This is a genomic window from Sphingomonas sp. (assembly GCF_048595155.1).
Lineage (GTDB): Bacteria > Pseudomonadota > Alphaproteobacteria > Sphingomonadales > Sphingomonadaceae > Sphingomonas_I.
In genome coordinates, this window is the sequence record NZ_JBMDXN010000106.1 from 1 (window position 1) to 57671 (window position 57671).

At 63.1% G+C, this 57671-nt stretch carries 49 protein-coding genes and 4 pseudogenes (1 of these 53 running past the window's edge); 28 read left to right on the forward strand and 25 right to left on the reverse strand.

The features are described 5' to 3' along the window. The 3 genes and pseudogenes from ACOJSI_RS16870 to ACOJSI_RS16880 all read left to right on the forward strand — a co-directional run. Positions 1-217 (forward strand): annotated as a pseudogene (locus ACOJSI_RS16870) (hypothetical protein); the annotation flags it as partial. Between the two features lie 515 nt (positions 218-732). Beyond that, the gene (locus ACOJSI_RS16875) at positions 733-2076 is read left to right on the forward strand and encodes a serine hydrolase domain-containing protein (protein WP_420139474.1); all 1344 of its coding nucleotides are present in this window, start codon (positions 733-735) and stop codon (positions 2074-2076) included. Between the two features lie 181 nt (positions 2077-2257). Then, positions 2258-3130, forward strand: a complete 873-nt coding sequence (locus ACOJSI_RS16880; RefSeq protein ID WP_420139475.1) for a cobaltochelatase CobT-related protein — start codon at positions 2258-2260, stop codon at positions 3128-3130. A gap of 161 nt (positions 3131-3291) precedes the next feature. Here the strand turns inward: ACOJSI_RS16880 and ACOJSI_RS16885 are convergent, their stop codons facing one another. From ACOJSI_RS16885 to ACOJSI_RS16900, 4 genes are all read right to left on the reverse strand, one after another. Next, positions 3292-3654, reverse strand: a complete 363-nt coding sequence (locus tag ACOJSI_RS16885; protein ID WP_420139476.1) for a DUF1428 domain-containing protein — start codon at positions 3652-3654, stop codon at positions 3292-3294. 15 nt (positions 3655-3669) lie between these two features. After that, the gene (locus ACOJSI_RS16890; RefSeq protein ID WP_420139477.1) at positions 3670-4065 is read right to left on the reverse strand and encodes a DUF1801 domain-containing protein; all 396 of its coding nucleotides are present in this window, start codon (positions 4063-4065) and stop codon (positions 3670-3672) included. Between the two features lie 70 nt (positions 4066-4135). Beyond that, positions 4136-4894 carry a ferredoxin reductase gene (locus ACOJSI_RS16895; RefSeq protein WP_420139478.1) on the reverse strand — a complete coding sequence of 253 codons (759 nt, stop codon included), beginning with the start codon at positions 4892-4894 and terminating at the stop codon, positions 4136-4138. Next, complete coding sequence (locus ACOJSI_RS16900; protein ID WP_420139479.1) at positions 4891-5508, reverse strand: sulfite oxidase-like oxidoreductase; 618 nt, start codon at positions 5506-5508, stop codon at positions 4891-4893. The genes ACOJSI_RS16895 and ACOJSI_RS16900 overlap by 4 nt, the downstream gene beginning before the upstream one ends. Positions 5509-6229: 721 nt before the next feature. On the opposite strand from ACOJSI_RS16900, the gene ACOJSI_RS16905 reads away from it, so the two are divergent. The 3 genes from ACOJSI_RS16905 (at position 6230) to ACOJSI_RS16915 (ending at position 7995) form a co-directional block, all read left to right on the forward strand. Next, positions 6230-6796: an acyltransferase family protein gene (locus ACOJSI_RS16905; protein ID WP_420139480.1), complete on the forward strand. Its 567-nt coding sequence runs from the start codon at positions 6230-6232 to the stop codon at positions 6794-6796. Between the two features lie 66 nt (positions 6797-6862). Further along, positions 6863-7786: an SGNH hydrolase domain-containing protein gene (locus ACOJSI_RS16910; protein WP_420139525.1), complete on the forward strand. Its 924-nt coding sequence runs from the start codon at positions 6863-6865 to the stop codon at positions 7784-7786. Continuing rightward, entirely contained in the window at positions 7696-7995 is a 300-nt protein-coding gene (locus ACOJSI_RS16915; RefSeq protein WP_420139481.1) for an SGNH hydrolase domain-containing protein, read from the forward strand. Before ACOJSI_RS16910 ends, ACOJSI_RS16915 begins: the two co-directional genes overlap by 91 nt. Before the next feature lie 2134 nt (positions 7996-10129). Here the strand turns inward: ACOJSI_RS16915 and ACOJSI_RS16920 are convergent. Beyond that, positions 10130-11065, reverse strand: coding sequence for an alpha/beta hydrolase (locus ACOJSI_RS16920; protein ID WP_420139482.1), 936 nt, complete (start codon positions 11063-11065; stop codon positions 10130-10132). Positions 11066-11160: 95 nt separating this feature from the next. Between ACOJSI_RS16920 and ACOJSI_RS16925 the strand changes: the two genes are divergently transcribed. Both ACOJSI_RS16925 and ACOJSI_RS16930 read left to right on the forward strand, forming a co-directional pair. Further along, positions 11161-11802: a TetR/AcrR family transcriptional regulator gene (locus ACOJSI_RS16925; RefSeq protein WP_420139483.1), complete on the forward strand. Its 642-nt coding sequence runs from the start codon at positions 11161-11163 to the stop codon at positions 11800-11802. A 362-nt stretch (positions 11803-12164) separates the two neighbouring features. Continuing rightward, positions 12165-13304, forward strand: coding sequence for an epoxide hydrolase family protein (locus tag ACOJSI_RS16930; RefSeq protein ID WP_420139484.1), 1140 nt, complete (start codon positions 12165-12167; stop codon positions 13302-13304). Between the two features lie 456 nt (positions 13305-13760). Here ACOJSI_RS16930 and ACOJSI_RS16935 read toward each other — a convergent pair whose 3' ends face one another. Then, complete coding sequence (locus ACOJSI_RS16935; RefSeq protein ID WP_420139485.1) at positions 13761-14543, reverse strand: NAD(P)H-dependent oxidoreductase; 783 nt, start codon at positions 14541-14543, stop codon at positions 13761-13763. A gap of 136 nt (positions 14544-14679) precedes the next feature. Here ACOJSI_RS16935 and ACOJSI_RS16940 point away from each other — a divergent pair, with 136 nt between their 5' ends. Together ACOJSI_RS16940 and ACOJSI_RS16945 are read left to right on the forward strand one after the other, a co-directional pair. Next, the gene (locus ACOJSI_RS16940) at positions 14680-15573 is read left to right on the forward strand and encodes a LysR family transcriptional regulator (protein WP_420139486.1); all 894 of its coding nucleotides are present in this window, start codon (positions 14680-14682) and stop codon (positions 15571-15573) included. A gap of 378 nt (positions 15574-15951) precedes the next feature. Next, the gene (locus ACOJSI_RS16945) at positions 15952-16533 is read left to right on the forward strand and encodes a hypothetical protein (RefSeq protein WP_420139487.1); all 582 of its coding nucleotides are present in this window, start codon (positions 15952-15954) and stop codon (positions 16531-16533) included. A 218-nt stretch (positions 16534-16751) separates the two neighbouring features. On the opposite strand, the gene ACOJSI_RS16950 is transcribed toward ACOJSI_RS16945, so the two are convergent. Further along, positions 16752-17633 carry a LysR family transcriptional regulator gene (locus tag ACOJSI_RS16950; protein WP_420139488.1) on the reverse strand — a complete coding sequence of 294 codons (882 nt, stop codon included), beginning with the start codon at positions 17631-17633 and terminating at the stop codon, positions 16752-16754. A gap of 216 nt (positions 17634-17849) precedes the next feature. Between ACOJSI_RS16950 and ACOJSI_RS16955 the strand changes: the two genes are divergently transcribed. From ACOJSI_RS16955 to ACOJSI_RS16965, 3 genes are all read left to right on the forward strand, one after another. After that, positions 17850-18599, forward strand: coding sequence for a glucose 1-dehydrogenase (locus ACOJSI_RS16955; protein ID WP_420139526.1), 750 nt, complete (start codon positions 17850-17852; stop codon positions 18597-18599). Between the two features lie 29 nt (positions 18600-18628). Continuing rightward, entirely contained in the window at positions 18629-19078 is a 450-nt protein-coding gene (locus ACOJSI_RS16960; RefSeq protein ID WP_420139489.1) for a nuclear transport factor 2 family protein, read from the forward strand. An 87-nt stretch (positions 19079-19165) separates the two neighbouring features. After that, positions 19166-19798, forward strand: coding sequence for a methyltransferase (locus tag ACOJSI_RS16965; RefSeq protein ID WP_420139490.1), 633 nt, complete (start codon positions 19166-19168; stop codon positions 19796-19798). A 376-nt stretch (positions 19799-20174) separates the two neighbouring features. Here the strand turns inward: ACOJSI_RS16965 and rsmA are convergent, their stop codons facing one another. From rsmA to ACOJSI_RS16985, 4 genes are all read right to left on the reverse strand, one after another. Next, positions 20175-20996, reverse strand: a complete 822-nt coding sequence (gene rsmA, locus ACOJSI_RS16970) for a 16S rRNA (adenine(1518)-N(6)/adenine(1519)-N(6))-dimethyltransferase RsmA (RefSeq protein WP_420139491.1) — start codon at positions 20994-20996, stop codon at positions 20175-20177. A gap of 13 nt (positions 20997-21009) precedes the next feature. Further along, entirely contained in the window at positions 21010-22026 is a 1017-nt protein-coding gene (gene pdxA, locus ACOJSI_RS16975) for a 4-hydroxythreonine-4-phosphate dehydrogenase PdxA (RefSeq protein WP_420139492.1), read from the reverse strand. Continuing rightward, entirely contained in the window at positions 22004-23338 is a 1335-nt protein-coding gene (locus ACOJSI_RS16980) for a peptidylprolyl isomerase (RefSeq protein ID WP_420139493.1), read from the reverse strand. Before ACOJSI_RS16980 ends, pdxA begins: the two co-directional genes overlap by 23 nt. Positions 23339-23414: 76 nt before the next feature. Continuing rightward, on the reverse strand, positions 23415-25685 hold the full coding sequence (locus ACOJSI_RS16985) for an LPS-assembly protein LptD (protein ID WP_420139494.1): 2271 nt from the start codon (positions 25683-25685) through the stop codon (positions 23415-23417). A gap of 119 nt (positions 25686-25804) precedes the next feature. Between ACOJSI_RS16985 and ACOJSI_RS16990 the strand changes: the two genes are divergently transcribed. After that, entirely contained in the window at positions 25805-27268 is a 1464-nt protein-coding gene (locus ACOJSI_RS16990) for a leucyl aminopeptidase (protein WP_420139495.1), read from the forward strand. Positions 27269-27320: 52 nt separating this feature from the next. Here ACOJSI_RS16990 and ACOJSI_RS16995 read toward each other — a convergent pair whose 3' ends face one another. The 5 genes from ACOJSI_RS16995 to ACOJSI_RS17015 form a co-directional block, all read right to left on the reverse strand. Next, positions 27321-27776, reverse strand: coding sequence for a hypothetical protein (locus tag ACOJSI_RS16995; RefSeq protein ID WP_420139496.1), 456 nt, complete (start codon positions 27774-27776; stop codon positions 27321-27323). Continuing rightward, the gene (locus ACOJSI_RS17000; protein WP_420139497.1) at positions 27767-28159 is read right to left on the reverse strand and encodes a hypothetical protein; all 393 of its coding nucleotides are present in this window, start codon (positions 28157-28159) and stop codon (positions 27767-27769) included. The genes ACOJSI_RS16995 and ACOJSI_RS17000 overlap by 10 nt, the downstream gene beginning before the upstream one ends. A 202-nt stretch (positions 28160-28361) precedes the next feature. After that, positions 28362-29234 (reverse strand): DMT family transporter, encoded by an 873-nt coding sequence (locus ACOJSI_RS17005; protein ID WP_420139498.1) that lies wholly within the window; start codon positions 29232-29234, stop codon positions 28362-28364. Between the two features lie 40 nt (positions 29235-29274). After that, positions 29275-30705 carry a hypothetical protein gene (locus tag ACOJSI_RS17010; protein ID WP_420139499.1) on the reverse strand — a complete coding sequence of 477 codons (1431 nt, stop codon included), beginning with the start codon at positions 30703-30705 and terminating at the stop codon, positions 29275-29277. Next, on the reverse strand, positions 30674-31054 hold the full coding sequence (locus ACOJSI_RS17015; protein WP_420139500.1) for a hypothetical protein: 381 nt from the start codon (positions 31052-31054) through the stop codon (positions 30674-30676). Before ACOJSI_RS17015 ends, ACOJSI_RS17010 begins: the two co-directional genes overlap by 32 nt. Between ACOJSI_RS17015 and ndk the strand changes: the two genes are divergently transcribed. After that, positions 31026-31448 carry a nucleoside-diphosphate kinase gene (gene ndk / locus ACOJSI_RS17020; RefSeq protein WP_420139501.1) on the forward strand — a complete coding sequence of 141 codons (423 nt, stop codon included), beginning with the start codon at positions 31026-31028 and terminating at the stop codon, positions 31446-31448. The genes ACOJSI_RS17015 and ndk overlap by 29 nt on opposite strands. A gap of 178 nt (positions 31449-31626) precedes the next feature. Then, on the forward strand, positions 31627-32040 hold the full coding sequence (locus tag ACOJSI_RS17025) for a DUF983 domain-containing protein (protein ID WP_420139502.1): 414 nt from the start codon (positions 31627-31629) through the stop codon (positions 32038-32040). 13 nt (positions 32041-32053) lie between these two features. Here ACOJSI_RS17025 and ACOJSI_RS17030 read toward each other — a convergent pair. The 4 genes and pseudogenes from ACOJSI_RS17030 to purM form a co-directional block, all read right to left on the reverse strand. Then, positions 32054-32374, reverse strand: a pseudogene (locus tag ACOJSI_RS17030) (DUF6265 family protein); the annotation flags it as partial. Between the two features lie 296 nt (positions 32375-32670). Continuing rightward, positions 32671-33303, reverse strand: coding sequence for a hypothetical protein (locus ACOJSI_RS17035; RefSeq protein WP_420139503.1), 633 nt, complete (start codon positions 33301-33303; stop codon positions 32671-32673). Next, positions 33300-34248: pseudogene (gene purN, locus ACOJSI_RS17040) on the reverse strand (phosphoribosylglycinamide formyltransferase). Before purN ends, ACOJSI_RS17035 begins: the two are co-directional and overlap by 4 nt. Next, positions 34241-35332, reverse strand: a complete 1092-nt coding sequence (gene purM / locus ACOJSI_RS17045; RefSeq protein WP_420139504.1) for a phosphoribosylformylglycinamidine cyclo-ligase — start codon at positions 35330-35332, stop codon at positions 34241-34243. The pseudogene purN and the gene purM overlap by 8 nt, the downstream one beginning before the upstream one ends. Positions 35333-35393: 61 nt before the next feature. On the opposite strand from purM, the gene ACOJSI_RS17050 reads away from it, so the two are divergent. The 6 genes from ACOJSI_RS17050 (at position 35394) to ACOJSI_RS17075 (ending at position 44221) form a co-directional block, all read left to right on the forward strand. Then, the gene (locus tag ACOJSI_RS17050; RefSeq protein ID WP_420139505.1) at positions 35394-36596 is read left to right on the forward strand and encodes a heavy-metal-associated domain-containing protein; all 1203 of its coding nucleotides are present in this window, start codon (positions 35394-35396) and stop codon (positions 36594-36596) included. Next, on the forward strand, positions 36593-37192 hold the full coding sequence (locus ACOJSI_RS17055; protein ID WP_420139506.1) for an HdaA/DnaA family protein: 600 nt from the start codon (positions 36593-36595) through the stop codon (positions 37190-37192). Before ACOJSI_RS17050 ends, ACOJSI_RS17055 begins: the two co-directional genes overlap by 4 nt. Before the next feature lie 189 nt (positions 37193-37381). Then, positions 37382-38206 (forward strand): hypothetical protein, encoded by an 825-nt coding sequence (locus tag ACOJSI_RS17060; protein WP_420139507.1) that lies wholly within the window; start codon positions 37382-37384, stop codon positions 38204-38206. Positions 38207-38333: 127 nt separating this feature from the next. Beyond that, positions 38334-40505: an RNA degradosome polyphosphate kinase gene (locus tag ACOJSI_RS17065; RefSeq protein WP_420139508.1), complete on the forward strand. Its 2172-nt coding sequence runs from the start codon at positions 38334-38336 to the stop codon at positions 40503-40505. Positions 40506-40796: 291 nt separating this feature from the next. Further along, positions 40797-42530, forward strand: coding sequence for a DEAD/DEAH box helicase (locus tag ACOJSI_RS17070; RefSeq protein ID WP_420139509.1), 1734 nt, complete (start codon positions 40797-40799; stop codon positions 42528-42530). Positions 42531-42733: 203 nt separating this feature from the next. Next, complete coding sequence (locus tag ACOJSI_RS17075; RefSeq protein WP_420139510.1) at positions 42734-44221, forward strand: Ppx/GppA family phosphatase; 1488 nt, start codon at positions 42734-42736, stop codon at positions 44219-44221. A 60-nt stretch (positions 44222-44281) separates the two neighbouring features. Here the strand turns inward: ACOJSI_RS17075 and rnd are convergent, their stop codons facing one another. Next, entirely contained in the window at positions 44282-45448 is a 1167-nt protein-coding gene (gene rnd, locus ACOJSI_RS17080; protein WP_420139511.1) for a ribonuclease D, read from the reverse strand. A gap of 171 nt (positions 45449-45619) precedes the next feature. Here rnd and aspS point away from each other — a divergent pair. After that, positions 45620-47443 (forward strand): annotated as a pseudogene (gene aspS, locus ACOJSI_RS17085) (aspartate--tRNA ligase). A gap of 18 nt (positions 47444-47461) precedes the next feature. Here aspS and ACOJSI_RS17090 read toward each other — a convergent pair. The 3 genes from ACOJSI_RS17090 to ACOJSI_RS17100 form a co-directional block, all read right to left on the reverse strand. Further along, complete coding sequence (locus ACOJSI_RS17090) at positions 47462-50326, reverse strand: M16 family metallopeptidase (RefSeq protein ID WP_420139512.1); 2865 nt, start codon at positions 50324-50326, stop codon at positions 47462-47464. 63 nt (positions 50327-50389) lie between these two features. Continuing rightward, positions 50390-50866, reverse strand: a complete 477-nt coding sequence (locus ACOJSI_RS17095) for a GreA/GreB family elongation factor (RefSeq protein WP_420139513.1) — start codon at positions 50864-50866, stop codon at positions 50390-50392. A gap of 78 nt (positions 50867-50944) precedes the next feature. Continuing rightward, on the reverse strand, positions 50945-52924 hold the full coding sequence (locus ACOJSI_RS17100) for a lytic transglycosylase domain-containing protein (protein ID WP_420139514.1): 1980 nt from the start codon (positions 52922-52924) through the stop codon (positions 50945-50947). Between the two features lie 136 nt (positions 52925-53060). On the opposite strand from ACOJSI_RS17100, the gene dapA reads away from it, so the two are divergent. Continuing rightward, on the forward strand, positions 53061-53933 hold the full coding sequence (gene dapA, locus ACOJSI_RS17105) for a 4-hydroxy-tetrahydrodipicolinate synthase (protein ID WP_420139515.1): 873 nt from the start codon (positions 53061-53063) through the stop codon (positions 53931-53933). A gap of 108 nt (positions 53934-54041) precedes the next feature. On the opposite strand, the gene ACOJSI_RS17110 is transcribed toward dapA, so the two are convergent. After that, a complete protein-coding gene (locus tag ACOJSI_RS17110; RefSeq protein WP_420139516.1) occupies positions 54042-54989 on the reverse strand; it encodes an alpha/beta hydrolase in 948 nt (315 codons plus the stop codon). Positions 54990-55147: 158 nt separating this feature from the next. Between ACOJSI_RS17110 and ACOJSI_RS17115 the strand changes: the two genes are divergently transcribed. From ACOJSI_RS17115 to ACOJSI_RS17130, 4 genes are all read left to right on the forward strand, one after another. Beyond that, positions 55148-55606, forward strand: coding sequence for a hypothetical protein (locus ACOJSI_RS17115; protein ID WP_420139517.1), 459 nt, complete (start codon positions 55148-55150; stop codon positions 55604-55606). A 41-nt stretch (positions 55607-55647) separates the two neighbouring features. Next, entirely contained in the window at positions 55648-56145 is a 498-nt protein-coding gene (locus ACOJSI_RS17120) for a YcxB family protein (RefSeq protein WP_420139518.1), read from the forward strand. Between the two features lie 89 nt (positions 56146-56234). Then, positions 56235-56717: an SsrA-binding protein SmpB gene (gene smpB, locus ACOJSI_RS17125; RefSeq protein ID WP_420139519.1), complete on the forward strand. Its 483-nt coding sequence runs from the start codon at positions 56235-56237 to the stop codon at positions 56715-56717. Between the two features lie 69 nt (positions 56718-56786). Further along, positions 56787-57671, forward strand: partial view of a M13 family metallopeptidase gene (locus ACOJSI_RS17130; protein ID WP_420139520.1) — the beginning only. The gene runs 1158 nt beyond the window's last position; only the first 885 of its 2043 coding nucleotides appear in the window; its start codon is at positions 56787-56789; its stop codon lies beyond the right edge, outside the window.

Sequence of the window (57671 nt, forward strand, 5' to 3'; positions counted from 1 at the left end):
GGCCGGGCAGGGCGAAGCGATGGTACAGACAGGGGCGCGGGAACGCGCGCGCGCCAACCTGGCCCGCATCAACCAACTCTGCAAAGGCGCGTGCCCCCCGGCGGCACAGTTGAGCGCCGCCATCGCCAAGGGGCCTCCACCCACGATCGTTACCGCGCAAGCCACCACCAAGGTCCCGCCGAAGGGGGCCGAAGAGCAGACGCCACAGCAGCAATAGCTGGCGCGCGAGCGCCCGCGCGGGTAGGTAGGCGGACGTCCTGCAGCCCCAGCAGCTTCGAGATCGCCCGAGAAGAGCGGCTCAGATCGTTTGCGAACCAGGTTTGCTGCGGCGGATACGGGCTGATGCTGTACGGCCTATGGTTCGACATGCGGGCGTCTAGGCGATTTGACGGCAGAGGGCATTCATGGGCACGCGCGGCCTCCATCGCCCTCCCCACAGGCGGGCATTGGTTAACCATTGACCCGTCGGTTCGGCGGGGTAGGATCGCTGCGCCGGAATGGCCGGGATTGGTTAGGGCACCGGACCAATCCGCGAGAAAAGATCGGCGGGCGCTGCCAACATTGTAGCGAGCGCCCATGGTCGATATCGATAGACGAAGCCTTCTGGCTGGCGGAGCGGCTATGCCGCTGATCGCCACTCCGGCCCTCTCCGCAAGATCCGGTTCGGTCTCTGACCTTCGCCTGCGTCCGACGGTGCATACCGGAGCGGAACACTGGTCCTTAGGCGATCGCATGGCCTCTTACCGTGTTCCGGGCACCGCGATCGCCGTGATGCGCGCGGGCCGGCTCAGTGCGGTGCAGGGGTTCGGCACACGCGTCGCCGGGAGGGACGCAGCGATCGATGCCGATACTTTGTTCTCGGTGGGATCGGTCAGCAAGCTCGCGAGCGCGACGCTTTGCCTCCGTCTGGTGGCGAGCGGTACCCTCGATCTCGATCGGGACGTGAACGACTACCTGCGGCGGTGGCGCGTACCCGCCGGATCGCACGGCGACGATCGCGCCGTCACGCTGCGGATGTTGCTGTCGCATACGAGCGGATTCAACGTCCACGGGTTCGCGGATTATACCCCCGGCGCTCCTCTTCCGACGCTCGTCCAAACCCTGAACGGCGAACCTCCGGCGATGAACAGAGCGTTGGCGCGGATCGATCCTGCGGGCACCCGGTCGCGTTACTCCGGCGGCGGCTACATGATCGTTCAGGCGGTGATCGAGGATGCGACCGGCGAGAGGTTCGATGCGGTCGCCAAGCGGCTCTTGTTCGATCCGCTCGAGATGCGGCGCAGCCGGTTCGAGCCCGCCCCGGGCCCCGCCATCGGCAATATCGCGCATGCACATGGCCCGGACGGAAAGCCCGTGGCCCTCCCGCGCGGTTGGCAGAGCTTTCCCGAACTGGCCGCGTCCGGCTTATGGACCACCGCCGGTGATCTCGCGCACATGATCGTGGCGTTGGGGACCAGCTATCGCGGACGCTCCGGCTATATGCCGCAGGAACTTGCGGTCGATATGATGACCGCCGTGACACCCGGCTTCACCGGCTTAGGTCCCCGACTTGCCGGCGAGGGAATGGCGCGCATCTTCCATCATGCGGGCGCAAACGACAGCTACAAGGCCTATGTCGAAGGCAATCTGGCATCCGGCGACGGCCTGGTTGTGCTCACCAACGGCGCGCGGGGGGACGTGCTGGGCGACGAAATCCGCAACGCGGTGTCGGATGCCTGTACGTGGCCGGGAGACTGGTCCGTCGCTCTTCCCGCCGTTCCTGTTGCCTCCCTTCTCGATGATTATGTCGGCAGCTATCGTCGTCGTGCGGATCAAGATCCGCTGCTCACCGGCTTCCTCGACACCGGCTTCAGCGCAGACACGATCGAGGTCGTGCGCGCGAACGATGGCCTGTCCCTGAGATCCAAAGGTCGGGATCGGAAGCTTGTCCCGATCGACAGCTCGGATTTCGTGATGCCGGACGGCTATGTGCCTGCCGCCACATTGATATTCCGGTTTGCCCGCGGCGCCGACCGAAAGGTCATGCATCTGCGCGCGATCGCGGGTTCCGACGTGCTGGTCTTCGACAGGGTCTAGCCTCGGGTGCGAGAGGCCGTTCCTTTCCCAATCCGGCGGTTCGTTCATCCAGTTGAAAGCATGGCAGCATGTGAGACTGCTCGAAGGGGTGTTCGTCGCGGCAACGATGGATAGACGATGTTGGCTTCTTGCCCCGGATAACGCCGTTGACCGGTCCCGAGCACCGCAGCATTGTCTGTGTATGGCTTCTTCCTCGGAACACCGAACAGGCTATCGAGCCTATACAACGAAGTTCGACCGGGAAGTTCGTGCGAGTGAATTAAACGCGGTCCTCGGCTCGTTGCGGCATGATCAGCTGGTCGCTCTTAACACAGCATGGGAAGAATTACAGACTGAGCTGTTGCCGTCGAAAACACGTCTCCACTTGATAGCAGCAGATGCGTCGTCACGTATAATGGCGGCGCTAACCGAAGCCGATAGGCGAGATACTGCGATCTCGCTGTTGTTCGATCAGTCCGGATCGATGCGGGGGCAGAAAATGCTTTTCTCTGCAGCGACAGCGGATGCCACCCAAGAATTTCTGATCACGCTGGGAATAACCTGCGAAGTGCTGGGCTTCACCACCGCGAGATGGCGCGGTGGCCGTTCGAGAAGCAGGTGGAACTGGAGGTTCCGCCCACACAATCCCGGGCGCCTAAACGATCTCCTGCACATCATTTATCAGGACGCCGCCGATCGCCGTGCGAGCAGCGGCAGTTGGGACTACCGTCAGATGCTACGGCCAGACTTGCCGAAGGAGAATGTTGACGGCGAGGCGATCCAATGGGCGGCTCGTCGCCTTTCACAGTTACCAAACAAGCGTAAGATCCTGATCGTCTTGTCGGACGGAGCTCCCGTCGATTACGCGACCTTAACTGCAAATCCGCCAGATTATCTCGGCAACCATCTGCGAGAAGTTGTGGAAAATATCGAGGCGGCTGGGGACATCCGAATTGCAGCGATGGGCATCGGGTATCGGATGCATTTGTTCTACCCGACATCCAGCTACGTTGAGGCTCCCAGCGAACTTGGTGTGGCATTGATTAATTTGATCGAACAACTGCTGACGGCCTAACGGTCGGTGCCAAAGCTTGTTCGCGTCTCGATGACGAGGGCGAGCGTCTGCTGTACGTGCGGAACAACCCGTCATTCGGGACTCTCTCGTCTGACGGATTTGATCCCTTCAACGCCGATACTGAGGCCGGCCTAACATGCCGGGATCGGCGCCCACCCGCGTTAGCATGGGGTGCGCCCCATCTGCGCAATTGGTTCAAAGCATCCCAGGATGAGGCGTTTTGCGTCGAACGGCGGCTCGCCTGCGGAGTCCATGCGCGGGTCATGGTGCATCCTCTCCTCGGCTGCCTGGAAGGACGCCTTGTCGGGCCAGACTTGCCAGGTGAAGACGATCTTCTCGCCTTCCTGGGCCGCGACGGCCTTGCGGAAGTCGGTTTGCTGGCCCTCCGGTATGAAGTCCTCGCAGCATTCCACAATTTCCAGACACCCATATTCCCTGAAGAATTGCGCGCCATTCTCCGCCCACTGGCGATAGGCATCCATTCTGCCTTCAGGAACCGGGATCACGAGACCGCATACATACATGGGTGCTCCCTCCGATCAGCTAGGACCGAGATGCTGATGCATGTGCCGGTAGGCCACCAGGATAAGATCGCTCAGCGCTGCCTCGTCCGGCATCCGGTCACTCCGCAGTTTAACATGGCGCGCCCGCTTCCCCATACCCTCCAGGATGCCGGTCGGATCCCGCAGGGAAGCGCCGAAGAAGAACCCCATGGCGGCGTGCTGGGCGTAAGCGTCGACATACGCGAAGGCGGCATCCCCTACGCACGCGGTCGGACGGCCATCGTGGATCAGTTCGCGGACGTCCGGCCCGCAGGCGCGTAGCCGCTCGAACCAGGGTTCGACCAGGGCGCGCAACGGATCGCCATGGGCGAACCACAAGGCGACCTGCGGGTCGGGACGCCGCGCGGCCGGGAAGTGAAAAACGCCGTCCATCGCTCTGTTAAGATAGCCTAAGCGACAAGCACGGTCCAAAGATGGATGCGCCCGACCGCGTCCTGGCCGATTACCGAAACTCCCCGCTTGGGCCGAACCGTTCGGTGCGAATGCGACCCGGCGCGTGACCGATCGCCGTCAGATGCTCTGCGACTGTTTCGACGAAGGCCGTGGGACCGCACACGTAGATGTCCGGGCGCCCGTCAGGCGCGAAGCCCTGCCGCTTCAGCATGATCCGCCCGATCCTGCCGCGCTCACCCGTCCAGCCGGGGGGCGCACCCCGCGTCAGCGTTTGCGTGACCGTCAGGCCATCCCCGCGCGCCGCCAGCGTGTCGAGCTCGTCCCGGTAGATGATCTGGTCTACCGTACGCGAGGAATAGAGCAGGCGCGCGGGCTCGACCGCTCCGGCAGCGGCGCGCGTCCGCAGGATCGCCATGAGCGGAACGATGCCGGATCCGCCGGCGACGAGGAGCAAGCCATGATCGTGGTCGGGAGACCATGCGAAATATCGGCCGATCGGGCCGCGCAGTTCGATCCTGTCGCCGATCCGCAGCTCTTCGAGCAGGAATTCGGACGCCTCGCCGTCGGGCACGGCCGCCACGGTGATCTGGATCGTGTTCGTCCTTTCAGGCGCAGACGCGATCGAATAGCTGCGCTGCGCGACATAGCCGTCTGCGGCCGTCAGTCGGATATCGAGATGCTGCCCGGGGAGATGACCGGGCCAGTCAGGAACGTCGAACGCGATCGTCTTCACGGCAGACGTCTCCGACCAGATTGCGGTCACAGTCCCGATCCGCCACTGCGCCGACGCCTCCGCCGCGTCGATCATCGATCGCCCTCGTAGCGTTGTTCGAGCCACGGGTCTCCGCGCCGGTGATAGCCAAGCGATTCCCAGAAGCCTGGCTTATCCTCCTCCCGGAAAGCCAGTCGCCTCACCCACTTCGCGCTTTTCCAGAAGTAGAGATGCGGCACGAGCAGCCGGGCAGGGCCGCCGTGCGAGGGCAACAGCGGCAAATCGGCGAAGTGCGTGGCGATCATGGCGCGACCGCCGAGGAGGTCGGACAGCAGGAGGTTGGTGGAGTAGCCGCCGTCGCAGTGCGCCATGAGGAAGGATGACGGCGACCCCTCCAGGCCGGCAGCGGCGATAAGATCGTCTATCGTGACGCCGCGCCATTTGGTGTCGAATTTCGACCATTTGGTGACGCAGTGGATGTCCACCGTGAGGTCCGTCTGCGGCAGCGCGTTGAACTGGTCCCAGGACCAGCTGCCCAGCAGCTTGCCGCCAAACTGCAAGGACAGGCTCCAGCGGTCGGTCGCCGTATGCTGTGTGGGACCAGCGGTCAGCACCGGGAATTCCGGTGTCAGGAACTGGCCAGGAGGCAGCCGCCGACGCGCATCGTCGCCTTGGCGTCGCTTTCCTTTGAAACCTCTCGTCACGAGCATGTGCCGCCCTCCAGATGTGGGCTCATCCGCTCTGCCGCCATCCGCACCGCAAAGCTGCCGCCCAAGCGCCGAGTTGCCATGCCGTCGCAACGCGGCGCAATGCGCTTCTGATGTGCGGAGCCGTAAACGTCGGGCTGTCTCCTCTGCAGCGGTCAACAACAGGGGGCGAGGTGACTCAAATCCGGACATGCAAGGTCAGCTGGCGTGACCATCATAAACCTTCAGCGGCAGACGCACTTTGCCAAGAAGCTTCCATCCATCAATCGCAGGCTGAGGATGGTTGGAGGATCCCGGTTCGGTCACCCGGCAGCTTCCGACCGATTAGACCCAGTTGCAGACGCTGTCGGGCCTGCGAACCGCTTCTCTAAAGCGGACGCTCGTTCAGCAAGAACGTACGGCAGCTGCACGCCCTAGTTTCGGCCGTTCGATGGCCCAGGGGCAATCTCGTAAGCTGCCATTCGTCCATTAGGAGTGATCGACGAGGGGGAAGCGGAATGACCGGTCTCGGCGCTTAGAACCGCTAGCGGACGTTCGCTCAGCTACGTTTTGTCTTTGAGGATCGCGAATGTGACGGAGACCGACATCGAGCTTATTACGGCATGATCGACGAGGTCATTGACGCGTGCGATGGCCGAAAATGCGGGAGCAGCCATAGGGCGAAATCGTCAACGATAGGTCATCGCTGGACAGTCAATCAAAAGGTTGATGTAAGCACCGCTTGGTGACGAGCGCCCAAACCTACAGGCCTGACATAGATGGCCTGCGCGCCGTGGCCGTCGTCGCGGTCCTTTTCTACCACTCGAAGAGACTAGGCGGCGGCTTCGTCGGCGTCGACGTGTTCTTCGTGATCTCTGGCTACCTGATCACGGGCCATCTGCGCTCTGCTGGCTCCAACCTTTCAGTCATGGATTTTTGCCGCCGCAGGATCAGGCGGATCGCGCCGGCTCTCTTGATTGTCCTGATCGCCAGCATGGTCGCGGGGATTGTATTGCTCCTGCCGCGCCAGCTCGCTGAATTGGCGCGCACAACAGTTTCCGTCCTCCTTTGGGTGTCCAACATCCGCTTCTGGAAAGCGCAGGGCTACTTCGCCTCAGAGCATGTCATTAAGCCGTTGCTGCACACGTGGTCGCTCGCGGTGGAAGAGCAATTCTATCTGCTGATACCCTTCTGCATCAAATATCTGCGACGACCGTTGCCGCTCCTGATTCCCGCTGCATTCGTGTCATTCATTTTATCAGTATTCGCGACCTACTATGCGCCAGGCGCAGCCTTCTACCTGTTGCCGTGAAGGGCGTGGGAATTGTTGGTTGGTTCGCTGGTGGCCTACAGCAGTATCCGCCTACGGGCGTATTGGATGTGGGTCGGGCTTGCGCTGATCATCGCGCCCGTGGCCCTCCTGTCAGATCTATCAACTTTCCCGGGGGCCGGTGCGCTTGCACCTTGCTTTGGAGCCGCGCTGGTTATTCTGGCGGGAGATCAAAAAAACGCTGTCCTCTGCCACCCCGTATTAGTTGGCGTGGGGCAGATCTCATATTCCCTTTATCTGTGGCATTGGCCGATCGTTCTTTTCGAACGGCAGTATCTGGGAACTATCTCCTTGCCCTGGCAGTGGATCGTGGGCGGAGTAGCGGCGAGCTTTGCAGCCGCAACTCTAAGCTGGCGGTTCGTCGAGCAGCCCTCCCGCAGGCGGAGCGTCCCGTTCCGTACCGTGGCCATAGTGTGCGGAGTTGGGTTGTTCACCGTTGTAGCCCTGGTAGCAGTCTCATGGCGGGGCCTGCCTCAGCGATGGCCACCGTCGATTCTCGCCTTGGAGGCAACAGCTGACGATTGGTCTTCTGTGGCAGCCAAATGTGAGGCCGAGAGGATCTGCTCGTGGGGCGATGGTGCGGGTATACGGCTGATCGGAGATTCCCACGCTGGCGCTATTTCAGCTGCCGTCGCCAGCATTACGTCGGGAGGAACGCTTTACGAGGCGTTTTCCTGTCCGCCCATCCTGGACTACGTACCTAGCCGAGGTTCAGTGTTAGAACGACGCCATTGCAAAGTGCGTAACAGCCAAGGCTTGCGCAGTATGATCGCGGACCCGGCCGTGCATCTAATCATCTTAGGCGCAAACTGGCGCCGCTATGGCGATAATGAGGAGGCGATCGCGCGTACCATTCAGGCATCCGAGTCGGTGGTAAGCGTGTGCTGCTTCTGGACGCGATGCCGGATCCTAAAACGGATTTACCGTGGTCTCTGGCTATCGCGCAAATCCATGAGCGGACATTCCCGGTGATCCAGCGCGGACACAAGCTGGAAAAGGTGCGCAGCCGGTTCTCATTAGACCCGGGGGTCAGGTTCTTTTCTTACACCGACGCTTTATGCCAGCCGGGCTGTCCTCTCTATGTAGGAGATTCACTTCTGTTTATCGACGACAATCATATTTCAGCGTCGGCAGCGAGCCATATCATCACGCCCGCTTTCGCGCCGGGGCTGATAAATTAGCGCCCAAAACATTATGGTCGCGTTAGGTCAGGCGCCTCCGGGTGCTGGCCGCTGCCATCAGTTCGGCGATTTCATGCCGCTGGCAGGGCCGGCCCCGGTTCCGCACCTGCCCATGACGCTCCACGCGAACCTCTGGTCCCCGTTAAGTCGGGCTGGCGGGAGCCGCGGACGTCCAACGGCCTTCGGCTATCGCAACCTTCCGGAACGCAAGGTCGACGCAGTGACCCGAGGACTGGGGGGTGCCCGCTCACTTTGAGGCATTGGCCGCTACCTAGAACGCTACCTTGAGCCCGGTAGGGCTCCTCAATGTCTACTAAGTCATTGGAAAGGCGGTGGACGCACTAGGGCTCGAACCTCGGGCTCGCTGATTTAAAGGCCAGCTCCCGCGAATGTCCGCTTTCGTCCCCGAATTCGCCTGGCCGCTGTCGGCATGTTCCCGCCGTTCAATATTACATCACGCAGCGGCAACTATTGGGCCAGTAGCAGCCAGGCAGCCCTTAGGAGGGAATGTGCAGAAATCGGGCGCCGGTTTAGCTAGTCCTAGAGCCACCAATAACCCGAACACCGCCATTTAACCCCACGTTCGCGCCTCCTGAAAGCATCCTTTAGTTCATTCTCGGCGAAATATATGGTTTGTAGGGAGACAAGAACTTAGCTGCCGAACGGTATAGCTGAGTGATTAGCTGTCGCTCCCTGCCCGCACTAGGAGGCGGCTTCGGCGCTACTCACGGACGCCGATCGCCTCACGACGGACACGACAATCTGTTTAGGAATCTTGATCGAGACGTTTTGGTCGTGGTTACTCACTTGACCTAACTGCGATGCAAAGAAAGTCACCGATAGACCTCAAAGAAGGTGTTGCCTTGCACCGTTATAACAGCCCGGAACCGAGGTCCCGGCGACCCGTGACCAGCGGTCCGCCAAGAGACAACGCCTAAGGCTGCAATCTCAGGTGGAGGATTTGCCTCCGTTGCCGCAGTGATCGCATCCTGCACATGGGCTCGGTTAGCAGCATGCAGATAGCTCCCCGGAGTATTGGCAGAAGCAACCATCTCCTCGACATGCGACATGAATTTCACAGGTAGCCGGGGGTACAGGCCGAACTGCCCAAACTGGCTCTTGATGGTAATTAGCGGAATCTCATCGGTAGCACCGCGCGCACCCCATTATTCCGGATGCTTCAAACGATTGCGCAGAACCTGCCGCATCAGACGCATTGCCTTCAATGAGTCCGGCTGGCTGTACGATTTCCCATAAGCGGGTGAACGGGTTTCGTGCAGGAATAAGCGCTCCATCAGCCCGGCTGTGGTAGTCAACGGATCGAGCTCTACGACATCCATTATCGACTGTTCCGCACGATAGTGTAGCTAACCCCGCTCGTTCGGCAGTGTGTGATCAGCGAATCGACGTAAGCGCGAGTGACGCGAGTAGTGCTGCCAGCAATGTCCCGCTCGTTCTTCACCACGTCCATGCGTAGATTGATGTCAGCTCCCTCATTCCGATTGCCGGGGCCGATGCTGCCGTGGTCGCCTGGACCATAGGTGTAGATGCTCGCTCCTTCCCGCCAGTATACGATGAGCTGCTGCGAGTTCCCCTCGCTGGAAGCGCTGGGGGGTTCATGTACGTCCTCAACCACAGCGCAGAGATGGTTTACGCGCCTGCGGCCATCAGCGTTCACTAGCCGCTGCAGCTCCTTCCGCACGCCACCAAAACCCGGGGTGACTTCAGGATTGCGCCAGTAGGTCGTGGCCGCCGCCGGAACAGCAGCGAGTACCGTTAGGAGAACCGCCAAGCCCAGCCTTGGACTCTGCATCGTTCATCACCTTGTGACTTGCAACGCTGAGTTAGATCAACGCCGCGCCCTAGTCCAGCGTTCGCCCACCGAAGATCCGACGCTCTTACGAGGGCGGTAGCCGTGCCTCCGTCGCGTGGCAGCAAGGACCAAGTTGTGAACATTTGAAGCCCGTGCCGCGCTTCCCAATACCGGTCGCTCGTTCATCCGAGCAAATAGGTTGGCCACGGCACGGTGGCCATAATCAACCTGTTCCCCTTCCGGCCGACGCTCCGCTGAGCGGCCGATCAGCCGAAAAAGGTCGATCTTCCAAGCGGCTGCCAGCTCTTTCTGCCACTTGCTTCAAGCTAGAGCTTTCTCGATCGCACGGGCCAGATCGGCTTTAAAGGCTTCCGTTTCTGGCCCCGGCACTAGGTCAAATCCATGGAAGACACCGTCATAGACGTGCAGCTCTGTTGGTACGCCTGAGCGGATCAGCCTGCCAGCATAGTCGAGAGCTTCATCGATCAGGATATCGAGGCTCCCCATCGCGATGAAGGCGGGCGCCAAGCCAGCAAGATGCTCGGCCCGTGCCGGCGCGAGATACGGCAGGTTTTCAGGCGCGACCTTGGCCAGTCGCGCGTTCCACAGCTGGCGGGTGTACTTGGGCGTCAGAACAAACTCGCCTGCAAACGGATTTTCTACTGGGGCGTTCGGACCGCCGGTACGATCGTCAAATGCCGGATAGATCAGCAATTGCGACTTAAGAGAGATGCCGGCGTCGCGGGCACGCAATGCGGTAGCTGCAGAAAGATTCCCGCCCGCGCTGTCACCCATGACCGATATCCGGTCTGCGCCAAAGCCAAGACGTGCGGCATGGGCGCGCAACCACATCAATGCCTCAAAGCAATCGTCCAACGCCGCGTCTCCAGCGGCTTCCGGGACGAGGCGGTAATCCACGGACAGAACCACGACGCCGTGTCGCTTCGCAATTTCGGCACAGAGTGCGGCAAACATGTCGGGTGATCCCGCGATCCACCCACCGCCATGGATGTGAAGGATGGCGCCACGGGCCGCGTGCTGCTCCGGCCGGTAGAGCAGAGCGCGTATCGGCGCGTCGCCGCCACGTTCAATGAAAACTTCTTGCTTGGGCACGTCGTCCGGGGACCCGTAGGCTTGCTCATAAGCGTGAAGCAGTTCCGCGCGGATTTGCTCGACAGATTGCGTATCCATGTCGAAGACGGGAATAACTGCAGCAGCTTCGCGATAGGCTGGTGCAACGAGATGACGCGTGTCCACAAGTCGGATCCTCAGTTAAGCAGGAAAATGTACGTTCACGCCGATATTGGTAACGATCGTTCCCGAATTATATCGGGATCGAGGCGAATTCAAGAGTGATCGTTGTGGAAAATGGAAACATGCCGCGCAGGCGCGGGCGGCCGCGAAGTTTCGACGTCGGAGATGCTATCGGGAAGGCAGCGCTGCTGTTCTGGGAGCAGGGCTACGAAGGCGTCAGTGTCGACCAACTCACGGCGGCGATGGGCATCACCACCCAGAGTTTTTACGCGGCCTTTGGATCGAAGCGGAAGCTGTATGAGGAGGCGCTTGCGTGGTATGAACGCGAAGTCACGCAGTCGGTGCGGGACGCGCTCACCGGCGAGAAGGACGTCGTTCCGGCAGTCCGGAATACACTCGAGGCGTCAGCGAGGCTGTTCGCAGGTGGTAAGTATCCGCTCGGCTGTATGCGCTCGACGGCAGGCATTAATACGTCGCGGGAAAATGAGGCGGTCGCGCGTTACGCAACAGACCAGCGCATGGCGACCGTCGCCATATTCAGGGCGCGGCTCGAGCAAGGTGTGGCAGATGGGCAAGTTGCCGAGGCGGCGGATACCCACGCACTCGCGCTGTACCTGAATGCGGTACTGGTCGGTATGGCCGTCGCCGCCCGCGACGGGGTGACGATGGAAGACTTGCTCGCGACGGCCGAACTCGCATCCTCAGTTATTCAGCACAATTTGACGAGACCACGTCCTTAATCCGCCTGATATCCCCCGCCGCTCCATTTGGCCTCGATGAAACGCCCATGCTCGCTGACCACATGGGCTTCGTTGGCAGCATGTCGACAGCTGCCCGGAGTTCTGGCCGAGGCAACCATGTCCTCGACACGTGACAGAAAAAGGCTTGCCGGATGGCGGCGCGCAGATCTGGGCTGGTGCGGGCTTCCGCGGTCCGAAGCAGCGCTTTCAACAGCCGCCTTTCGTTGCAATAAGACGCGTTAACATTGTGTCACGCGAGACGATGCCGCCGCAAGCATCCGGATGCCGCGGCGGCGGCCGTTCAAGCGGCCAACGGGCGTCACGCGGCGAGCGGCGAGCGGCGGCGGAGCGAGGAGACGGCGATGGCGACGCCCTACAAGATCGAGATTTCCGACGACCGGCTCGCGACCATCGGGCGCAAGGTCGCCGCCTATGACTGGAGCGCGCTTCCCGACGCGGGAGATTGGCGATCGGGCGTCGGGGTCGCCGACCTCCAGCGGCTCGTCACCTATTGGCGGGATGTCTACGACTGGCGTGCCGTCGAGCGGCGCCTCAATCGGCTTCCGAATTTCATCACGGATATCGACGGCGAGCACCTGCATTTCGTGCATTTGAAGGGCGACGGCTCGAAGCCGCCGCTTCTACTCCTGCACGGCTGGCCAGGCTCGTATCTCGAGTTCGAGCCGCTGCTGGAGCCGCTGGTCGCGGACGGTCACGACGTCGTCGTGCCGTCGCTGCCGGGCTTCGCTTTCTCGAAGCCGATCACCGGTCTCATCGGGCCGCGGCGGGCCGCGGCGCTGATGAACGGGCTGATGGGCGAGCTTTACGGTCCCGAGCGCTTCATCGTCCAGGGCGGGGATTGGGGCAACGCCATCGCCGCGTGGATGGCGCACGATCGGCCCGATGCGCTGCTCGGCATCCACCTTAATATGATTAACCTACACGCGGAGGATGCCGCACCGACGAGTGACGCCGAAAGGGCATTCGTCGCCAAACGGGACGAACTCTTGGAACTGGAGAGCGGCTACAGTCACCAGCAGGGGACGCGCCCGCAAACGCTCGGCGCGGCGATGGCTGACAGCCCGGTCGGCGCGGCCGGCTGGATGCTCGAGAAGATCGGCAAGTGGGCCGATCTCCCGGTGGCGCCCGATGGCAGCCCGGACATCTGGAGCAAGTTCTGCGAAGACGAGCTGCTCACCAATATCATGCTCTACGTCGCGCCGTCCTCGGTCGTCACCGCGACCTGGATCTATCAGGGCAGGCGCCTCGAAAAGTCGAACAAGTTTCCCGCTGGAACGCGCATCGTGGTGCCGACCGGCGTTGCCGCCTTCCCCGACCCCGTATTCATCCCGCCGCCGCGCTCCTTCGCACAGAAGACCTACGACATCGTGCATTGGAGCGACATGCCGTCGGGCGGCCACTTCGCCGCTTGGGAAGAGCCGGACCTGATGCTGCGCGACCTGCGGGCGTTCGTCGCCCTGGTCCTCGGCAAAAGCTGGTGACCTCGGCAATCTTGGCGCCAGCGGCATGGCAGCCATACTCGCGGCCCAGCCGCTGGCGTGGCGGAATGAGCGCCGTGCCCTCTCAGCTTGGGTCATAGGCATCGTACCCCAAGGGATTCACCCGCAATGGCACGGCCCTAATGAAACGCCGCCGCTGATCTACCGCTCATACTCGCGACGTCCGCGCCGCCGCGCCAGGCGTGCGACCTGCCGATGTCTCTCGACCGAACGTTGGTGTGATGCCGGATACCCCGCGACACATCAGATCATTGGCCAACCGCCGACCAGTCCAGTTCACCACCATCGGCCGCGATGATCGCGTCCATGCGCGAGGTGATCAGTTCCGTCAGCGGCAGATCGGCGCCGCCTGCCGCCGCGAGCGCCAATCTTGTCCCCGCAAGCTCCGAAGGTCCCGACGATCTGAGTTAACCAACCAGGCGACATTGGCGTTGCTCGTCAAGCGTCGACCAGATTGGCAACGTGCGCGACGAGGCCGGTCTGGCCCGGCGCAACATGGTCGGCCATGGTGTGGCGATCGGGGAAGTCGCCGCCGTTTTGCGACCGGAAGGGAATTGGTGTGTCGGTGAAGAGCCCAGCAAGACGCTCACGCCATGCTGCCTTGATCGCCTCCACATCTTCCGCCGTGGAAACGTGACCCGCACCATAGACCGCGTGCGTCGGGAGCACGTCCATGCCGGGGTAAAACAGCGCGCCATGGGTCAGCGGGAACAGCAGCTGTTCGATCGGCCCGTTGATGCCCCGCGGGCCATAGTCGGCGGCTGGGCCGCCGACCTGCACGTTGACCAGCGCTCGCTTGCCCTTGAGGATGCCGTCGCCGAAACGGAACTCGTTGGAGCCATTCTGATAGCCGTAGGCAAAGCCGAAGGCATAGACCCGCTCTATCCAGCCCTTCAGGATCGCAGGCACGCCGTACCACCATAGCGGGAATTGCAGGATCACAGCATCAGCCGCGAGCAGCTTCTGCTGCTCGACAATCACGTCGGGCGTTTGATGCCCGCTTCCGTAGGCATGGCCCGACTCCAGGATGAATGACAGCCGTTCGGGGTTGTCGCGCACCGGAAAGTCATCGGCGTCGTACACCGCCTTCCACTTCATGCCGTAGAGGTCCGAATGGATCACGATATGTCCGGCTGCCGACAACGTCTCAGCCGTTACATTGACCAACTGCCGTGTCAGCGAAGTAGGTTCGGGGTGCGCGTAAACGAGGAGAACTTTCACGATGATCTCTTCTTGATAGTTGGGGAGGTATCCGTGCGGTCGATTGAAGCGCTGCGGGGCTTAGGCCGCTCGCACCTTAATGGTGCGTCCATCGCCGGTATTGAAATCGAACCTTTTATGTGTCGTTATCGACACGATGGATACTAGGAACCTCGATCTCGGACTTCTCGTGACGCTTGAGACCCTGCTTGCTGAGCGCAACGTTACGCGCGCCGCGCGCCGGCTGAACCTCAGCCAGCCTGCGTTGTCGGCACGGCTGGCGCGGCTTCGGGATGCGCTGGGCGATCCGCTCCTGATCCCGGGCCGGCGCGGAATGATCCTGACCCAGCGGGCACTCGAGATGATGCAGCCGCTGCAGGAGGCACTGGAGGGTGTGCGCCGCGTCGTCGCGCAAGGAGCGCCGTTCAATCCGGAGACTCTGCGTGCGACCATGGTGATCGCGGCGAGCGACTACGTCCAATATGCGCTGCTGGCACGCTATTCGGTCGTTTTGCGGGCCGAGGCGCCGATGATCCGCATCGCCTGGCGGACGCTCGACCTGATGGCACTCACGACACAGTTGGAGCGTGGCGAGGTGGACCTGGCCTTGGCAAGGCCCGAAGAGGCGCCGGCGGCGATGCGCCAGCGCCAGCTCTACGAGGAGGAATATGTGGTCGTCGCGCGACAGGGGCATCCGGCCGTGCACGGTGTCCTTGATCTGAACTTGTTCTGCGCGCTGGACCACGTCGTCGTTTCGAAACTGGGCGGAGGCTTTGCCGGGCCTACCGATGCGGCGCTTGAGGCGATCGGCCGCCGTCGTACCGTCGCCTTGTCCACGTCGGGCTTCCTGATAGTGCCGGAGATCGTGTCGCGATCCGACATGATCGCCGTGATTCCACGCCGGATCGCAGAGGGGTGGTCAGACCGGGTGCAGGTGCTGGAACCGCCGCTTCACATACCCGGATTTGCCATCGCCAGTATCTGGCACGAACGCACGACCAACCATCCAGCACAAAGCTGGCTGCGTGACAGGCTCGCTGCATTGGCATGACGTCCGGCCCAACGATTAAAGACTAGGCCAATTGTTCTTAAACACGATCTGTTTTCGGACACGACAATAACAGCTTTCGGCGGCGTCCGTCGTTCGACGAAATCTTTGTCAACGGCGGCTTCGTCCCAGACCCGGCTCTCGAGGCCTTCGGCAAACATATTCGCTTTCAGGTGATCGTCAGGCGATCTGCTATGATTGGTATCAGGGCTTAAGCGGTCCCTGCCCTTAGCTACGCGGCCGAGGAGACCCGTTCTTGGACGTTCATTCGCTTGAGCGCTTCCCGGAACCCGACGCTCGTTCATGCGCCAGCGCGGGTTTGGCGTAGCATATGCGAAATTTGAATCTCGACACGGCTATATTCCTCGCCAGGATATACGAATGAACAAATTGCAGATCGAAGCTGCGGCTTGTTACGAATGGCAAACACCGGCCGAGATGCTGCAGCGTGTCGAGCGGATGAATGAGCTTCTAGGCACTGCATTTCGCTCCAACGTGGCCAAGGAATTTCGTGAGGGTTGGATCGCTGCCCGATTTGGCAGCCACCAGCAGGCTGACGCGGTGCGGTTAATACGGGAGCGACATTCTGTGCCTACGCCCGACTTTGAGCTGATGGCTGGACAGGTAAAAACGCAGTACGAAAGCACCGAGGTTTACCTTCCCGAGGTGCTGCGGAGCACAGGCCGTTCGCTAACGATCACTTCGCTCGAGAGAGTTTGCCATGTGGCTGCTGATGCCGCCCAGAAGAAGGCGAGCAAGGACTATGGAGGCTGTCACGGCCTGATCGTTTACATCTCTTCTCCCCAAATGTCCTTTGAGCCCGAACTACGTTGGCCTCGGGTTCAAAGCGCTTTAGAGCCGGCCTCCATGCGTTTCACCGAGGTGTGGATCCTTAAAGAGAGCTTTGCCTTGGCGTGGCAAAACGGTGTTGCCGTTCCTGGCGACATTCACACCGAATTTTGAGGCTGTCGTGTCGTAAGGGCAGCCGATCATCGTTCCCATGCCGGATCTGCGTTTGTTATTTGCCGCCGCAAAGACCCAATGTCGGGCATTCAACGCTGTCCGCCCGCTTCTCGAAATCGGACGCTTGTTCATGACACCCATCAAGCAGCTTTGCGTCCTGAACACGGCCATTGGTGCCGTGCTTTGCAAGCCCGGAAGCGGACGTAGGCGGTCCCCCTTCACCGACCAGCAAGTCGCGGCCCGTGCCTCGCGATCCTCTCAGACATGAACTCTGTGAAGAGCCGGACGCGCTTCGTTTTGCGCGTCTCGCCCTGGGTGAGTATCCAGAGCGTTCCGTAGAGGTGAAGTTCAGTGTCCGGCACCCTTTGCAGCTGCGGATCGGCCCCACCAACGAAGCACGGTAAAGTCGTGATGCCCAGCCCTTGTCTGACGGCTGCGATCTCAGCTGCGGCGTCCGTGACCTTGAACGCCGTCCCGGCGGTCTGCACCGCCCCTTCGCTAGCCCACTCTGGCACTCCGTGCGCCGCGATCACGATCCACCGGAGCGGCTGGCTCGCGTCCGACTGCCATCGCGCGAGCGTATCCCGCGACACGTAGACGCCGCCGAACACTTCCGGCCCCTTCAGACCATGCAAGTTTAGCGGAAGCGTCTTCCGGTCGTAAACGACGCGGATGGCGACATCCGCATCCCGGTTGGTAAGATTGGCCAGTTCGCCGGATGAAACGATCTCCATTTCGATGTCGGGATAGAGGCTGGCGAAGTCCGTTATGTCCGGCATGAGCAGGTGCGAAGCAAGGATCGGCGTCAGCGTGACTCGCAGATTGCCACGCACGCTCTGATCGCGCCCGAGCACGCGTGTCTCAAGCTGGTTAGACGACGCCTCCATCTGGATCGCGAGGTCGAGCACCTCCTCGCCCGCGGGCGTCAGCCGATATCCCGTCGGGAGCTTTTCGAACATCTGGGTGCCGAGACGCTGCTCGAGCTGCGATATGCGCCGGAGGACCGTAGCGTGATTGACAGCCAATCTCTTCGCAGCTGCGCGCACCGAGCCGCCTTGAGCTGCGGCGAGAAAGTAGCGCACATCATCCCAGTCGACCATGGTGCGTTATCGCACCGAGATCGTAGCGTTCAATGGGCTTTCGGGTCCGTCGTGAACTCAATCCCCGCGACCGGCTAGGCCGCTCGAGGCAGTTTCAAAACGCGCTGTGGTGCATCCACGCACCACGGATGTGCGCCTTTACTCACTTATGAAGCAGCTCACGCAGTTCCATCTGGCCAGCGCAGGGATGTTCTCGGCACTTTGAAGGATGAAGAAATGAAAAGGCTCGATGGTAAGGTCGCGGTTATCACCGGCGGAAACAGCGGTATCGGTTTGGCCACCGCCAAGCTGTTCGTCGCGGAGGGCGCGACCGTCGTCATCACCGGGCGGCGGGAGAAGGAATTGCAAGAGGCTGCCGCCGAGATCGGCGGCAAAGTCACAACCGTGGCAGGCGACGTGACAAGCCTCGCCGATCTGGACCGGCTCTACGCCGTCGTGAAGGAGAAGTACGGCCACATCGACCTGCTCTTCGCGAATGCGGGCTGGGGTGAAGTCGCGCCGCTCGAAGCGGCGACCGAAGAGCATTTCGACAAAACCTTCGATCTGAATGCGAAAGGCACGTTCTTCACGGTCCAGAAGGCGCTTCCGCTCTTTCGGGACGGCGGCTCGATCATCCTGACTGCCTCCGTGGCGAACGTCAGAGGCGATCCGGCCTTCAGCGCCTATGCCGCTGCCAAGGCGGCGGTGCGCACCTTTGCGCGCGGCTGGACGGTCGAGCTCAAGGACCGGAAGATCCGCGTAAACTCCATGAGCCCCGGTCCGATCGAAACGCCTGCACTGGAGAAGGTGGGCTTAACTGCAGAACAGGTGGAGCAGGCTGCAGCGCACTTTGCCTCGCAGGTCCCGCTTGGCCGAAGGGGTAAGCCCGAGGAGGTTGCGGCGGCCGTATTGTTCCTAGCCTCTGACGAAAGCTCCTACGTCACCGGAATCGATCTCGCTGTCGACGGCGGCATGGCCCAGGTCTGACAGCGCTGCCGCTAGCTTGAGAGCCTCTCATGAGCACCCAACGCAACGTTCAGATCGTCAAGGACTTCTTCGCCGCGTTCGGTCGAGGCGACAGGGAGACTCTGCTGGCAGTCGTCGCTGAAGACATAGAATGGATCATCCCAGGAGCAGGGTGGGCGCTGGCGGGAACGTATCGTGGCCGGGGCGGCGTCCTCACCCTGATAGAGACGGCTTCTGGGTCATTGGAGACGACAACGGAGCCCCGCGAGTTCGTCGCCCAAGGAAACAGGGTGCTGGTTGCGGGCACCGCCACAGGAAAGGTGAAGGCGACGAACGAGCCGTTCGAAGATCATTGGGTCTTCGCGATCACGATGCGCGGCGGCAAGCTGACCAGGATACGGGAGTATGTCGACACGCAGGAGTTGGCCCGGGCATCCGCGTCTCACGCCGGCTTGGAGTCACCCCGCGACGCTCCGGGCGCAGAGCCAAGCGCCTCGTGAAGTCGAAAGGGATTCTTCCAGAGCGGCGGCGTGCCTTCAAGCTCGCCATTGGGTTCGCAGACTTTCCAGAAGGAAGGAGAGATCAACATGTATGACCAAGCCAAGCAGTCCAGGCTGATCGACTTTGCCCGTGCCGGCGCAGGAGCCACTGTTATCGACGTCTATCCGGGCGGTGGCGGTTGGACCCGCATCTTCTCGGACGTCGTGGGCTCGGCCGGGCAGGTCTACAGCTTCGTTCCGGCCGAAGTCGCCCACTTCGAAAATGATCCGGTTGGCCTTATGCGGGCGCTCGCAAGCGAGCAGGGCCGGGAGAATGTCCATCCTGTCTCCGCGAACCTGGTAGCGATGTCGGACGTCGCCATGCCTGCGGACGTGGTATGGATGCACCTGTTCTATCACGATCTTCACACGCCGCTGATCCAGAGCAAAGGGGCGACGGCAAACGCCTTCAACCGAGCGGTCTATGCAGCCTTGAAGCCCGGCGGGCGTTACGTGATTGTCGATCACGCCGCCGCCTCCGGCTCGGGGACCAGCGACACCCAGACGCTGCATCGGATCGACCCCCAGGTTGTCGTCGACGAAGTGCAGGCCGCCGGGTTCTTGCTGGAGGCCCAAGGTGATATGCTCGCCAACAGGGATGACGGGCACAAACTCAGAGTGTTCGATTCTACGATTAAGGGAAAGACGGATCGCTTTGCCTACCGCTTCATAAAACCCTGAACGTTGAGTCTTTGGCCCGCAAGGAGCTGCAGCGACTGGGAAGATGCGGCAGGTTATTGAGGGCGACGCCGTACCAATTGACAAATGTATGCATAAAGCGTACAACCGGCCGCGGCATGCAGCCTGCTATTCTCGGCAAATCGCAACGCCACGGCTGTTTCTCAGATTTGGCTTCGATGACGATCGCGCGCGGCCAGCCTTCGGCCCCCGTGGCGTCATGTCCGATCGCCCCTGCATTCCCGCGCACGCGCCGCGTTCGACCCGATGCACGTTCAAAATCATCAAGTTCGTTTCTGGTGTTTTTTTTGTTTTTCCCTCTCAGGAAAACCATCCCGCCGCTACGCGGGGGATAGGGCAGGGTGGCGCCTGCAAGGACCTAACTCAGCGCCCGCGCCACCGCGACGAAGTCGTCGACGCTCAGCGTCTCGGCACGCCGGGTCGGGTCGATCCCGACCTTGGCCAACGCCTCCAGGCCGCCCGGCAAGCCCTTCAGGCTCTGGCGCAGCATCTTGCGGCGCTGGCCGAAGGCGGCGGCGGTCAGCCGTTCCAGCATGGCGAAGCGCACGCCTTCGGGCTGGACGGCGGGAATGATGTGGACCACCGCCGACATGACCTTGGGCGGCGGTACGAACGCGGATCGGTGCACGGGCAGGGCGATCCTGGGCGTCGCGCGCCATTGGGCGAGCACCGCCAGCCGGCCATAATGGTCGCTGTCGGGCGTCGCGACGATCCGCTCGGCGACTTCCTTCTGGAACATCAAGGTCAGCGATTGCCAGAAGGGCGGCCAGCTCTCGCCGCTCAGCCAGCGTACCAGCAGGGCGGTGCCGACATTATAGGGCAGGTTGGCGACGATATGCGCGCCGCCGCCGACCGTGGCGGCCTCGTCGATCGCCATCGCGTCGCCCTGGATCACGTCGAGCTTGCCCGGTGCCGCCGCGCTCAGCTCCGCCAGCGCGGGCAGGCAGCGTCGGTCGCGCTCGACCGCAGTCACGTGCGCACCCGCGCCGATCAGCGCCCGGGTCAGGCCGCCGGGGCCGGGGCCGACCTCATAGACGTTGGCGCCTTCCAGTGATCCGGGCACGCGGGCGATGCGATCCAGCAACTGGCTGTCCAACAGGAAATTCTGCCCGAGCGATTTCTCCGCGGTCAGGCCGTGCCGTGCGATCACTTCCCGCAGCGGCGGAAGATCGAGCTTCATCGCCCGTGCGCCGTCATTGCGCGCGGACGCGGTTCTCCGCGCACTGGCTGGCCAAGCGGATGGCGGCAATCATGGCGCCCGGATCGGCAACGCCCTGGCCGGCAATGTTGAAGGCCGTGCCGTGGTCGGGCGAGGTCCGCACGATCGGGAGGCCAAGCGTGATGTTCACGCCCTCATCGAAATGCAGCGTCTTCAGCGGGATCAGGGCCTGGTCATGATAGAGGCAGAGCGCTGCGTCATATTGTGCCCTGGCGCGGGGATGGAACATCGTATCCGCGGCGAGCGGACCGACAATGTCGATCCCTTCGTCCCGCAGCCGCTCGAGCGCTGGGATGACGATATCGATCTCCTCGCGGCCCAGCGCGCCGGCCTCGCCCGCATGCGGGTTGAGCCCGGCCATGGCCAGGCGCGGGTGCGCGATGCCGAAATCGCGGGCCAGTCCACGCTCGGTGGTGCGGCTGCGCGACACGATCAGGTCGGCGGAAAGCGTCTCCGGAACGTCCTTCAGCGGCACGTGGGTCGTGATCGGCACCGTCCGCAACGACGGACCGGCGAGCATCATCACGACATTTTCGCGCGCCACGCCGCACCGCTCCGCCACGAATTCGGTCTGCCCCGGATGGACGAAGCCGATATTGTAGAGCTGAGCCTTGGAGACTGGGCCGGTGACCAGCGCGGACGCGGCGCCGGATCGCGTAAGCCCCACCGCGAGCTCGAGCGAGTCGAGCGAGCAGCGCGCACCCGCCACGTTGGGCGCCCCGGGAATGATCTCGCCTGCATCCTCCAGCTGGATGAGCGGCAAGGCGCTGCCAAAGGCCTCCCACGCTTCGAACGGATCGGAAATCCGCGCGATCGGGCCCGGCCAGACGGCTTCGATCGATCGTATGTCGCCGACGACGAAGAAGGGCAGGAGCCCTTCTGCCGCGCGCCGTTCCCATGCCTTCGCCGCGATTTCGGGGCCGACGCCGGCGGGATCTCCCAGCGCCAGCGCCAGCGGCGGCAGCCGGTCAGCGATATTCGATAACGGCATCGCGTCGGATGTCGCGCAGGTAGCGGCGGGCCCGCAGATTGACGCGCTCATCGGTCATCTGGGAGGAGACTTCGTCGGCCGAAGGCACGGTCTTGTCGGCCGGATCGTCGCGGCCGCACAGTACCAGCGAGTGGATGCCGCCCTCGGAACCGCCGAAGGGCGGGGTGGCCTCACCGATGCGCAGATCCACCAGGATGGGCTGGAGCTGCGGCGGCAGGTCACGGATCTTGATCTGGTCGCTGTCGACGACATCCGCCTTCCACTTGGCGGCGAATGCCGAGACCTGGCCGCAGCCCTTCAGCGTCTTCAGATCCTCTGTGAAAGCCGTCAGCTTGGGCTGAGCGGTTTCCTTGTCCGTGTTGGGCGGGAAGGTGATGGTCACCTGCTTCAGGGTGACGAGCGCATCGCGCGGATCGGTCGTCAGTACCTGGCGCTTGTCGACCAAAGCGAGGATCGAATAACCGCCCCCGACCGGCAACGGCCCGGCCAGCTGGCCCGGGCCCATTTCCCGCAAGGGCGCGGCCAGCGCGTCGGGCAATTGCTCCGCCCGGACCCAACCGAGATCGCCACCGACGGCGGCCGTGGACGCTTCCGAATATTGCCGGGCATAAGCCGGGAAGGATGCGCCCTGGCGCAGCTGCTCCACGATCCGCTGCGCATTGGCGAGCACCTGCTGGTCGGTGGCCGGGGTCGCCGACAGGAAGATCTCGCTGACATGATATTCAGGCGCGCCCTTGGACGCCTGCATGCGGGCGATCACCTGATTCACCTCTTCGTCGCTGACGCTGACGAACGGCTCGACCTCACGGCTGAGCAGTCGACGCCATGCCATCTCGCCTTGGATCTGCCGCTTCAGCGATGCCGGGCTGGAGCCCATCGCGCGGATCATCTCGTTGAACTGGGCTGGCGTACGCTTGAACTGCGCGCCGGCGCGAGCGTAGGATTGATCCACCTCGGCCGGATCGATCGTGATCTTGTTGGCGGCCGCCTCCTGGATCTGCAGCGTCTCGTCGATCAGGTTGGACAGCACCTGCACGCGCAGCCGCGCCTTTTCCTCATCGCTGATCCGGCCGCCGCTGGAGGCGAGCACGAGCGCGAGCCGCTGATCGACGTCCGTATCCGTTATAACGGAACCGTTGACGATCGCAGTGGCCTTGCGCACCGACGGATCGCGCGGTGCCAGAACCTTGACGTCATTGCCCAGGCCCAATGGATTGGACGGGGCCGTCGCCTCATCTTCGGTCTGTGCCGCGATCATGGCTGGCACACCTGCCAGCATCACCCCGGCGAGCAGGATGACCGCGCGCCTCATCGTCCGTACCTTCACGCCTGCTCCGTCGCTTGTCCCAGAAGGGCTCGAAAATGCCCCAATATGGCTGAACCCACGCTTAGCGGCCTATGTTCTTCAAGGCCAGCCGCAAGCTGAAGGTGCTGCCGCGCCGCGCGTCGCCGGTAGGATCATAGTCCTTACGCCAGGTCACGCCCAGCGACATACACTCATTCTCATAGAGGAGACCAAGGCGATGGCGCACCGGTTCGTAGCCGTCGGCGTTGGCGGTGGGATCGTCTCGCTTGTTGGTCAGGTCGACGACGGTCGATCCGAACAACGACCAGTAACGCGCCAGCTTAAGCCGCGCCGCGAGGCGGATTTCGGACCGGTCGCGCAAATCCTCGATCGAGCGATCGATGTTGCGATTGAGCTTGAGATAGCCGACCTGAACATAGGTGGTGCTGCCGCCAATGGTGGCGTCGACCTCGTTGCGGCGTACCTGAAGGTTATGCTTGTCGAGCCGGAAACGTTCGGTCAGCTCCAGAAAACTTCCATAGCGGATGCTCACGCGCCCGACATAATCGGAAAAACGATCCGACAGGCCGGTGCCGGGGGGAAGCAGCGCCGGTTCGTTGCTGAGCCGATAGCTTTGGCCGATGATCGCGCGCATGTCGAACTTGGGACGGTTGTAATTCCATTCGCCGCCATAGGTGATGCGGCTGGTGTCTTCCCACCGATCATAACCGGACAGGCGGTTGAGCGCGAAGAGGTTGGAATCCTCCAGATCGACCGCGCGCGAATCCTCATCGGGGATGGACAGGTTCTTGACGTGCGGTTCTGCCACCACCTGGATCCGCGGGACGATCTGCTGGGTACCGCCAAACAGGGTGCCGACGAACGGCCAGCGCATGTCCGCTGCAAGCGCGCCGATGGCACGGCCGTGCCACCCGTCCGTGCCGCGGTAAAGCGGCGTCGCCGTCGCCGCGCTATCATCCGTGTGGTAAACGTCCGTCCGGCCGTAAGCGGTGAACGTGACCTCCTGACCCAGGGAAGTCAGCGTGCGCAGATCCCACCGCAGTCCGGCAAAAGCGCGCTGCGTATCCTGGCCGCCGGTACGGGTCAGCGCCAGGCTGTTAAGCTGCGCCGTGAACACGCCGCCGAGCAGGGGATCGGTGAACCGCCGGCGATAATCGATCTGCGGCAGAGCGATCGGCTGCTGCCCCTGGGAAAAGCCGGGGCGCAAGTCCTGCACGAACCAGCCTGCGATCGACAGATAGGAATCGCTGTCGATCCGTTCCGCCTTCAGCGTGGAACGCAGGCGATCATCGTTCGAGATATCGTAGCGCTTCATGAAGGTCCGGTCGCTCGCCAGACGGATCGCGCCGTGCACGGTCCAGTACGGCCCGAACTGCCAGGTTCCGTTTGCGTCAAGATAGCCGCGCGGACCCTCATTCTTGTCGTCGTCGGTCGATGCGGTTGCGCTGGCCGGGAGCCGCGAACCGTAGGTGCCCATCGCGCTGATCTGATAGGCCCCGTTCGAGGTGAGCGCGCGATAGCGCCCCTCGATCGCGGGCAATACCTTCGTATAAATGTGCGGCGTGATCGTCAGATCACGATTGGGCGCCAGCTGGAAATAATAAGGCAGGTCCAGTTCGAACCCGTTGCGCTTGCTCAACTGCACATCGGGCAACAGCACGCCCGAGCCGCCCCGCCCGGTGTCCGAGCCGTCGGGATGGGAGAAAGCGGGCAGGGCCAAGACTGTGACGCCGAACAGGGTGAAGCGGGCATCGTGGTAGAAGATGCGGTGCTTCCCCTCGTCCACGATGACGCGCACCGCCGTAATCTGCCAGGACGGACGCTTGGGGCAGCCATCCTTACCCTCGACTGTGCAGGGCGTGTAGGCGGCATGGTCCAGCACCGTCCGCTCGCCCTTGCGCTCGCCATGACGGGCAGCAAGGCGCCCGCCATTGGTCAGAACGAGCAGCATATTCTCGGCAACGCCGTTCTTCATGTCGTCGGTCAGCTTGACGTCGTCGCCGTAAGCGGTGTCGCCATCGCTGTTCACGACCGCGACATTGCCGATCGCGCGCATCTCCCCCGTCTGACGGTTCCACGTGACCTTGTCGGCCCGGAGGCGCGATCCGTTGCGGAACATGCGCACATCGCCGGTTGCGGTAACGATATCGGCGTTGTCGTCGTAATCGAGCTGTGCTGCCGAGAACGTGACCTGATCCTCCGGCGCGTTCGTTGCCGCCGCCGTTGGTGCTGGCGGGGCAACCGGGCGCGTCGTCAGATCCTGCGCATGTGCCGTCGACGCAAGCGCCGCCGCGACCGCCATGATCGAAACGCGCGTTGCGCCCGTCTGCCCCCAAATTGTCCGCCCTGCCATGGACTGCGGCCCTATCGCAGCGCTTGATCCTCGGCAATCGCCCACCTCACGCTTTGTCGCCTTTGACAGTACCATAGAGCGGCCTAATAGACGGGCATCCAGCTCGAAAGGCGCATTCCTTGCTTAGTATCTCGTTCCGGGCGGACCGCCCGTCCGACGCCAAAACATTGGCTTTGCCGGTTGCCAAAGACCAGGCCGTGGAGACCTACGCTCCCGCCGAAATCGTTGACGTCGCCCGCGCGGCGACGGCCCGTTTCAGCGGCGAACCGGGGGCGATCGTGGAGCTCCACGCGGCCGTCGACGGCGCGGTACGGCATATCCTGCTGGTGGGCATCGGCGCGGACCATGCTGCCGCCAAGGCGGGCAGCGCATTGGTGACGCGGCTGCTGACGTCCGGCGAAACCAAGCTGGTTGTCGACCTGTCCGGTATCGATGCCGCGCAACGCGCGGGATTTGCAGCCTCGTTGGCGCAAGCGGCACAGCTGCGCAGCTGGCGTTTCGACGCCTATCGCACCAAGCTTCCCGCCAAGCAGAAGCCGACGCTAGAGGCCGTTGAGATCGTCGTCGGTGACGGCGTGGATGCCGCTGAGGCCGCTTGGCTGCCGCTGAAAGCCGTGGCCGAGGGGGCTGCGTTCACGCGGTCGCTCGTCGCGGAGCCAGCGAACATCCTCTACCCCGAAAGCTTTGTCGAGCGCTGCCAGGAACTGGCAAGCCTGGGCGTCGAGATCGAGGTGCTGGACGAAGCCGCCATGCGCGAACTCGGCATGGGCGCCTTGCTGGGCGTCTCCCAGGGGTCTGAACGCGAAGCGCGGCTGCTGTGCATGAAGTGGGACGGCACCGGCGGCACGGCCGACCCGGTGGCCTTTGTCGGCAAGGGCGTGACCTTCGATACCGGCGGCATCAGCCTGAAGCCTGGGCCCGGCATGGAAGACATGAAGTGGGACATGGGTGGCGCAGGCGCCGTCGCCGGCACGATGAAGGCGTTGGCCGCGCGCAAGGCCAAGGCCCATGTCATCGCCGTGTGCGGGCTGGTCGAGAATATGCCCGATGGCAAGGCGCAGCGGCCTGGCGATGTCGTCACGTCCGGCTCTGGGCAGACGATCGAGATCCTCAACACCGATGCCGAAGGGCGCCTGGTGCTGTGCGACGCGATCTGGTGGGTGCAGCAGAAATATCATCCCAAGACGATCATCGATCTGGCGACGCTCACCGGCGCCATGATCATCAGCCTTGGTCATGAGCATGGCGGCATCTTCTCGAACGATGACGGGCTGGCGGAGCAGATCGTCGCCGCCGGCAAGAAGGTCGACGAGAAATTGTGGCGGATGCCGATGGGCGAAGTTTACGACAAGCTGATCGACAGCCCGATCGCGGATATGAAGAATATCGGCCCGCGCGAAGGCGGATCGATCACCGCCGCCCAGTTCATCGCGCGCTTCGTCGACGAAGGTGTGAAATGGGCCCATCTCGACATTGCCGGCATGGTCTGGGCGTCAAAGCCCGGCACGATGTTCGACAAGGGCGCGACCGGCTATGGCGTGCGCCTGCTCGACCAGTGGGTGAAAGACGTGCTGGAGAGATAAGCAGGCAAACGGCATCGGAGTTGCCCCGATGCCGCCCCTGCCGGCAAAGGCCTTACCGCCTCTTCAGTGGCTGGAAGCGGCGCCCATCGAAACGATAGCGCCGCGTCGTGGACGGCCCGCGTTCGTCAAGCATCCCCTGCACGATGAGGATCGGACTGTTCCGGTCGAATTGCAGTGGGTTGGTCACCGCCAGCGGCCAGCCGGATATGGTTGCAGGAAACCAACTCACCCGGCCTGATTGCCGATCAATGGCAGCGATCCGGATGCAGCCGGCGCCGCATCCAATCTGCGCGAGCACATGGTCGCCCGAAAAATTGGCGGGGGCCAACGCAGCCTCACGAAGCGCGGAACGATAGCGTCGGCTGAGTGGATCGGTAAGCTTCAACGCAACTGGGTTGGCGTGACGAGGCTGGGCGTGTGCCTCCGGCTTGATTGTCGACAGACATGGACCGGCATGAGACGTCACGACGATCACGATCGATAGCACGGCCCAACGCATCAATACCATAGATGCTTCTCCCAGAAGCGCCGCGCTGCCGCGGCGGTATGAAAACGACCCACGACATAGCGTATCCCGCCTTGGCATTCCTCGACAGCATTGCCGAAGGATTCCTTGCCGCGCGGCAGCAGATGATAATTCACTTTAGTGAGCTGAAACAGGCCGCGCGCGCTGGATCCCTGCTGGTTGCGGATCCCGATATTGCCTTCGGACTCCTGCGCCAGGATCCACAACATGTCATCGAACCAGTCAGCTGGCATTTTTTCCAGTGCCATGGCTTTCTTCAACGCAAGTTGGATCGGCTGAGGCACTTTGGCCGGATCTTTGAACTTGTGCTTTGGCTTCGGAGCCTTTGCTTCATGCTGAACAGGTGGAAGACTCACGGTGTTCATCCCTGATCGTTGTAGTTCACGTCAACGCGGCAACCGTTTTCAATTTCCGGGTCGCGCTCCAGGACTGCCAGAGTGTCGAGTTCGGCGCGATCGTCTACGGGAGAGCGACCGTTAACAAATGCGTCTGCTCGATCAGTGAATGGGGGCGCATCGCCCCGCATAACGAGAAGCTGGCCGCTGCGAGTACAGTCGCCCGGCTAGATCAACCGCTGGCTGCGCTCTTCATTCGTGCCAGCAGCACGCCGCCCAGCGCGAGTGCGAAGCCGGCGAGCTGGATCGGCACGAGGCGCTCGCCAAAGAGAAGCCAGGCTTCGATCGCGGCGAGCGGCGGTACGAGCAATAGCAGGGCGCTGACACGCGTCGCGCCTTGGTGGCGCGTCATCCAAACGAGTAGCGACAAGGCCCCGACCGAGAGGCCGATGACGGACCAGCCGAGAGCGAGCCATAAGGCTAGGGCGTCGTCCCAGCGGTGATCGCCCAGCGCCAGCATGGCGATCGCTGCCACCACGGCCCCGCCTAGGTTCTGGACTGCGCCAGACACCCGCATCGGATCGCCGGTGATCGATCCGCGCTGGATCATCGTGCCTGCCGCCATGGCCACGATGGCGGCGACAGCCATCACGGCAACAAAGAGGGGCACCGACGCATGCCCGCCTCGCATCAACAGAGGCTGAAGAACGAGGGCCACGCCGCCTAGCCCGAGCACAAGCCCGGCCCAGGCACGCACGCCCAGCCGCTCTCCCAGCGCACCGAAGGAAGCAACCGCCACCACCAGCGGCTGCAGTGCACCCAGCAGGGCCATGATACCGGCGGGCATACCGCGTGCGATCGCCCACCAGCTTGTGCACAGATAGATGCCGTTCAGAAGCACGCCAGCCAGCAGGTGCAGGCCGAGCCGCCGCCCGCGCGGCAGTCGCTCGCGCGCCAACGCTGCCAAACTACCGAGCAGCACCGCCGAAAGCAGCATACGCGCCAGGAGAACGAGTTCCGGCGCGGCATGCGGCGCGGCCGCGCGCGCGACGATGAAGCCGGACGACCAAATCAGCACGAACAGGATAGGCGCTGCGGCAAGCACGTGGCGGCCTTTGGAGGCCACGATCGCCCGTGTCGAGCCGCTAAACCCGCCGAAGCGGCCTATCCATCCGCACTGGAAGCAAGGGATCAGCTTGTTCGGATCGGCGGATCACGATGGCTATATCGCTCCCAATCGGTCCGGTCGGTGTCTTCAGTAGCCCCGCGATGCTGGTCGCATGGGGCAGCGTGGCAATGGTTGCGAGCTTCGTATCGAAGGCCTGGACGGAGTAGATGCCGACCCTGAGCCCCGGCACGGTCAGTGTTGCCGGCGCGGGGGAGCCAGGCACCATCATCCCATCGCGAGAGAGCTGGTCGGTGCGGACCAGCCAGATGAGTGCTTGGCTCTCGTCGCCGCACCCGATCAACGCCAATCCCGGATCGTCGCAGCGGAGATCTTCGGACAGATTGCGGCGGTTGAAGGTCGTCCAGTCGATCAATGGCAGGAATTGCGATAGGACGTACTGGGATTGGCGCATTCCCGACGTCAGTATGTGGGGATGACGGTTTGGCCAGCGCATGCCGCCGCCAGCGCCCCCGCTGGCGAGATGCGCCCATTGGATGTGTCGGAAATATTCGTCATCGAACGGTTCTGCCAGCGTCCGCTTCTTGTCCTTGAAGCTGTGGATCGGGCCATGCTCGGAATCAAATACCGGACGGGTGGGGCCGGTCGCCTCCACCGCGTTGCGCATCAACCGTCCTACCGCCAGTGCGGGTGTCACCGTGTTCCGTGGTGCGTCGATCGTGCCATGTTCGTAGAGGTGCGTGTTGGCAAAATCGAGCGCGGGATGTCGAAAGATCGTTTCAACCAGACTTGGATGATTGATCAGCTCCGGACCGAAGATGGAGACGGTCTGCAGATTGGCATAACCGCGTCGGTCCAGCTCCCGCGCACGAAGCCAATGCGCGATGTCGTCAATGAAAGGCGTGATCAGGCTGGCATCGTCCTCTGCGTGCGCCGGATGGATCTCGTTCCATATATCCCAGGCAAATAAGGCCGGACTGCCGCCCCAGCGATCGCTTGCGAAAGCCAGCCTCTGCTTGATCGCGGCGCGCATCTGCGGGCAGGTCAGCCAGGTTCGACGGCTGGAGCATGGACCGCCATTGGCCCGATTATAGGGGTGGTGACGCCAACGGATCCACATGAAGAACGTGTCATAGGGCGTCAGCAGGACGCGCAGGCCCACCTTCTCCAGCAGAGAGAACAGATCGTCCCACAGCTGCACCATGTTCTTCGCGAAGCGGCCCGCCGGCGCCTCCAGATACCGGTGCTCGCCATGGCAATATTCCAGCATCAGCCGGATACAGGTTACGCCCTTTTCGCGCAGCCGGATCAGGTGTTGCTCCACGGCCGCGACGTCGCCGCGCCGAAAGAGCGGCGCCAGCTCCGGCCATGTAACTGCATCATTATGGCCTATCGGCGTCCATGCCGCGCCACCTTCCTCAAGGAAGTAGGGCAGGCCGGGTGATGTCATGATGCGGCGCATTGCGGGAGCCGTTGCGGAGACAGAAGGCACGCTTGGCTCCTAGCCGTAGCCAACTCGCTTTGGCCAGCCATGTCGCTCCAATCATTGTATTTTTATGGCACTGATAATGAAGCGAAGAAAGCTCAAGCCGATGATCAGAATGGCTCAGCAACGACAGGAGCGCCGATTTCGCGCAATACTGGAATCTTCGCGCGACGCCGCTTAACGCCAGCGTTCGCATGTTCGTGTGATGTTGCCAGCCGAACGCCGCGCGGGTAGAGGCCCGGCCATTCTCCACAACCCCTAAAATATGGAGCAATGGCACCGCCATGGCGACGACACGCACCTTCTCGATCATCAAGCCCGACGCGACGCGCCGCAACCTGACCGGCGCCGTCACCAAGATGCTGGAGGAGGCCGGCCTGCGCGTCGTTGCGTCCAAGCGCATCCAGATGACCAAGGAGCAGGCCGAAGGCTTTTACGCGGTTCACCGCGAGCGCCCCTTCTTCAACGATCTCGTCAGCTTCATGATCTCCGGCCCGGTGGTCGTGCAGGTGCTCGAAGGCGAGGACGCCGTGAAGCGGAACCGCGACATCATGGGCGCCACCAACCCGGCCAATGCGGATGCCGGCACGATCCGTAAGGAACTCGCCGAGTCGATCGAGGCTAACAGCGTCCATGGTTCGGACAGCGATGAGAATGCCGCGATCGAGATCGCCTATTTCTTCAAGCCGGAAGAAATCGTCGGCTGATTAAGTCCCGCGGGCGGCAAAGGCTGGGTTTCAGGTTCAAGGTGACCTGGATCCCGGCTTGCGCCGGCCGCGGGCGCACTCTTCTGCTGGACTGCCTATCAACCTGGGACAATAGGTCCTGGCGACGCGCGCTTCTTTTCCTGCCAGGGCAACCTATATAGCCCTCAGGAACTCCCGCATGCCTCAGCCCGACGACGCCCAATTTACAGATGCCACCGGGCATCGCTGGCCCAGCCTGCCACCGATCAGCACCGGCCCGCGCGGGCGCTGCCCGCGCTGCGGCCGTGGCCACATCTTCGACGGTTTTCTGAAGATCCGGGATCGATGCGAGGTATGTGGCCTGGATTATTCCTTCGCCGACCCGGCCGACGGGCCAGCCGTGTTCGTGCAGCTGTTCGCGTGCGTGCCAGGCGTCATCTTCATCCTGCTACTGGCGCTCGCCTGGGATCCCCCCTTATGGGTCTACCTCGTCGTCGGCCTGCCGGTGGTGATAGCGTCTACCGTTGGGCCATTGCGACCGATCAAAGGCTGGCTGATCGCAAGCCAATTCTATTTCAAGGCTGAAGAAGGGCGACTAGCGAAGCCCAACTAGTCGTTCATGATGATCAGGGCCGGCGCGCCCGGTGGAACCTGAACGGCACGTCCGTCGACTGGCCCTTCTCGCTGATCCTGACCCACATCGTCATCGCGTCGGGCGCGGTCCGCTCAATCGTCATGCCATTGAAGAACCAATGGTCTTTCTCGATGGCGACCAAGGGAAACATGACAGCCTTGCCCGTCTTGTCCTCCCACCCGGTCATGTCCGGGTTGAAGTGGCGCACACGATAGGCCAGTGATCGGCCGACCGGCACATAATCAACCAGCTCCGTAAAGGCGACGCCGCCTTTGCCATCCGCCATCGCGAAATGACCGGTGATGCGGCCACCGAGCGGTGCCGACTAGGTTTCGGTGACCTCGGCTCCCATGCCGGAGCCGACCCAGCTTCCCGCAAGCCACGCAAGCTGATCGACGGATGCCGGGGGCGGTGCGGCGCCCGCCAGCGAACGTGTATGTTGCGCCCCTGCGCCTGAGGAAAGTAAGAGAAGTAAAGCAATCGTGGCGCGCATCGAGGCTGGCTCCGATAAGAAGAGGCGCAGCCTAATAGTTTGCGGCGGTCGGTCTAGTCCCTGCGCACGCCGGTTTCATCCGCCTGTGCGTGGCGGGCCAACGTCAGTAAGCCGCATCACTTCTTTGGTGCCATTCGAGTAGCCCAAAGAGCGTCGATCTTCTTCTGCCCTGCGTTACTGTTCGCGACCGCTTCGGTCCGCGATAATCCTCGCATATGGATGTCGGTGCCGCCCAGAAAACTATGGCTGGTCGCATATCCGATCTCGTAAATGGCAAGATCGACGTGGGGATCGCCATCGGCCAGATAGTGTGTCTCGATCAGCACGGGCAGGCGGGCGTCGCCAGGCGAATCCTCGGCATTGGCGGCCTTGCGTGCGCTTACGAGCGCGCTTTCGAACCAATTCTTCTCGATGCGCGTGTCACTGCTCGTTTCGGCAGGCGAGAGGCCTAATTTGCTGGGGAAGCGAATCGTCTGGCTTTGGATCGCCTGTTCCTCGGCCCGCGGCGCCAGCGTGAGGGTACGACCTTCCTTATCCGGCGTCGCCTTGAGGATCATCAACGTGGCCTTCTTGGCCGACTGGGCGCTTTCCTCGGCATGCTGCGCCTCCGCATTGGTGCGCTCGCGATAGCTGTTCCAGAAGGTGAGACCGGAGATCACGACCGCCAGAAGGGCCACGACCTCACCCAGATTGAGCAGGCGGCGGCGGACTCGGGCTGCTTCGGCCCGTTCGGTCGGGGTCTCGCTCATGGCTTAAGCTCCTCCAATAATGTGCGCGGGGCTACCATCCGCCAGCTCGTCTCGACCCGATCGGCGATATGATCCCAGTCTATGTCCGCACGATCGATCCGAATGCCGATCCAGCCGGCATGGCCAAAATAAGCAGGACGGAAATAGGTTTCGGGATCGGCCTCGATTAGCATGGCCTGTTCTTCGAGGCCGCTCGTCTTGACGAGGACCGCGCTGGTGCCATCGCCGTGGTGGTTATGCGTATACCAAGCGAATGTCTTGCCCTTGTCGATGTAGAAGCAGGGCATGCCGTGCGACCGCTTTTCCGCGGCGCGCGGCAGGGCGAAGGCGATCGCCCGCAACCTTGCGATGTCGCCTTCGGGATCAGGACTCACGTTGGACCAACGCCGCCAATGCCCGAGGGTATAGACGATGCTCCTCGATCAGCACGCGCGCTGCCAAAGTGTCGGCATCGTCGTCCGGCAGGATCGGCACTTCGGCCTGCGCCAGGATCGGGCCATCGTCCAATTCGGCCGTGACGATATGAACGGTGCAGCCGTGACGCGTCTCGCCAGCGTCGATCGCGCGCTGATGCGTGTCGAGCCCTTTATATGCGGGCAGCAGGGAGGGGTGGATATTGATCATGCGACCTGCCCATTGCTCGACGAACCCTGGCGACAGCAGCCGCATATAGCCGGCCAAGGCCACGTAGCGGACCTCCGCCTCTCGCAGCGCTCGATCCATGAGCGCATCGAATTCCGCGCGTTTCATGCCGATGTGGCTGGCGGTGAAGGTCGGGATGCCGCTCTCCGCGGCATAGAGTAGACCCGGGGCATCCGGAACGTTGGACGCGACCAGCACCACCTGGAAGGGGCAGCGCTCGTCCCTGGCTGCATCGATCAGCGCCGCCATGTTGGATCCGCGCCCGGAGATCAGGATGCCGACCTTCGCCCGCTCTTCAGCCATGGTGGGACGCGGACCAATTCTCGCGCGCACTCCACGTGCCGGCAGTGCCGTAGGCGGTGCACCCGCGCGGTCCATGAGCGACCTCGCCAATCGAGAAGACGGTTTCGCCGGCCTCTTCCAGTGCAGCGGTCACGTCCGCGACATCGTCCGGACGGACGGCGGCGACCATGCCGATGCCACAGTTGAAAGTGCGCGCCATTTCTTCCGGCTCGATCGCACCCTGCGCTTGTAGAAACGCCATCAGTCGTGGTTGCGGCCAGCGATCGGCATCGACTGTAGCGTGCAGGTCCTCCGGCAGCACGCGCGGGATATTTTCCAGCAGTCCGCCGCCCGTAATATGTGCCAGCGCGCTGATCTTGCCCGCACGGACCAACGGCAGGAGCGAGCGCACATAAATGCGTGTCGGCTCCATCAGGACGTCGATCAGCAGCCGCTCCTGATCGAACAGGGCAGGGCGGTCGAGCTTCCAGCCCTTGTCGGCAGCGAGCCGCCGAACCAGCGAATAGCCGTTCGAATGCACGCCCGAGGACGCGAGGCCTAGCAGAACGTCGCCTGCTGCCACCTTGGTTCCGGTAAGTGCCTGTGCGCGCTCGACGGCGCCGACGGAGAAGCCGGCAAGGTCATAGTCCCCCGGCGCGTACATGCCCGGCATCTCGGCGGTCTCGCCGCCGATCAGGGCGCATCCCGCAATCTGGCAGCCCTGGGCGATGCCGGCGATCACCTGTTCGGCAATGCCGGTGTCCAATTTGCCGGTCGCGAAATAATCCAGGAAGAAAAGCGGCTCCGCGCCCTGTACGATCAGGTCGTTGACGCACATGGCCACTAGATCGATGCCGACCGTGTCGTGCCGCCCGCTGTCGATCGCCAGCTTCAGCTTGGTGCCGACACCGTCATTGGCCGCTACCAGCAGCGGATCGTCATAGCCCGCAGCCTTCAGATCGAAGAAGCCGCCGAAGCCGCCAATCTCCGCATCGGCACCGGCCCGGCGCGTCGCGCGCACCAGGGGTTTGATCGCATGGACCAGCGCATTGCCTGCCGCGATCGAGACGCCAGCCTTGGCGTAGCTGTAGGATTCACCGCTCATGCAGCGCGCCTATCCATATCCTGCTTGGAAATCCACGGGGCTTTCGCCACAAGGCGCAACCGTGACGTCCGCCCGCCGCATCTCCCTCATCACCGCAACCATGGCCGCATTGGGTCTCGGTGGCGTCGCGCTTGCCCAGATTGAGGGCAATGATCGTGGTGTCCCGCCGATCGACAGTTCCGCCAATTACGAAGTGCCGGACGTAGCGGTGGATGTCTCCGCCAAGACCGCGCAGGAGGCGCGCAATTTCGGCTGGCGCCTCGCGCAGCGCCGTGCGTGGAAGCTGCTGTGGGCGCGCGTCAACAATCAGCCGGTCGAAGCGGCGCCGAATCTGTCGGACGGCACGCTCGATTCGATCGTGGCCGGCATTTCGGTTGGCGACGAGGAAATCGGCGCGCACCGTTATATCGCGCATTTGGGCGTGCTGTTCGATCGGGGCCGCTCCGCGTCGCTCCTGGGGCAGGCGGAAGCGGGCGTGCGTTCGCAGCCCATGCTGGTGATCCCGGTCATGTGGTCGGGCGGTGCCCCCCAGAGCTTTGAACGGCGCACGGAATGGCAGAAGGCTTGGGCGCGCTTCCGCTCCGGCGGCAGCCCGATCGATTATGTGCGGCCGGTCGGCAATGGACTGGATCCACTGTTGCTCAACGTCGCGCAGACGGGGCGGCCCGGCCGCGGTCTGTGGCGCAACCTGCTCGATCAATATGGTGCGGCCGACATCGTCGTCCCGATCGTGCAGCTGGTCCGCCACTATCCGGGCGGCCCGGTGCTGGCGCATTTCACCGCCTTGCACGGGCCGGATGGGGAGGTGATCACCCGGTTCGATCTGACCGCCGACGACGGAGATCAGTTGCCGCGCATGCTGGATCAGGGCGTGCGTCGCATCGACGAGGCGTACAGCCAGGCGTTGCGCGACGGGCGGCTGCATAGCGATAGTTCGCTGGTGATCGAGCCGGTCGCCGTTCCCGATCTGCCCGAGGAAGCTGTGGTCGAAGGGGCGCCCGCGGCCGCCTTGCCGAACGCCGCCTCCACCTTCCTGCTGCAGGTAGAGACGCCGGACGACCCGACTTTGGTCCTCACGCAATCCAGCCTGCGCGCCATCCCCGGCGTTCGGTCGATCACGACCGACAGCGTCGCATTGGGCGGTATCTCGGTGATCCGGGTCGCCTATGACGGGGATCCGCAGGTATTCCGCACCGCCCTCGCAACCGCCGGCTATAGCGTACAGGATACAGGCGGCGGCTTACGGATTTCCCGGCCGCGATGAGCCAGATCGCTCTGCCGCTAGACTGGCCGGCAGGCGATACCGAGCAGGATTATCTCGTCTCGCCCGCCAATCGGCCGCTGATCCGGCATTTCGAACATTGGTCGCTATGGCCGGTGATGGCAACCATGCTGACGGGGCCGCGTAAATCGGGGCGGTCCCTGCTCGGGCGGATCTACGCCGGCAAGAGTGGCGGGGAGATGATCGACAATGCTGAGCGCGCGGACGAGGAAGCCATCTTCCACGCATGGAACCGCGCGCAGGAGCGCCGCCGCCCGCTCATCCTCATCGTGGATGCGCCCCCGCCGACATGGGCCGTGGCGCTGCCTGACCTGCGATCGCGCCTGTCGGCGACGCCGGTTGTGCGGATCGAGGAGCCGGACGACGCGCTCGCCGCCCAATTGATCGAGAAGCTGTGCCATGCCCGCGGATTGGCCGCGCCACCGGAGCTAGTGCGCTACCTCGTCCCGCGAATCGAGCGATCCTATCTGGGCGTGCATCGCACCATCGATGCGCTGGACGAGCTGGCTTATGCCCAGCGCCAGCGGCTCACCGTGCCGCTGGCAAGGAAGGCGCTGGGGTTTCTCGACGAGGGCTAAGGCTCCGCTGACTAGCGAGCTTCGGAGATCCCGACCGAATGATCTGCACGCGTCCGCGTCTCTCCAAACAGGATCTGAACGCGTCTGACGGCGACAGCATCCAGCTGGAGCTGCGCAGATTGATCCACACCCGAGCGGCATCGCTGCGGAATCACCGCGGCCAGGGCGTCTTGTCACCGGGAGGGCGGGATGAACGTGCGATTTCTAGCAATGGGCGGCGCTGCGGGACTTGCGCTTGGTTTGGCTGCGGGTGCGGGCGCGCAGGGGATATCGATTGCGGCCGGCTCCGCCGCACCGCAGTTCAATGCTCTCGCGCTCCGCCAGATCGTCGATAGCCATGGTGATGCTGCGGAATCGCGGTGGCTCCGGCGCGGAATGCCGTCCCGTATCGCGCCCCCCTCGATTGCGCGGCCGATCCTGTATCGCGCCGGGCGGTCGCGCATCCTGGATCGCACCCGCGCGCATTCCCGGCATTTCGAGCAGGAAGCGGCAGGAGGGATATTCACGATCGATGCGATGCGGACGCGGCGATCGAGAAATGGTGACGCGGACGAGGGAAAAGCAGGCCGCTTCACCATGTGGTCCGCCGACAATGGATATCTCGTGGCGCTGGGTGAGCACGACATCCTGCGATTGGGTGCAACGGTTGCCGCCGAGAAGCACAACTCCCTCGTTGCGCTGACCAGTCCACACGCGACATCCATGACGCGCACCATCGGGCTGGAGTGGCGCCGGGACAGCGACCTCGGCCTCCAATTCGCTCGGTTCCAGACCCATGCCCCTTCCAGCCTGACAATGGCCGAGCGCGATTCCTTGTTGGCCTCGGGATCGCCTGCAGGAGAGGAGGGCTATCATGGCTCCGTTGAGATGCCTCTCGAGGGCTGTCCGGCGCGTGGCTGCGCGTTCCGGCTTGATCTTACGAAGGCCATGCTGGATCGCGCGGATGCACTGGCACTGGGAGCGGCCCAGCGCGCTTATCAGCGTGCCAGCCTTGCCTTCGAACTTCGCTTTTAGAGCGCCTTGTGATGATTTGCGCTGGATGTCGTCGTTCCGAAGGTGGCGTCCTGTTGGCGAATTCCGTCAACCCGCATGTACCCTGCGAGTCATCGACGAGTCACAAAAGGCGGCGTAAGCAGGAATGATGGACCAACCGCGCTCCACTCCCCAACTCAACGATGACGTGCTGGTGGAGGGCAGCGACGAACGGATCGCGCCCGCCGATCGCTATTTCAACCGCGAGCTATCCTGGATCGCGTTCAACCAGCGTGTGCTGGATGAGGCATGCAACCCGGCGCATCCATTGCTGGAACGGGTCCGCTTCCTCTCGATCTCGGGCAATAATCTCGACGAATTCTTCATGGTCCGTGTGGCGGGCCTTAAGGGCCAGCAATTACAGGCAATCGAAGATCGTTCGCCCGATGGGCTGACCACCGGGCAGCAACTGGCCGCCATCGCGCAGCGTGCCGATGAGCTGACGGACGTGCAGCAAAATGTCTGGCTCATCCTGCGCGAGCAGCTCGCCAATGCCGGCATCGAGATCCTGGAATGCGGCGATATGGACGGGGATGTCGCACAATGGTGCGAGGAGCATTTCCGCGCCCAGATCTTCCCGGTCCTGACTCCCCAGGCGCTGGATCCGGCGCATCCCTTTCCCTTCATTCCCAACAAGGGCTTCACGCTCCTGTTCGATCTGAAGCGGCTCTCCGACGGTGAGCCGACGCAGGAATTGCTGATGCTGCCCGCGACGCTCAAGCGGTTCGTGCGGCTGCCCGGCACACGCGCGCGCTACGTCGCGATCGAGACGCTGATCCGTCGTTTCACGCACATCCTGTTTCCCGGCTACGAAGTCCTGAGTGACACGGCCTTCCGCGTCATCCGCGACAGCGATATCGAGATTGAGGAGGAGGCGGAGGATCTGGTTCGCTTCTTCCGATCCGCGATCAAGCGCCGCCGCAAGGGGCGCATCATCCGCCTAGAGCCGCGGCCGAACATGCCCAAGGCGCTGGCGCGGCTGATCAAAGAGGAGATTGGCGGCGCCGAAGATGTAATCGTCGACACGCAGGAGTTCCTGGGCGTCAATGATCTGGCCGAGCTGGTCGATGAGGACCGGCCCGACCTGAAGTTCACGCCCTTCACCGCGCGCTTTCCGGAACGGATACGCGAACATGGCGGTGACTGTTTCGCCGCGATCCGGTCCAAGGACATCGTCGTCCATCACCCGTATGAATCGTTTGACGTGGTGCTGGCTTTCCTGAAGCAGGCTGCCGCCGATCCGGACGTCGTGGCGATCAAGCAGACGCTGTATCGCGCGGGCAAGCAATCGGCTGTGATCCGCGCGCTCATCGACGCGGCTGACGCCGGCAAATCGGTGACCGCGGTGATCGAGCTGAAGGCACGGTTCGACGAAGAACAGAATATCAATTGGGCGGCCGAGCTCGAACGCGCCGGCGTGCAGGTCGTGTACGGCTTCATCGACTGGAAGACACATGCCAAGGTGTCGATGGTGGTGCGGCGGGAAGGCGATGCCTTCCGTACCTACTGCCATTTCGGTACCGGCAATTATCACCCGATCACGGCGCGGATCTACACCGATTTAAGCTTCTTCACCGCCGATCCGCGAGCCGGACGCGATGCGGCGCAATTGTTCAATTACGTGACCGGCTACGTCGAGCCGGTGGGGCTGGAGCTGTTGAGCCTTTCTCCGCTCGGGTTGCGCGAAAAACTGGGCGAGTTGATCGATGCGGAGATCGATCATGCCCGGGCCGGACGCCCCGCATCGATCTGGGCCAAGCTGAACAGCCTGGTCGATCCGGCGATCATCGAGAAATTATATCGGGCGAGCGCGGCGGGGGTGGAGATCGATCTCGTGGTGCGCGGCATCTGCTGCCTGCGGCCGGGCGTCCCAGGGCTATCCGAGCATATTCGGGTAAAGTCCGTGGTGGGCCGCTTTCTCGAGCATAGTCGGATCGTGGCCTTCGGGAATGGGGAAGAGCTTCCGAGCCCCCACGCCAAGGTCTTCATCTCCTCGGCCGACTGGATGACGCGCAACTTTGACCGGCGGGTCGAGTATCTGCTGCCGATCGAGAATTCGACTGTCCACGCCCAGATCCTGGACCAGGTGATGGTGGCCAATCTGATCGACGACGAACAAAGCTGGCGGCTGTTGCCAGACGGGTCCTACGAAAGGATCGTGCCGGGGCAGCGCCCCTTCAACCTTCACCGCTATTTCATGACCAATCCGTCGCTATCGGGCCGGGGTGCGGCGTTGAAGGGATCGGGCTCGGTACCGCGCCTGACGTTCAAACGCCGGTGAAGCGGCTGAGATCGATTTCAGACGCGCATTTTTAAGTCCAGAAATGCCTCTGTTCCGGGCATAAATGCGGCGCGTCTGCCTGGCGAGCGCTCTGGCCGCGATCCTGCTCAAGTGCTTGCTTTTGAAGATGTTTGCGTCGCATTCTTGCTCGCCGCAGGGCGCATTTCTAACGCGCAATTGCCGCCGGCTGCGAAATTTCCGTGCTATTGCGGCGAAATGGGCGTATGGAAGCCCGCTGCGGCGCGCTTCTTTTCCCTTGCGGTGGCGTCCCAATCGACCATTTAGGATCCCATGCCCTTCAGTAGATTACCTGCGCCCCTCGTTGAGGCGTTGACCGAGCGCGGCTATGCCACGCCCACCGCTGTCCAAGCCGCTATGCTGGAGGACAGCGCCGACGGCCGCGATCTGATCGTTTCGGCGCAGACCGGGTCCGGCAAGACCGTGGCCTTTGGGATGACGATCGCGCCGCAATTATTCGAAGGCGATCGATTGCCGCCGCCGGGCTTGCCGCGTGCGCTCGTTATCGCGCCGACGCGCGAACTGGCGCTGCAGGTCGCGCGCGAGCTGCAATGGCTTTATGGCAAAGCGGGTGCGCGGGTGACCCCCTGCGTCGGTGGCATGGATCCCTCGCGTGAGCGCCGGGCCTTGTCGCACGGAACGCATATCGTCGTCGGCACGCCCGGCCGGTTGCGCGATCATCTGGAACGCGGCGCGCTTGACCTCACGGGCCTGGCGACGGTCGTGCTGGATGACGCCGACGAGATGCTCGACATGGGTTTTCGCGAGGAGCTTGAGGAAATCCTCGACGCGACCCCGCAGGATCGCCGCACCTTGCTGTTCTCGGCGACCATGCCGAAGCCGATCGTGGCACTGGCGCGGCGCTACCAGCGCGATGCGTTTACCATTTCCACCCTGGGCGCGGATCGTGGCCATGGCGACATTTCCTATCAGGCAGTCGCCGTCGCGCCGTCCGATATCGAGAATGCGACGGTGAACCTGTTGCGGCTGCACGAGCCGGACACGGCGATGCTGTTCTGCGCGACCCGTGAAGCGGTACGTCGTCTGCATGCCAGCCTGGTCGAGCGCGGCTTCGCGGCCGTCGCTTTGTCCGGCGAGCATAGCCAGAATGAGCGTAATCACGCTTTGCAGGCGCTGCGCGATCGCCGTGCGCGCGTCTGCGTCGCGACCGATGTTGCCGCACGCGGCATCGATCTCCCATCCTTGTCGCTGGTGGTGCATGTCGAGCTGCCGCGCGATGCCGAGGCGTTGAAGCACCGTTCCGGTCGCACCGGCCGCGCTGGCAAGAAGGGTGTGGCGGCGTTGATCGTCCCGTATCAGCGCCGTCGTCGCGTCGAAGCGATGCTGCGGGATGCCCGAATCCAAGTGGAATGGATCGCGCCCCCCACCGCGGCGACGATTGCCGCTGCCGATCGGGCGCGGCTGCTGGCGACGCTCGCCGAGCCGATTGAGATCGATGACGAGGATCGGGCGATCGGTGCCGATCTGCTGGAAACGCGCGAGCCTCTGGAGATTGCTGCGATGCTGGTGCGGGCGCATCGCGCGCGGTTGCCGGCTGCGGAGGAGTTGCTGGAGGGCGGCTCGAGCGGACCGCGCGAACGGCTGGAGGGGCCACGTGGCCGCAGTGATGCGCCGCGTCCAGGTTTCGAAGATACGATCTGGTTCCGGGTCAATATCGGTCGACGGCAGAATGCCGATCCGCGCTGGCTGTTGCCGCTGCTCTGCCGGCGTGGGCACATCACGAAGCAGGATGTGGGCGCGATCCGTATGGCGCAGGATGAGACCCGCTTCGAAGTGCCGCGTACGGCAGCCGGTCGTTTCCTGGCTGCTATCAAGCGCACCGGCGGTGAGGAAGGCGATGGCGAAGTCATGATCGAACAGGCCGACGGACCGCCACAGGGCGGCGGCGGCCATCGCGGCCCTCCGCGCGGCCGGCCCGGTCCGGGCGGTCGTCCGCAGACGCGCTTCCAGGCACGGCCGACCAAGCCGCATCGTCCGCAGCGTTAACCGATCCGGGATGTAAAAGCTGATGGCGGCGGCGTGCCGCAGCCGGTCGGGTGACGATCGGGGTAGATGAAGGCAAGTTTTATCGACCCTGTCGTCTGTTGCTGCGCATCGATCAAAGACATGTGAGAAATGCTGATATGACTTGGTCTGTCGGTACGAACACCATTGGCGCGCATGCGCATCATCGTTAAACGTCGGCCCGCATGAGCGTGCTTCCCACTCCGAACCGCTCCTCGTTTGGCGCGCCCATCGGCATCATCGATATCGGTTCCAATTCGATCCGGCTCGTCATTTACGAGGGCGAAGGGCGTATCCCTTCGATCCTGTTCAACGAAAAGATCATGGCTGGGCTTGGCAAAGGTCTCGGCAAGACGGGCCAACTCGACCGCGAGGCGGTTGCGCGCACGATCGCCGCGCTCGCCCGGTTTCGTCGGCTTGCGCAGGATATGGGCGTCGCCAAGTTACGCACTGTGGCGACCGCGGCGGTGCGGGACGCCAGCAACGGTCCCGATTTCATCGAACAATTAGCGGCGATCGGCCTCCCCGTTGAGCTCTTGCCGGGAAAAGCGGAAGCCTCCCTGGCCGGCCACGGCGTGCTTGCCGCCATCCCGCATGCTGATGGCATTGTTGGCGACTTGGGTGGTGGTAGCCTCGAACTGGTCGGGGTAGCAGACGGTGGGATCGGCAATGGTGTTTCCGTGCCGTTCGGTGTGCTGCGGGTCGCGCAGATGAAGATCGATTCCGCTCGCACGCTGGACCGCGCGCTGGCCAAAGCATTGGCCCGTGCAAAGTGGAGCGGAACCCCCGAGGGAAAACCTTTCTACATGGTCGGCGGCTCCTGGCGGGCCCTCGCCCGGCTGCACCAGGCGCTTACCGACTATCCGCTCCCTATCATCCACCAATATGTTCTGGCGCCTTCTGAAGCGCAGCGGCTGGTGCGTGCGTTGGGACAGCTGGATCCTAAACGCATTAAGGGCATCGCCGGCATTGCGACCTCGCGTATCGCCTCCCTTGGCGATGCCGCCATGTTGCTGGCCGCGCTTGTTCGCGCGCTTAAACCATCCACGCTCGTCGTCTCCGCTTACGGATTGCGCGAGGGCTTGCTCCACAGCAGTCTCGCGCCTGACGTCCGCAACCTCGATCCCTTGATCGAAGCGGCACGGGAGGAGGGCGTGCGCCAAGGGCGCTTTCCCGAGCACGGCGATCTCCTGGATCGCTGGATTGCGCCGCTTTTTGCGAGTGAGCCGCCGCATCTGGCGCGCCTGCGTCACGCCGCCTGCCTGCTCGCCGATGTGGGCTGGCGCGCCCATCCGGAATTTCGGGCCGAACGCGGTCTGGATGTCGCGCTCCATGGCAATTGGGTGGCGATCGACGCGGCGGGTCGTGCGATGCTGGGGCAGGCGCTGTTTACCCACTTTGGCGGCGACGGCGTGTGCCCGATCGTCAACCGGCTGATCGGCTATGATGCGGCCGCCAAGGCATCACAGTGGGGCTTGGCGATGCGGCTCGGTCAGCGTTTGTCGGGGGGCGTATCGGAACCGCTCGAATCAAGCACGCTTAACGTCAACGGCGGCAATCTGCTGATGACGCTGCGGGGCGAGGACGCCGCGCTTTATGGTGAGGCGGTGGAGCGGCGCCACAAGATGTTGGCCGCATCGCTAGGGCTGAAGCCAGAGCAGCGTACCGGGTGATTCCCGCGGACTGCGGGCGATCGGTTCATGACCGCCAGTCTCTGGTTTGGCGCGGCACGATCAGCTGAGTTCGCTCATCACCATCTTGCCGCCTTTGACGCTGAATCCCATACGGCCTTCGATCAGCGCCAAGGCGTCCTTGCCGAACACATCGTAACGCCAGCCTTCCAGGATCTGGAGGCCGTCGCGGCGGCCGGCCGCTAGCGCGTCGATGTCGTCCGTGCGCGCGATCAGGCGCGGCGCCACGTCGGCCTCCTTGGAGCGCACCTTGAGCAGCAGTTTGAGCAGATCGGCGACAAGGGCTCCATCCTTGCCCAAGCCCGGGCGCCGGTCGTCCCGCGGGGGCATTTCTTCGTCCGACAGCGGCGCAGCACCCTCCAGCGCGCTCATCAGCCGCGCCCCGATCTCGTTCCCGGCCCAGCTTGCGGCGAGGCCGCGCACCTTGGCGAGATCGCCTTGGGAGCGCGGCGGATGGACAGCAATGTCGGCGAGCGTCTCGTCCTTGATCAGCCGGCCGCGCGGCAAGTTCTTTCGCTGCGCCTCTCGCTCCCGAAAGGCAGCGATTGCCTTCAGCCGGCCTAATACCTCGGCCTTGCGGCTGGGTACCTTGATCCGCTGCCAGGAAAGTTCGGGCTCGTTGACGTAATTGGCGGCGTCCGCAATCCGCTCCATCTCATCGTTCAACCACGCGCCGCGACCGGTCGCCCGCAGTTTGTCCAGCATGCGCGGGAAGATCTGGATCAAATAGGTGACGTCGCCGATCGCATAATCGATCTGGCGCTTGTCGAGCGGCCGGCGACTCCAGTCGGTGAAGCGGGCACCCTTGTCTAGTTTCACCCCGGTCATGCTCTCGACCAGGTTGGAATAGCCGACCTGTTCGCCCATGCCGAGCGCCATAGCCGCGATTTGCGTGTCGAACAGCGGGTGCGGCGTCCGGCGGGTCAGATTATGAACAATCTCAATGTCTTGTGCGCCGGCGTGGACCACCTTCAGCACGTCTTCATTGTCGACCAGCAAATCAAGCAGGGGGGTGAGATCGATGCCGTCCGCGAGCGGATCGATCGCCGCGGCCTCGTTTGCGTCGGCGATCTGCACGAGGCAAAGTTCGGGCCAGTAAGTGTTCTCGCGCATGAACTCGGTATCGACCGCGACATAGGGGCTTTTGGCGAGCCGGGAGCACAGTTCGGTAAGAGTAGCGGTATCGGTGATCAGCGGATGAATATGCATTGGAACCATCCATAGCCGCGCGCGTGCGGGTTGACAAAGAGGGTCGTGGAATCAATGCGCAGCGCTTGCGATTTAGTCGTCACCCCAGCGCCAGCCGGGGTCTCAAGATGCAGGAAATGCCCTGCGTGACGGGATGCCAGCCCACGCTGGCATGACTAGCTGGGAAAAGAGATGCACGCTTACCGCACCCACACCTGCGCTGCCCTTTCGGCTGCGAATGTCGGCGAAACCGTCCGTTTGTCGGGCTGGATCCATCGGCGCCGTGACCATGGCGGCGTCCTGTTCGTCGATCTGCGGGATCACTATGGCTTGACCCAGATCGTCGCCGACAGCGACAGCCCGGCCTTGCCGATATTGGAGCGGCTGCGGGTCGAGTCGGTCGTAACGATCGATGGCGTGGTCAAGGCGCGCGCCGAAGGCACCACCAACGCGAACCTCGCCACGGGCGAGATCGAGGTATTCGCACAGAGCGTCACGATCCAGTCCGAAGCGCAGGAACTGCCGCTGCCGGTCGCAGGCGAAGCGGATTATCCGGAAGATATCCGCCTGCGCTACCGCTTCCTCGATCTGCGGCGCGAGCGGCTGCACAAGAATATTATGCTCCGCTCGAACGTGATCGCGTCCTTGCGCCGCCGCATGATCGGCCAGGGCTTCGCCGAGTTCCAGACGCCGATCCTGACCGCGTCGTCGCCGGAAGGCGCGCGCGACTTCCTGGTGCCGTCGCGCATCCACCCGGGCAAATTCTACGCGCTGCCGCAGGCGCCGCAGATGTTCAAGCAGCTGCTGATGGTTGCGGGCTTCGATCGCTATTTCCAGATCGCGCCCTGCTTCCGTGATGAAGATGCGCGTGCCGATCGCAGCCCGGGCGAATTCTACCAGCTCGATTTCGAGATGAGCTTCGTCACCCAGGAAGACGTGTTCGCTGCGATCGAGCCGGTGCTGCACGGTGTGTTCGAGGAATTCGCCAACGGCCGCACGGTCAGCCCGTGCCCGTTCCCGCGCATCGCCTACAAGGATGCGATGCTGAAATATGGGTCGGACAAGCCCGATCTGCGCAACCCGATCGAGATCGTCGACGTCACCGATCATTTCCACGGCTCGGGTTTCGGCCTGTTTGCGCGGATGGTGGAAGGCGGCAATGTCGTGCGCGCCATTCCCGCGCCCGGCGCCGGCACGAAGAGCCGCAAATTCTTCGACGACATGAACGAATGGGCGCGCGCCCAGGGCTATGCCGGACTCGGCTAAATCAACATCAAGGATGGCGAGCCCGGCGGTCCGATCGCCAAGAACCATGGCGAGGAAGGCACCGCCAAGCTGATCGAGGCATTGGGCCTCGGCCCCAATGATGGCGTCTTCTTCGCCGCCGGCAAGGAAGGGCAGGCCGCCAAGCTCGCCGGTCTCGCCCGCACGCGCACGGCGGAGGAACTGGGCCTGATTGAACAGGGCGTGTTCCAGTTCTGCTGGATCGTCGATTTCCCGATGTTCGAATATGACGAGGACGCCAAGAAGGTCGACTTCAGCCACAACCCCTTCTCGATGCCGCAGGGCGAGCTGGAGGCGCTGGAGACCAAGGACCCGCTCGATATCCTCGCTTACCAGTACGACATCGTCTGCAACGGCATCGAATTGTCCTCGGGCGCGATCCGGAACCACAAACTCGACGTCATGTACAAGGCGTTCGAGATCGCCGGCTATTCGCAGGAAGAAGTCGACAACAATTTCCCCGGCATGGTCGGCGCGTTCAAGTTCGGCGCACCGCCGCACGGCGGCTCCGCACCCGGCGTCGACCGCATCGTCATGCTGCTCGCCGACGAGCCTAACATTCGTGAAGTCGTGCTCTTCCCGATGAACCAGAAGGCGGAGGATTTGATGATGAACGCGCCGTCGCCGGTCACGGCGAAGCAGCTGCGTGAGCTCCACATCCGCGTGGTCGATCAGCCCGCCGCCAAGCCGGCTGCGCCGGTAAGCGCCGCGGTGGCCCCGGACGCGGGCTGACCGCGCCGAGGGGGAAGATTAGGGCGCTTTCGGGGTTGAAGCGCCCTTGACGATGATGCGGAGCGAAGGCTCCCGCATGAGCCAACGGCGCGCCGCAGCCTGGACGGCCTCGGCTGTCACCTGCTGATAGCCGGTCACGCCCGTCCGGATCATCTCGACATAGCGCGGATCATCAAGGTCGCCTTGCAGCATCTGGGCCCAGTACAGGTTGAGCTTCCGCTGCCTGTCATTGTTGCTCGCGATCGGCGTGATTGCCCGGCTAAGCTCGTCGGCGGTGGGGCCATCCTTGGCCAATGCCAGCGTCACCTCCCGCGTCGCGCGCTCGAAATCGGCTCGCCGCTCCGCCTTGATCTGACTGGTTGCGAGGAAGATGCCGAAGCCAGGGAAGGTCTCGGACTGATTATTGCGAACAGACGGGGTGTAGGTCCCCCCTTCGATCTCACGAAAGCGATCGTATAACCGCGTCTGGATGATCTGCGCGGCGACATTCAACGCGCGCATCTGCTTCAAATCCTGCAGCGACCCCGTGCTCGACCATAAGGTGGCGACCAGCAATTGATTGGGATCGCCGCGGTGAGTGAGGGTAAGCGGGGGCTGGCCCGGCTTCGGCGGCGACACCGCGAGATGCGATGGCGGTACCGGCACGGCCGGTTTGGTCGCTGCCGCGCCAAAGGTTTGCCGAGCCGCCTCGATCGCCGCATCAGGATTTATATCCCCAACGATCAGGACCTTGCGCGCTCCTCCTGCAAAAAGGGGCTGCCAAAACGCGCGAGAGGCGTCCGGCGTGGTGGCTGCGACCTGCGCCTTGGCGGGAAGTGCATAGCGACGGTCGCCGCCATGGATCGGTTGATTGGCGAACGCTCCGAACACCGATCCGGGCGAATTGAAGATGGTTTCGTAATTTTGGGCGAAGCCGTCGCGCACACGCAGAAAAGCATTGCTGTCAAAGCGGGGTTCGCGGATTGCAGCGTCCAGCAAGCGCAGCTGATCCACCAATTGGGCTGCCGTCGTACCGCCCGACCAGGTGAAGGCGCGTTCGCCGACCCCAAAGGACAAACCGAGACGTTTGCCCGCCGTGGCACGTTCAAGGGCACCTATGTCCAAGGGCCCGACGCCGCCCTGCACGATCGCGGGTGCACTCCAAAGGAGCGAAATGCGGGCGGGATCCAGCGCCGTCAGTCCATCGCCGGCCTGGGCCACGACAAGTACGCCGGCTTGCTCGAACCCGGTCCGCTTCAGGTCAAGCTCAACCCCATTCTCGAACTTGATCCGGGTGACGTCCAAATCCGGGATGGTTTTCGTCCACAGGATCTTGCCGGGCGTGCCAGGCTGGCCCAGATCATCCAGACTGACTTTTTTCTCCTCGGTCCGTGCGGCGGCCTTGGTGGCGCGCGCGGTGACCAAAGCTGCCGCCAATGCTTCGTTTCCGCCAGGAATGGGCACAGGGCTCAACAGGATGGCGCGCGCATTACCTTGGATCAGCGTCCGCATTGCCGCGCCGACATTTTCCGGCGTGAGATCCTTTCGCTGCGTTTCGAACATCGCCAGGATGGTCGAAGGTTCGGCAACCACCTGACCGGAATTCACCGCGTTTACGATCTGATTGGCAAGGGGGGCGGATTGCTGGGTCGCGCTACCGGCGGCCGCTGCCTGCAAGCCGGCCTCCATGGTCGCGACAACCTGCTCGATCTCGGCCTTGTCGGGCAAAGTCGCCACGGCATCGGCCAGGATCGCATAGGTTTCGGTGAGCGATTGCTGCCATTGTCCGCCTTTTGGCGACACGGCGACGACCATCGAGTCTGATACGTGGCGCTGCTCTCCAAACCCGGCGCCACCGGAGAGAAAGCTTGCCCCTTCGCGCGCCTTGCGATCCAGTCGTCGCGACAGTATCCGCGCCGCCACGGTGCGGGTTAGATCGGCCGCCTCACTCGCCAGGGTGTCGGGACGATCATCATGTTGTGTCACCCAAGTGAGTGCCAGCTGGCTCGGCGCCTGCGGGTCGGCGATGACGGCGCTCGCGATCTTCGGTGTCTCGGGCTTCCCATATTGCGGCTCCACGGGAACGGGCCCTTGGCCGACCCAGTCGCCAAAGTGGCGTTGCACCGCCTTCTCCAAAGTGTCCGGATCGGCATCTCCGACAATGACGACGGTCGCCCGTTCCGGCCTATACCAGCGATGGTAGAAAGCCCGCAGCCGTTCGGCGGTGGCACCATTCAGCGTGGCATCGGTCCCTGCGATATCGGCAGCCGCGGCGCGCGTGCCGCTCAACAAGACCGCCTTGGACACATCCTGCACCTTCTTTGCGAAGGGGGGCTGGCGCAAAGCCCGCTCGGCGATGACGACATTGCGCTCAATATCGACCAGCTTGGGATCAAAGTTGGCGCTGGACACCATTTCCGAAAGCAGCGTCAGTGCCCGGTCGAACGATGCTGGGTCGTTCCGCGGCAGATCAAGTTGATAAAGGGTCTGCGTCAGGGACGTGAAGGCGTTGGTATCCGTGCCAAATTGCGCGCCCAAGCGCTGCCAGGTGCGAATGCCTTCCCCATCGGGAACCGTCTTCGTCCCGCGGAAGAGCATATGCTCGGTGAAATGGGCATAGCCCTTCTCATCCTCGGCTTCCATCAGGGCTCCGGCATCGATCCGCACCCGGATGGCGAGCGTTCCGGCCGGATATTTGTTCTGCCGGACGGCGTAACGCAGGCCGTTGGGGAGGGTCCCGAACCTCCAGGCTGTTGGCGCTGGTATGTCGCTGCCAGCAAAGAGCCACGGCACCGACGCAGCCCGCGCGCCGGCGGGCGCAGGAGACTGCGCGCAAAGAGGTGAGGCAACGAAGAAGGCAGTTAGCGCTAGAGCGGTACAAGAATAGAATATGGCGCGCTTCATTCAATCATCCTTCGCGTGCGCGGTGTGATGCGCCCAATTCACTGAAATCTATATCGGCAGAGCTTAACGGGGATAGTCGATCGCCGTGATCTCGTAATCGCGGGTGCCGCTAGGGAGTTCGACATAGCGAGTGTCACCGACGGCCGCGCCCCGCAGCGCACGGGCGAAAGGGGAGCGCCAGCTGATGCGACCGCTGCCCGCATCGGCCTCATCCTCGCCGACCAGGGTGACCACACGCTCCCTGTCATCCTCATCCACGACCGTCACGATCGCGCCAAACCAGGCGCGGGCGCGATCCGTCTGGGTGGCTGGATCGACGATTTTCACAGCCTTCATGCGGCGTGACAGGTGGGCGAGCTCGCGATCAATCTCGCGCAGGCGCTTCCGGCCGTAAATAGAGTCGCCGTTTTCGGAACGATCGCCATTGCCGGCTGCCCAGGAAATCGTCTCCACCAACTTGGGTCGCTCCTGGAACAGCTCCTCGTATCGTGTGCGCAGGGCCTGGAAGCCTGCCGGTGTGATCGGCGGCCCGTCAGTCATGCTGGGTTTGACCGCAAAGCTCGCTGCGGCGATCTCTAACCGACGATGCAGCTGGCTCGCTTACACGATACGCCTGGATCAACCTGCGGACCTCTTCCCCAGATAGTGGGAGAGCCGGTCCTTTTCCGGGGTGCGCGCGCGGGCCGGATTGAACAGGTCGTACACGACCGCATTCTCCAGCACCTTCTGGACGTAAGAGCGTGTCTCGCTGAGCGGAATGGCCTCGATCCAATCGACCACATCGACCCCCGGTTGGCGCGGATCGCCATTGGCGCGGATGAACTTGTTCACATTGCCCGGACCGGCATTGTAGCTGGCGATCGCCAGCACATAATTGCCCGAATAATAGGTCAGCATGCGATCGATGAAGCTCGATCCGAGCATGACGTTATAGCCGGTATCGCTTGTCAGCCGCTCCGGCTGCCAGGGGAGGCCGATCTTGCCGGCCTGTTCGCGCGCGGTAGCCGGCATCAATTGCATCAGGCCACGCGCGCCGACGGGGCTCAACGCCTCGCGATCGAACTGGCTTTCCTGACGCGAGATGGCGTGGATCATCGTCCAATGCGACGCCCAGGCGGGGGGCACGGGAACAGTAGGGAAGCCCATCCGCAGCGGATCGCGCGTGCCGGATTGCCGGGCGTTGCGCGATACGATGACGCCCAAGTCGGGACGTTGCAGGGCACGCGCCAGCTCCGCCGACAAGGCATGGTCGGTGTCGCTCTGCGCGTCTGCGGCAATCTTGCGGATGAAGGCGGTCTGCGTCTGCCAATCGCGCTGCTCGCCCAACAAGCGGGCGGCACGCACGATTTCCCGGTTCTCGAACGCGGCACGGACCTCTGGCGAGATGGCGAGCGGAGCGGGATCGGGCGGAACTGCAATGGTGCGGCCCAGCCGTTCGGTGGCAAGTTGGCCGTAGAATTGGTCGACGTTCACGGCAGCGGCGGCGTAATGCGCATTGGCCGTGGTCTGATCGCCGGCCGCCTGCGCGGCGCGCCCCGCCCAATAATCGCCCTTGGCTTGGCTGCCCGGCGTTTGCGATGCCTGGCGGTAGCGCACGAACATCGCCTCCGCATCGCGCGGCCGGTTCAACTGCTTGAGCGCGGTCGTGCCTGCCAGCCAAGCCAAGCTGGTATAGGGATCGCGCTCCGTCAGATCACGCGCCCGGACGTCGGCGCCGGCGGGGAAGGCGTGATCCAGGTTGCCGGCGATGCCATAGGCCAGGCTCCATTGCTTGTCGTGCGCCGCCGCGCTGGCAAAGGTGAGCAAGGTCGCGAGATAGGCCTGAGCGTCGAAAGCGGATGCGGTAAGCGTTTCGGGCCGCGCTAGATAGGCGCGTGCCTCGGCCTCCCTGGCCGTCGCGCGCAGCCATAATGCACGATCAATGATATAGCCGGCATCGCGCTCCGCGTCCGGGCCTAAGGCTGCAGCCTGTGTCGCTGCATCGGGCGCCTGGGTTTGGTAGGCAAGCCGCGCCGCGTAGAGCGGACGGCGCTGCGAAGTGATTCTCGGCAATTGCCGTACTGCTGCTGCCGACGCACGATCCCAGAGCAGCATTTCCATCCGCTGGTCCTGTTGCGCAGGTGTGAACTGGCTGCCGAACCGCCCAAGCAAGCGCGTCTCATCGGTCGCGGATGCGACGCTGGTCGTCCACGCCGCCGCTGCCGCCATATTCGCCTTTGCGGCTTGGCCTGTGGCTGCCAGCGCTTCCGCATAGCGAACGCGCCCAGCCGCGCTGAGCGGCGGGAAGAGATCGAAGAACTGGACGACGAGTGTGGGATCGGCCTGGTCGGGCTGGATCTGGCGCTCGGCGGCGCGACGCATGGCCGGCTCGCCCGGCCAGCCGCGATGGGCGATCATGAAGCGCGCATAATCGGCGAAGGGCAGGCGATCGCTTTGGCGTAACCGCGTCCATTGATCGATCGCCGGCCACAACGGATCGGTCCGCGCCGGCCGCGTAGCAGACACGCTGGCAATGGTGTCGACGGGCGTCGATGTGTCCGACCGATCCGTCTGGATCGTTAGAACGGCGGCGCCGGCCGTCACGGAAATCAACAACAAACCCGCCGGCCAGAACCGCGTGATGCTGGACAGTCGCCCCGCGGCATCCCTATCAGGCGCGCGACGCCGAAAGTTCAAAATTGGCTTCATACATAGTCATATGCCCCCGCGGAGACGGAAGGTGAAGGGAGTCAGCATGTTTGGTGGGTCGATTCCTGCGCTGGTCACGCCGATCCGGGATGGCGCGATCGATGAAGCCGCGTTCCGCAGCCTGGTCGATTGGCAGATCGAATCCGGCTCTTCCGCGCTCGTGCCGTGCGGCACGACGGGTGAGAGCGCGACGATGACGATAGAAGAGCATGATAGGGTCGTGCGTATCTGCATAGAGCAGGCGGCGGGTCGGGTTCCGATCATTGCCGGCTGCGGATCGAACGATACCGCGGTGGCGCTGCATCACATGAAATCGGCCAAAGCCGCCGGCGCCGATGCGGCCCTGCTGGTGCCGCCTTATTACAACCGGCCCAATCAGGAAGGCGTGCTGGCCCATTTCCGGGCACTGGCATCCGGCTGCGATCTGCCGATCATGCTGTACAATGTACCCGCGCGGACGATTGTCGATATAGCAGTCGAGACCATGGCCGAACTGGCGAAGCTTCCAAGCGTGATCGGGGTCAAGGATGCGACCGGCAACCTTGCCCGCGTTTCCGCGCAGCGCGCCGCCTGCGGCAAGGACTTCGTTCAATTGTCCGGCAACGACGATATGGCGCTCGGCTTCATGGCGATGGGCGGCGTCGGGTGCATTTCGGTTACCGCCAATGTCGCGCCCCGCCTGTGCGCCGATTTCCAGGCGGCCTGCAGCGAAGGCCGGTGGGGCGACGCGCTGGCGCTGCAGGACCTGCTCTTCCCGCTCCATGCCGCGCTGTTTACCGATGCTTCACCGGGGCCGGTCAAATATGCGCTGGGTAAGGTACGGCCGGGTTTTCCGACCGAATTGCGGCTGCCTATGACGCCGGCAGGGGCAGCAAGCCGTGCCGCGGTGGACGCGGCGCTCACCCACGCAGGTCTTTGATGTCATTGCTCTTCTGATCCGCTTTACCGGATCAGTGCGATCACAGCCTCGGGCGATGATCGTCAGTAGCCGGCGCGGCCTTTCACGTGCCGCGCCAGCCTTACAGCATCAGGCAGCGGGCTTGATCCAGCCGTGCATCGTCATCCACGCGGTAAAAGCATCGAACCAACCCGTGCTGGTGGTCTTCTTCGGATACATGCCGAAGCCGTGGCCGCCCTGTTCGTAGAAGTGAAATTCGACGGGGCGCTTTGCGCTGTGCCAGCTTTCGATCAACCCGAAGCCGCTATTGCCCATCAGCGGGTCGTCGGCAGCCAAGGCTACGAACAGGGGGGGCGCGTCTGCCGGCACCGTCACGGGAGCGAGTGAGCCGTAAATCTCGCCAATGAACGCAGGTTTTGGATTGTTGTTGGCCAGGGTCGTCGTCATCGTCAGCATCGCCCCGGCGGAAAAGCCGATCATGCCGACCCGATTGGGATCGACGTGCCATTCGCCCGAGCGCTTGCGGATCAATGCAAAGGCCGCATTCGCGTCGGCAATGGCCGGCGCAATCCGCGCGGTCATTTCGGCGGGCGAGGGGCGGGGCGGGGCGCCGCCCGAAAACCGCTCGCGCATCGCCGTCTCATAGCCCGCCAGATCGGCTGGTGTCTGGTTCAGGCGATATTTCAAGACGAAGGCGGCAACGCCGCGCGCGGCGAGCGCCTTGGCCACGTCCCACCCTTCATTCTCCATCGACAAGGTGGTGAAGCCGCCGCCGGGTGCCACGATTACGGCGGTGCCGTTCGCCTTGGCGGGATCCGGAAGGAACGGGGTGAGGGTCGCGACCGTTACGTTGCGCGCGAAGCGGCTGCCATATTGGCTGTGCCAGGATTCCTTCACGGTGGCGCCTGGCAGGGGCCCGGTGCCAAGATCGATGGCGTTCGGCTGGGCGGGCGTCGCGATCGCGGCCATCTTGTCATTCTGCGCAATCGCCGGCGTTGCTACGGACAGTCCGAGCGTCACAATTACTGCCGACAGCAGCGCGCCCCATTCGTGCTTACAACCCGTGCCCAGCGACATGTCATCCCTCCATTATCATTGAGCGATATCTAACCGGAGCCAGCGATTTGTCCAACATTTGGAAGCGGCAACCTTGTCGGTTTTGGCTGGTTGCTTCGAAGCCGCGGAGGAAGAACGAACAGGCCTTCGTTCTCCGTCCGGGCAGAAGGAGAGCGGCGATGCAGAAGCGCTACGCGATTTTCGCGGATTATAATCAATTCCATCTTTGGGATCACGCGGTGACGCCAAGCACGGCGCTGGATTATGACGATGCCGACATCGAGCGCAGGATCAAGGTGGCGCCCTTCCTGGTGGTGATCCAGCCGGAGCGAAACATGGAGGTGCAGGTCGACTTGGAAATCGCCGATCACGCGCCAGACGACAGCTTTGACGACTGGGATCATGTGGCCGAGGCCAGCCTTGACCTGCCGTCGGGCAAGCTTGAGATTCACCAATGCACGGGCGGATCGGTCGATATCCTGTCCGTGCCCCCCGGGACCTACCGGGTGCGCGCTTATTACGGCGGGCTCGACACATTGAGCGAGGATCAACTGGACGGGCACGATCATTATCGGCTCGTGGTGTGGCCCGCGCCGTCCGCGCCCATGGCGGTTCTCAAGCAATTTTCACCCGGTTAGGCTGTCTTGCACCTTGGCCCGCCGGCAGGCAGAGTTGGGCGATGCAGTCCGTTACTTTCACGGCCACACCGGACGATCTTATCGCCGCCTACCGCCTGAACTATGTCCTGAGCGTCAAATCCAAGCGGGTGCTGCGAGGCTATCTTTTCGGTGGCCTTTTCGTCGCGGTCGCGGCCGGTATTGCGTCGTCGGAGTGGAAGTTGGCCCCTGTTCCGCTGGCGGCGCTGGGGGGCATGGCCTATTGGGTGCTGATCTTTTCGCTGATCATGCTGGCTGCCTATTGGCGGCTGCCGCGGCAGGTCAGGCGGATCTACCGGCAGCAGAAATCGCTGCACGACGCGGCAACAGTCGAATGGTCCGACAGCGGCATATATTTTCGATCGACAAGGGGTGAGGCGCACTTTGCGTGGGGCGATTTCATCGGGATCGTCACGAATGACGATGTCGTCATTCTTCGCCAGAGCGAGGCATTGATCAACTTCATCCCAACCCGGGTCCTGACCCCCGAACAGCGCGATGAACTGACCGGCAAGATTTAGCCTGCCTGCTCCTGCGGTTCGCCCGGCACCGGTGGCATTTTACCAAGACGCTTTCCTCCCGCCGCTGCAGGACCTACATCGCGTCCATTATGGCTCGTCCACGTCCCCCCGAATTCGATAAGAAGAAGATCGTCGCCGAAAACCGGCGCGCGCGCTTTGAATATTTCCTGGAAGATTTCTTCGAGGCGGGCATCGCGCTGACCGGTACCGAGGTGAAATCGCTGCGCTTCGGCGAAGGGTCTATTGCGGAGGCCTATGCAGAGGTGAAGGATGGCCAGGTCAGCCTGATCAACGCCAATATTCCGGAGTTCAGCCACGGCAATCGTTTCAATCACGTCCCCAAGCGGCCGCGTAAATTGCTGCTGCACGAGCGTGAGATCGAGAAGATGCACAAGGGGCTGAGCCGCGAGGGCATGACCCTCATCCCGATGTCCGTCTATTTCAACAGTCGCGGCCGGGCCAAGGTTGAACTCGCGCTCGCCAAGGGAAAGAAGCTGCACGACAAGCGCGAGACGGTGAAGGATCGCGATTGGAAGCGGGATCAGCAACGCCTGATGCGCGATCGCGGCTAGGCAGCCTCTTGCGCGCCCTGCGCGAGCCGTTACCGCTGTAGCTTAAAGTATATTCTTGGGAATCCATCCATGGTCTCTAAGCCCGTTCTCCTGTTCGCCTGCAGCCTGTTTGCGCTTTCCTCAGCGGTGGCAGCGGCGCCGGCCGCGCGCACGGCTGGATCGTCGGCCAAGAAACCTCAGATCGGAACATTCGGCTTCGATGAGGCAGGGATGAATCGCGCGGTGGCGCCGGGCGACGATTTTTACGCTTTCGCGAACGGCACTTGGGAAAAGAACACGCCGATTCCGGCTGACCGTTCGAATTTCGGTGCCTTTACCGTGCTCGAAGAATTGTCGCTGTCGCGCACCCGCGCGATTCTGGACGAAGCGGCGAAGAATTCTGCGTCGAAGAGCGGCGCGCTCTATGCCAGTTTTATGGACGAGGGTGCGATCGAGGCCAAAGGTTTCGACCCTATCAAAGCCGATATCGCTGCTGCCAAGGCGATCAGTTCGAAGGCGGATTATGCCCGCGCGCTGGGCCTTGCACTTCGCAACAATGTCAGCGGACCGATCGCAGCCGGCGTCTCGCTGGATGACAAGGACCCCGACCGGCCCACGATCCAGATTGCGCAATCCGGCCTCGGTTTGCCGGACCGCGATTATTATCTGAAGACGGATGCGCCGATCGTTGCCGCGCGCAAAGCCTATGTCGATTATCTGACCCAATTGTTCACGCTGACCGGCGAGCCCAATGCGGCTGCGCGGGCGCAGGCGGTCGCGGACTTCGAAGGCAAGCTCGCGCAGGTTCAATGGTCGCGCACCGACAGCCGCGATTCGGACAAGACCTATAATGTCTGGACGCGCGCTGATTTTGACAAGAAAGCGCCCGGCTTCGATTGGGCGGCCTATCTGGGCGCGGCCGGCCTCAACAACGACAATCATTATCTCGTTGCGCAGCCGAGCGCGATCGCCGGT

Coding starts and splice junctions, on each gene's coding strand:
- ACOJSI_RS17010 (WP_420139499.1), bottom strand. CDS start 30,705: ATGACATCACCCGGCCTGCCCTACTTCCTTGAGGAAGGTGGCGCGGCA.
- ACOJSI_RS17065 (WP_420139508.1), top strand. CDS start 38,334: ATGGACCAACCGCGCTCCACTCCCCAACTCAACGATGACGTGCTGGTG.
- ACOJSI_RS16995 (WP_420139496.1), bottom strand. CDS start 27,776: ATGGTATTGATGCGTTGGGCCGTGCTATCGATCGTGATCGTCGTGACG.
- pdxA (WP_420139492.1), bottom strand. CDS start 22,026: ATGCCGTTATCGAATATCGCTGACCGGCTGCCGCCGCTGGCGCTGGCG.
- ACOJSI_RS16875 (WP_420139474.1), top strand. CDS start 733: ATGGCCTCTTACCGTGTTCCGGGCACCGCGATCGCCGTGATGCGCGCG.
- ACOJSI_RS17110 (WP_420139516.1), bottom strand. CDS start 54,989: ATGTCGCTGGGCACGGGTTGTAAGCACGAATGGGGCGCGCTGCTGTCG.
- ACOJSI_RS17060 (WP_420139507.1), top strand. CDS start 37,382: ATGAACGTGCGATTTCTAGCAATGGGCGGCGCTGCGGGACTTGCGCTT.
- ACOJSI_RS16960 (WP_420139489.1), top strand. CDS start 18,629: ATGAGCACCCAACGCAACGTTCAGATCGTCAAGGACTTCTTCGCCGCG.
- rnd (WP_420139511.1), bottom strand. CDS start 45,448: ATGCATATTCATCCGCTGATCACCGATACCGCTACTCTTACCGAACTG.
- ACOJSI_RS16940 (WP_420139486.1), top strand. CDS start 14,680: ATGGATACTAGGAACCTCGATCTCGGACTTCTCGTGACGCTTGAGACC.
- ACOJSI_RS16965 (WP_420139490.1), top strand. CDS start 19,166: ATGTATGACCAAGCCAAGCAGTCCAGGCTGATCGACTTTGCCCGTGCC.
- ACOJSI_RS17000 (WP_420139497.1), bottom strand. CDS start 28,159: ATGAACACCGTGAGTCTTCCACCTGTTCAGCATGAAGCAAAGGCTCCG.
- ACOJSI_RS16880 (WP_420139475.1), top strand. CDS start 2,258: ATGGCTTCTTCCTCGGAACACCGAACAGGCTATCGAGCCTATACAACG.
- ACOJSI_RS17095 (WP_420139513.1), bottom strand. CDS start 50,866: ATGACTGACGGGCCGCCGATCACACCGGCAGGCTTCCAGGCCCTGCGC.
- ACOJSI_RS16895 (WP_420139478.1), bottom strand. CDS start 4,894: ATGATCGACGCGGCGGAGGCGTCGGCGCAGTGGCGGATCGGGACTGTG.
- ACOJSI_RS16885 (WP_420139476.1), bottom strand. CDS start 3,654: ATGTATGTATGCGGTCTCGTGATCCCGGTTCCTGAAGGCAGAATGGAT.
- ndk (WP_420139501.1), top strand. CDS start 31,026: ATGGCGACGACACGCACCTTCTCGATCATCAAGCCCGACGCGACGCGC.
- ACOJSI_RS17025 (WP_420139502.1), top strand. CDS start 31,627: ATGCCTCAGCCCGACGACGCCCAATTTACAGATGCCACCGGGCATCGC.
- ACOJSI_RS16985 (WP_420139494.1), bottom strand. CDS start 25,685: ATGGCAGGGCGGACAATTTGGGGGCAGACGGGCGCAACGCGCGTTTCG.
- smpB (WP_420139519.1), top strand. CDS start 56,235: ATGGCTCGTCCACGTCCCCCCGAATTCGATAAGAAGAAGATCGTCGCC.
- purM (WP_420139504.1), bottom strand. CDS start 35,332: ATGAGCGGTGAATCCTACAGCTACGCCAAGGCTGGCGTCTCGATCGCG.
- ACOJSI_RS17015 (WP_420139500.1), bottom strand. CDS start 31,054: ATGATCGAGAAGGTGCGTGTCGTCGCCATGGCGGTGCCATTGCTCCAT.
- ACOJSI_RS17075 (WP_420139510.1), top strand. CDS start 42,734: ATGAGCGTGCTTCCCACTCCGAACCGCTCCTCGTTTGGCGCGCCCATC.
- ACOJSI_RS17120 (WP_420139518.1), top strand. CDS start 55,648: ATGCAGTCCGTTACTTTCACGGCCACACCGGACGATCTTATCGCCGCC.
- ACOJSI_RS17090 (WP_420139512.1), bottom strand. CDS start 50,326: ATGAAGCGCGCCATATTCTATTCTTGTACCGCTCTAGCGCTAACTGCC.
- ACOJSI_RS16930 (WP_420139484.1), top strand. CDS start 12,165: ATGGCGACGCCCTACAAGATCGAGATTTCCGACGACCGGCTCGCGACC.
- ACOJSI_RS16890 (WP_420139477.1), bottom strand. CDS start 4,065: ATGGACGGCGTTTTTCACTTCCCGGCCGCGCGGCGTCCCGACCCGCAG.
- ACOJSI_RS16950 (WP_420139488.1), bottom strand. CDS start 17,633: ATGGTCGACTGGGATGATGTGCGCTACTTTCTCGCCGCAGCTCAAGGC.
- ACOJSI_RS16955 (WP_420139526.1), top strand. CDS start 17,850: ATGAAAAGGCTCGATGGTAAGGTCGCGGTTATCACCGGCGGAAACAGC.
- ACOJSI_RS17115 (WP_420139517.1), top strand. CDS start 55,148: ATGCAGAAGCGCTACGCGATTTTCGCGGATTATAATCAATTCCATCTT.
- ACOJSI_RS17070 (WP_420139509.1), top strand. CDS start 40,797: ATGCCCTTCAGTAGATTACCTGCGCCCCTCGTTGAGGCGTTGACCGAG.
- dapA (WP_420139515.1), top strand. CDS start 53,061: ATGTTTGGTGGGTCGATTCCTGCGCTGGTCACGCCGATCCGGGATGGC.
- ACOJSI_RS16945 (WP_420139487.1), top strand. CDS start 15,952: ATGAACAAATTGCAGATCGAAGCTGCGGCTTGTTACGAATGGCAAACA.
- ACOJSI_RS16900 (WP_420139479.1), bottom strand. CDS start 5,508: ATGCTCGTGACGAGAGGTTTCAAAGGAAAGCGACGCCAAGGCGACGAT.
- ACOJSI_RS17035 (WP_420139503.1), bottom strand. CDS start 33,303: ATGAGCGAGACCCCGACCGAACGGGCCGAAGCAGCCCGAGTCCGCCGC.
- ACOJSI_RS17055 (WP_420139506.1), top strand. CDS start 36,593: ATGAGCCAGATCGCTCTGCCGCTAGACTGGCCGGCAGGCGATACCGAG.
- ACOJSI_RS16910 (WP_420139525.1), top strand. CDS start 6,863: ATGTGGGTCGGGCTTGCGCTGATCATCGCGCCCGTGGCCCTCCTGTCA.
- ACOJSI_RS16980 (WP_420139493.1), bottom strand. CDS start 23,338: ATGAGGCGCGCGGTCATCCTGCTCGCCGGGGTGATGCTGGCAGGTGTG.
- rsmA (WP_420139491.1), bottom strand. CDS start 20,996: ATGAAGCTCGATCTTCCGCCGCTGCGGGAAGTGATCGCACGGCACGGC.